The organism is Saccharothrix sp. ST-888, assembly GCF_000955975.1.
Taxonomy (GTDB): Bacteria; Actinomycetota; Actinomycetes; order Streptomycetales; family Streptomycetaceae; genus Kitasatospora.
Window position 1 is genome coordinate 1 of record NZ_JYJF01000044.1, and the last position, 53,255, is coordinate 53,255.

Consider the following 53,255-nt stretch of genomic DNA (forward strand, 5'->3'; position numbering starts at 1 on the left):
GGTCACCCTGCGCCCCAAGGGCGGGCTGCCGATGCGCGTCGAGCGGCGCGAGCGGCCGGCCGGCCCCGCCGTGCGACCGGCTCCCCTCCGGTCTCCGGCACCGGAGGCCGCCGGCGGCGGATGCCCCTACGGGGGCGGGGCCGACTGAGCGCCGTGCGCGTGGGTGCCCCTGGCAGAGCACCCCCGCGCACGGGTCAGAGCGCCGCCTCCGGCAGCTCCATCAGGGAGTGGTCGGTCCCCTCCGTGATCCGCCGCTGCGCGGCCACCTGGGGGAGGACGGTACGGGCGAAGAACCCGGCCACCGCGACCTTGCCCTGGTAGAACGGACGGTCCTTGGCCGAGCAGGCCGGCAGCTTCCCGGCTGCCACGGCGGCCTGCCGCTGGAGCAGGTAGCCGACCATGACGTCCCCGGCGGCGAACAGCAGCGCGGTGGCGTTCTGGCCGACCCGGTACATGTTCCGGGACTCCTGGCCCGCCTCGGTGAGCCGGCCCAGCATCGCGCCGAGCATCGCCTCCAGATCGGCCAGCGCCCCGGCCAGCAGGTCGCCTTCGGCCGAGGCGTCCGAGGTCTCCAGGAACTCCCTGATCTCGTCGGCGAGCGCGGCGAAGGCGAGGCCGCCGTCCTTGACGATCTTGCGGAAGAAGAAGTCCAGCGCCTGGATCGCCGTGGTGCCCTCGTAGAGGCTGTCGATCTTGGCATCCCGGATGTACTGCTCGATCGGGTACTCCTGAAGGTAGCCCGAGCCGCCGAAGGTCTGCAGACAGTGGGCCAGTTGGTCGTACGACTTCTCCGAGCCGTAGCCCTTGACGATCGGCAGCAGCAGGTCGTTCAGCCGCCGGGCGTCCGCCGCCGGCCGGCCGCTCCGCTCGGCCTCGGCGACCCGGTCCTGGACGGTGGCGGTGTAGAGCACCAGGGCGCGCATGCCCTCGACGTAGGCCTTCTGGGTCATCAGCGAGCGGCGCACGTCCGGGTGGCGGGTGATCGGCACCCGGGGCGAGGACTTGTCGGCGAAGGCGGTCAGATCCGGGCCCTGCACCCGGGACTTGGCGTACTCCAGGGCGTTGAGGTAGCCGGTCGACAGCGTGGCGATGGCCTTGGTGCCGACCAGCATCCGGGCGAACTCGATGATGGTGAACATCTGGCGGATGCCGTCGGCCCGCTCACCGAGCAGCCAGCCCTTGGCCGGCCGGCCCGCGCCGAAGGTCAGCTCACAGGTGGTGGAGGCCTTCAGGCCCATCTTGTGCTCGACGTTGGTGGCGTAGACGCCGTTGCGCTCGCCGAGCTCGCCGGTCGCCCAGTCGAAGTCGAACTTCGGCACCAGGAAGAGCGACAGGCCCTTGGTCCCGCCACCCGCACCCTCCGGCCTGGCGAGCACGAAGTGGACGATGTTCTCGGCCAGATCGTGCTCGCCCCCGGTGATGAAGCGCTTGACGCCCTCCAGATGCCAGGAGCCGTCCGGCTGCCGCCGCGCCGTGGTCCTGGCCGCCCCCACGTCCGAACCGGCGTCCGGCTCGGTGAGCACCATGGTGACGCCCCAGCGCCGGTCCACCATCCGCTGGGCTATCTGCCACTGCTCCTCGGTGCCGAGCCGCCGGACCACCGAGGCGAACGACGGGAAGCCCGCGTACATCCACAGCGCCGGGTTGGCGCCGAGCACCAGCTCCGCCATCGCCCAGAACAGCGACGGCGGGCACGGCGTACCGCCCAGTTCCTCCGCCAGGCCGAGCCGCCACCACTCCGAGTCCAGGAATTCCCGGAAGGCGCCCTTGAAACTCTCCGGCAGGGCAACGGAGTTGGTCTTCGGATCGAACACCGGCGGGGTCCGGTCCGACTCCACCATCGAGTCGGCCAGCCGCTCGACGGCCAGCCGCTCCACCTCGGCCAGCACGGTCCGGGCGGTGGCCGGGTCCATCTCGGCGAAGCAGCCGACGCCGTAGCGCTGTTCGGCGCCGAACACCTCGAAGAGGTTGAACTCCAGGTCGCGGACGTTGGACTTGTAGTGCCCCATGGCATCTCCGAGTTCCCGGCCGCTCGCCGCCGAGCGCGCTGCCGAACAGGTGTCACAGCTGACTACTCATCAGTAATACTGTTCTCGTGGCCAGTTCACCAGAACCTGGTCACTGGCCACTTCCTGCCACGGCCCCGGAGGTCGCCGGCTCGAACCGCCCCGCACCCCGCGCCGCCAGCAGATGGCGATGGCGGACCGGCCGGGTGGACGCGGGCCGGCCGGCCCCTGCGACCGCCGCGGTCCGCACCGGCAGCAGCCCCGCCTCGGCCGCCAACACACCGGCCTGGAAACGGGACTTGGTGCCCAGCGCCTCCAGGATCTCCGCCACGTACCGCCGGTAGGTACGGACCGAGACCCTTAACTCGCGGGCGGCCACCTCGTCGGTCGCGCCGGTGTGCAGCGAGCCGAGGATCCGGCCCGCGAAGTCGTTGCGCACCGAGCGGCCGAGGTCGATCCGGTCGCTCAGCAGCCCCGCGTTGCGCCACGCACTGCCGAACAGTGCCTGCAGCGCCTCGATCACCACCACCGACCGCACCACCGACGCCTGCGCACCGAAGTCGGTCCGCACCACCGCACCCCGACCGTCCACAATGGCCGCCTCCAGGAAGGGAATCCGCGCCACTCTGACCTCCATCGGATACCCGTCCCCCAACTGTTCCCGGCGAAACCCCTGGTCGAGCGCCGCGTGTGTGCACAGCACCCGTACCCGGATCTCCCGGCCCAGCCCCGACAGCAGCTCCTGCAGATCCCCGCAGAGTTCCGCCGCCCGGCTGGCCTCGGCCGCTATCACCACGTCCACGCAGCACTCGGCGCCGGTGATCACCTCGACCAGCGCCTCCCGGACCGGCCCGTACCCCGGTTCGAGCGCCTCCACCAGGCGGCTCTTCAAGGACCAGTCCCGGTATCGGGACACCGCCGTCTCGATCAGGCCGCGGACATCGACCAGCGCCTGGCCGAATTCGTCGTCCGCGACCACCGATTCATCACCCCCGGATCCGCCTTCGGACACCAGCGAATCCGTCTCCCCGTAAGGCTCGACCATTACCGCCCCGCAAGTCGTTACCAGTACCTCTGTCTGGTCGGACCGATTCCCGTCCCCCGACCGGAACCGGCCCAGCTCGCCGCCGGGCACTACCGCCTGCCCGGGCGCCGATCACCCGCTGCCCCGCCCCGCGCCGCGCGCTGCGCGCCGCCCGCTACTCGCCGTCCGTGAGGAGCCCCAGCTCGACCGCACGCGCACCGGCCTGGAACCGCGAACTCGCGCCGATCTCCCGCATGATGTCGGCCACATGGCGACGGTAGGTCCGCAGCGGCACGCCCAGCTCGCGCGCGGCCACCTCGTCGGTCTGGCCGGCCCTCAGCGCCTCCAGGATCCGCCGGCCGACCTCGGTCCGCACCCGCCCGCCCGGAGCCGGCCTGGCCGCCGTACGGGAGGCGTTGGCCCAGGCCACCGCGAACAGCGAGGTCAGCGCGCCGACCACGGCGGCGTCCCGGACCAGCGACACCCGGCGCCCCCCGGCGCCCAGGTCCGACCAGACCAGGGCCACCCCGGTGTCCACCACGACGGCCTCCGGCAGGGCGCTGTCGAAGACCCGCACCTCGCACCTGGGGATCCGGCGCGCGGCCTCCCGAGCCCGCTCCTGCCGGATCGCCCGCGGCGAGAAGAGCAGCCGTACCGCCGCCGCCTCGGCCGCCACCTGCTTGGTGCAGGCCAGTACCGCGCCGAGGATCTCGGCCTCCGAACCGCCCCCGGGCACCACCGCGCTGACGTGGCGGACGGTGCCGACCAGGAGGTTGCCGACGGCTTCCTCGAGCGTCGTCTGGTCCTCGATCACCAGCAGGCGCCCCGGTGAACCGCTGCGCCGCCGATAGGACTCCATGGAGTCGATGAGCGAACGGGCCTGGAGGAGGGCCTGGTCCACCTCTTCCACCGCACCCAGGAACGCCGCACCGGCGGGCCGGGGACGGTTCTCCTGCTCCTCGTGACGGAGCCCCTGCTGGTCGGAGTCCCCCTCCTGGGCTTTCACACTTCCCCCCGGCATCATCGTCGATCACCTCACTCAGCTGCGAACCGAGGAAACCCCGAGTCGGCGCGCAACCACTGTGGACCGCACCCCGCCCTGATTTCACCAAGATTTTCAGAGATATCCGGAGTGCCGAAATCGCCCTGCCGAAAGCGTGTGCCCGTCCGCCCCCCACGCCCGGCAGTCAACGTCGCCACTCCCGGCGAACTGTAGACCTGGCCGCCCGCCCTCTTGCTTTCCATCCACGTACCGAGACCGGCGGTGAACCGGTCCGGATTGGCACTGCCCGGAACCGATCCGGAGGCAGTCCTGCCATCGCCCACTATCACTGCATGACACGCAAACAATGTGCAACCGACTGGCAGCTTCTTGCCAGATGCGGTGCCCCGGGAACCGCCGCCACCGCCGTACCGCCGCGGTGGTCCAGGGCCTCGACCTGCCCCGACGACCGCCGCACGGCACCGCCGCCGACCAAGTCCAGGACATGACATCCGCCGGGCGCCCCTCCCGGGATTACCGGGTCCACCCGTCAATCCCGGTAAGGCGCCGGGTTGTTCGGACAGAGTGGACTCCGGCGCCGCACGTATCCGGGAATACGAATACCCTTCGGATCCACGCAGGTTCACCAGCTCCACCCCGCCCCTTCACCGGAAGACCGCCGACCGCTACGGCGACCGCATCCCGTGCACGCAGAACAGCGGATGCTCCCGGGGCGATTGGCCAAGTATGGCGTGCCGCAAGGCTGCTGTGAACAACCTTCCCGCACCCGGTGGAGGTCGTGTGCGGGAAGTCCGCGACGGCGCACCGCTCAACGGGTGGTGCAGACGCCGTTGGCGAAGCGGGTCTGGCCGGTGATCCACCAGCCGTCCGTGGCAAGGAACTTCACGACCGGGACGATGTTCTCGATCTTGGTGAGCCGGTTGCCCTCCTTGCCCGGTGGTCTCCACGATGGGCTTGCGCAGCACCTTGCCCGCCGTGTTGACCGCGACGTCGACCCCGCCGAACCGGTCCTTCGCGGCCGCGAACAGGCACTCGACGTCGGCGACTTCGGACAGGTCGCCCTGGATCGCGAAGCCCTCGCCCCCGGCGGCCCCGACCGTCGCGACCGTCGCGTCGGCGTCGGACTTCGTGACCGCCGAGTGGTAGTGCACGGCGACCTTCGCGCCGTCCGCCGCCACCGTGCGGCTGATCAACCCGCCGAGGTTCTTCGCGCCCGCGCCGACCAGCACGACCTTGCCCACCAGTGAACGATCACTGCTCGTGATCCAGGACTCCTTGTACACGGGACGTATCCGCATCCGGAAAGGACGCCTGCCGGCCCTCTGCCTCCGGCCGGCTCGGCACCATCCGATCCCCGATCCCCCGGGCGATCGGCCCGACGCACGCACCACGCGGCGGCCTCCACCCGGACGGCCCAGCACGGTCACGGCCGGACTGTCGGAGGCGTCCGGTACGGTCCGCGCCAACGGGAAGTCGACGCGGGGGTATCGATGGCTGATCTCAGGGTGGCGGCGGGAGTTGACCGGGCACGGCCACCGCATGCCCGGCTCCGCCTTCGAGGCCGAGGACGTGGTCCAGGAGCCGATGATCCGGGCCTGGCGCGGCCACCGGACCTTCGAGGGACGGGCGGCGCCGAAGCAGCGGGCGGTACCGATCCTCCGCAAGGTGCCCGGCCGGCGGGCGAACGAGGTCGCCGAGTTGCTCGGCACCACGGTGGCCTCGGTCGACAGCGCGTCTTCCCGGCGGAGCGATGAGTTCCGCACCGCCGCCCGGTCCACCCCTGCGAACGCACCGGCTGTGAACACACCGGCTATGAACACCCCAACACCCGCGAGGAGAAGAGCACATGTCGAAGCCCACGTCCGTCGAGGAGTACCTGGCCGCCCTGGCCGAACCGCTGCGTGAGGTCGGCGAGAAGGCCCGGGCCGTCGTCGACGAGGCGCTGCCCGGGGTCGCGGGGGCGCTCTGGCACGGTCACCCGACCTGGAGCCTGGGCGCGGCCCCGGGCAGGAACCCCGTCTGCTTCGTCAAGGCGTACTCCTCGTATGTGACCTTCGGTCTCTGGCGCGGCCAGGCCGTCGCAGACCCGTCCGGCCGGCTGGAGCCCGGCGCCCGTGAGATGGCGAGCGTCAAGCTCCGCGGCCTCGCGGACATCGACGCCGGACTGTTCGCCGACTGGCTGCGCCAGGCGTCCGAACTCGGTGCGGCCGGGGTCTGATCCGGCCCCCGGCCCGGCGCCCTGCCCGGCGGGCGGCAACCGGTCGGCTCGTAGACTCGGCCCAACGGAGGAGGTTGTGATGACACGTCAAACTGATTCGGCCAGTGGCCTGTTGACCGAACTGTGGCGCTCCTGGGCCGAACGCGGCGCACAGCTGGGGCCCGACGACTGGAGTACCCCCACCCGGCTGCCCGGCTGGTCGGTGCAGGCGCTGTTCGCCCATGTCGCGCCCGACCCGGCGATGTTCGGCCAGCTGAGGGGCGCCCTGACCCAGGAGCCGGCCGCCGTCACCGGCGGGGCGGAGGTCCTGCGGATCTACAACCGGCCCGGTGGCGTCGCCCATGTCGCGGCCCCGGTCGTCGAGGAGCAGGCCCGGCAGATGGCCGAGGCGCTGTCACCGAAGGAGCTGGTCGACCGGTTCGCCGTCGAGGGGCCCGAGGCCCTCGCCGGACTCGCGGACGTACCGCCGACCGCCGTGGTGGCGCACCCGATGCTGGGCACGGTGACCTTCGGGGCGCTCGGCGAGCTCGCCGTCATGGAGGCCACGGTCCACCTGCTCGACCTGATCGCGGCGGTCGGCGGTCCGCCGCCGCCCGCCGCCGCCCTGGCGGCGACCCGGAGCCTGCTGGCCGACGTGCCCGATCCGGTCGCCTTCATCGAGGCCGCGACCGGCCGGACCGACGGCCCGGTGCTGCCCGTCATGAGGTAGCGGTCCCGCCGCGCCCGCCTGCCGGTCCGGGACCACGGCCCGCGAGCACGGCCCGGGAGCAGCCCGCCCCCGGGCCTGCGCGGCCGCCGTCTTCAGGTTGGCTTCAGAAACGGTGTGGGATTCTGCGGCCCATGACGACCGCCCAACTCCGGCAGAACGGCCCGCTGTCCCCCGCCCGGCACACGATGAGCAAGGTGCCGGAGGTGACGGCGCTCTTCTGGATCATCAAGGTACTGACCACCGGGATGGGAGAGACCGCCTCGGACTACCTGGCGCACGTAATGGACCCGATGATCGCGGTCGCGCTCGGCGGCGTCGCCCTGCTGGCCGCGCTGGCGGTGCAGTTCGCCGTCCGCCGGTACGTGGCCTGGATCTACTGGACCGGCATCGTCATGGTCAGCGTGTTCGGCACGATGGCCGCCGACGTCCTGCACGTCGGCCTCGGCGTGCCGTACCTGGTGTCCACCCCGTTCTTCCTGCTCGCGCTGGCGGCCGTCTTCGGCGTCTGGTTCGCGACCGAGCGGACGCTGTCGATCCACAGCATCCACACCCGGCGGCGCGAGGTGTTCTACTGGGCCACGGTGCTGGCCACCTTCGCGCTCGGCACTGCCGCGGGCGACCTGACCGCGACCACCATGAGCCTGGGCTACCTGGGCTCGGGGATCGTGTTCGCCGCGCTGATCGCCGTTCCCGCGGTCGCCCACCGGTGGTTCGGCCTCGGTGCGATCCCGTCCTTCTGGATCGCCTACGTGCTGACCCGCCCGCTGGGCGCCTCCTTCGCCGACTGGATGGCGGTCTCGCACGATCGCGGCGGTCTCGACCTCGGCCTCGGTCCGGTCACCGCGGGCTGGACGGTGGCGATCCTGGCCCTGGTCGGCTACCTGGCGGCGACCCGCAGGGACGTCTCCCGCTGACCCCGCTCCGGCCGGACCGGCGCGGCACGTTCGGGAAGATCCGCCGGGACGTGGGGCGGTCCGTGACAAGCTGTTCTCTGCTTACCCACCGAGTAAAGGGAGAACCATGACCACGGTTCGGCTCACCACCAACTTCGGCGACATCGACCTCGAACTCGACGCGGCCAAGGCCCCGAAGACCGTCGAGAACTTCCTGTCCTACGTCCGCAGCGGGCACTACGACGGCACGGTCTTCCACCGGGTGATCAAGGACTTCATGATCCAGGGCGGCGGCTTCACCGAGGGCATGTCCCAGAAGCCGACCCAGGCCCCGGTCCAGAACGAGGCCGACAACGGGCTCACCAACGTCGCCTACACCGCCGCGATGGCCCGCACCAGCGACCCGCACTCGGCCACCGCCCAGTTCTTCATCAACCTGGTCGACAACCGCTTCCTCAACTTCACCGCGAAGAACCCCCAGGGCTGGGGCTACACCGTCTTCGGCAAGGTCGTCGCCGGCACGGACGTCGTGGACCGGATCGGCTCGGTCAGCACGGGCAGCAAGGGCGGCCACGGCGACGTCCCGAAGGAGTCGGTGGTGATCGAGAAGGCCGAGATCATCTCCGCGGGCTGACCGCGCACCACCCGGCGGCGCGGGGAGCCGCGTGAGCGGCCGCGCGTCTGCGGCGGGCCGGCCTCACGCCTCCCGCGCCGCCGGTGTTCAGGGCCGGCCGTTCGCGCCGCGCTGACGCGGCACGGCCCCCCGGTCGTCGGCAGCCGCGCAGCCGCCGGGCTCGACGCCCGCCGCACAGCTGCCGGCGTCGGCCTGCCGCACCTCCGGCAGGAAAGTCCCGTAGAAGGAGGCGGCAGCGGCGGCGCAGCGCGCGGTCAGACCGGTGACGATCTTCGGCAGACCGAGGGCGGGATCGTCCCACCGGGGCGACCAGGCCAGCCTGAAGTCCGTGCCCGCGGCCAGACCGGACCGCTCCAGGCTCGGCCGCACCACCTCCTCGGCGATCCGGGGGCAGCCGACGGACTCCAGCGCGATCAGCGCGTCCGGCCGCAGATGCCGGCTCACCGCCTCCGAGGCGCACCTGACCGCCGAGAGGTCGAACGCGCCGTCCCGGGCCTGCGGCACCGCCGCGCAGATCGCCACGGTCCCGACGGTGCCCAGCACCCGCTCGTCCGTGGTCGCGGCGAAGCCCTCGCGGAGCATCCGGTCCACCGCCTGCTCGTCCCGGTCGAGGAGTACGACCCGCCATCCCGCGCGGCACGCCGTGCGGGCGAGCGCGCGGCCGACGCTGCCGAGCCCGACGACGACCAGCCCCTCGCGCACTGTCGTCTCCCCCCGGTCGGGCCTGATGTCAACCAGCCTGTGAAGGAGGCCGGTTCGGCGGTCGAGCGATACTGTCGAGCAGGTCGGGGGCCGAACGGACGCGGGCGGCTCAGGGCTTTCGCGGACTTGTCACACCATGTCGAGGACCGTGCGTTCCGGCCCCCGGCGGCGCGCCGCGCAGCACCACCGCGCACCATCGCCGCGACCGGTCAGCCGTGGCCGAACCGGAAGCCCACTCCCCGAACGGTGACGATCCAGGTCCCGGCGCCCAGCTTGTTGCGCAGGCTGTTGACATGGGTGTCGATCGTCCGGCTCCGGCTCACCTCGGCGTTGCCCCAGACCTGGCGCTCGATCTGCGCCCGCGGGACCACCGCGTCGGGTTGCGAGGCGAGCAGGTGCAGCAGGTCGAACTCCTTGCGGGTGAGGTCGACCGGCCGACCGGCCACGCTGACCTCCCGGCAGCCGGCCTCGATGAGCAGCGCACCGCGGGCGATCGGCCTGGCGACGGCGGGACGCGGCCTGACCCGTCGCATCACCGCCTCCATCCGGGCGATCAGCTCCAGGAAGCCGTACGGCTTGACCAGGTAGTCGTCCGAGCCGGCCTGCAGGCCGAGCACCCGGTCCAGCTCGGCGCCCCGGGCGGTCACCGCGATCACCGGGGTGTCGCCGGCGGCGCGGATCTCCCGGCAGACCTCCAGACCGTCCAGGTCGGGGAGTTCGAGGTCGATCAGCACCATCTCGGCGCTGCGGTAGGCGCGGAGCGCCTTGCCGCCGGTGTCCACCCAGACCGCCTCGTGGCCGTGCCGGCGCAGGCTCTGGACCAGGTGCTCGGCAGCGCGCGGGTCGCTCTCCACCACCAGGACACGCCAGCCGTCCCGGCCTGCCGATCCGTGCTGTACCGACGGTTCGGCCTGTTCTCGCGGCATTGACTCCCCCATGCCCACATCGCCCTGAGGCGCTCTCCTCCCGAGGCGGACGGCCTCAGGAGGAGCCCGCGTCGGGACTCCTCCTGATGCCGTTCAGGACGATCGCCAGGATCTCGTCCAACTCGCTGTGCAGGGGCCGCTGTTCCTCGGCCCTGGTCCAGCGGTAGAGCGCGCCCAGGTAGGTGTCCCGCAGGATGTTCCCGACCCGGACGGCGTCGATGTCGGCGGCGAACTCCCCTCCAGTCCGCCCCCGTTCGACGATCTCGGCGAAGATGAGCGCGGCGTACGGCTCCTCCAGCAGCGGCTGGCCCGCCTGCACCCAGGCCTGCAGCATGGCAGGCGTGGTGTGCCGCTCCTCCTCGTTGATCCGGCTGAGCACCGTCATGCAGCGTTGCAACCGGAGCTCGAACTCGCCCCCCTCCGCGTACACGTCCCCCTCCAACTCGGCCTTCAGCCGCGCGCGCCGTCGCTCACCCCACTCCGTGATGAGGTCTTCCTTGCGCTGGAAGTGGTTGAAGAACGTCCCCCGCGCGACATCGGCACGCTCGGCGATCGCATCGACCGAGGTGGCGTCATACCCCTGCTCGGCGAAGAGCTCCAAGGCGGCCTGGTAGACCCGCTCCCTGATCCGCTGCTTGTTGCGCTCGCGCCGCCCCGGTGCCGCTGTCGCGGTCGGCCTCTCCATCCGCTGCATCTCCCCTGCGCCTCGGTGGTGCTACCGGCCGACCGCTGACAGCCCCTCGGGGGAATTTATACCAGAAGACAATCTTGGTCCGCAGTACATGTTTGATCCGAAGCATCGGAGACCAGCGCGGCACAGAGCTCGGCCACACTCTCCGGTCCCAGCAGCCGGTCGGCCGAGACCGGCACCGCGCACTCCTGCTCCAGTCGGCGGCGCAGCTGGACCGCCATGATCGAGTCCAGCCCCTGCTCCCGCAGCGACCTGCGCCGGTCCAGCCGCGCCACCGGCAGCCCCAGCACCGCGGCGAGGCGGGCCAGCACGGCGTCCTGACCGACCGACGGCGGCTGGGGCACCTCCTGCCCGGACGTCACCAGCCGCTCGATCCCCCTCGGCGCCGAAAGCTGCGGCGGAACCCGGCCGGGTTCGACCGCGGGGACCGCCCCGAACAGCGCGGGAACGACCGCGGCCCTGGCGGGCCGACCGGTGAGGCGGTGCAGCGTGATGCCGGAGAACTCCGCCAGGACGCCGCCGTCCGGGTCGATCAGCGTGACGTCGGCCCGGTCCGGGCCGTCCTGGTCGGCGGGGGTGAACCGGGCCAGGCTCCAATAGTCGGCCGGCAGTTCCGGCACGGCCAGGCTCACCCTGGCGATCCCGGTCGGCACATAGGTGCTCCCCTCGGCGTCGGCCGCCCCGGCGCCCGGCCAGGTGGCCAGCAGCGGCTGGAGCGCCGCCTCCCAGTGCGCGCCCTGCCGGGCGACACCGTGCCGGGCTGCACCGTGCCGGACGGCGGACCGCGCGCTCCCCCCGGCACCCTCGGCAGCCCCCCAGCCGCCCGACGGGCCCGGGCGGGACATCCGGGCCACCGACTCGCCCTCGGTACGCCACATCCGCCGGACGGTCCGCAGGTGGGGCGGTATCTCGTACCCGCGTTCGCGCGCGACGGCCAGGAAGGCGTCCGCCGAGAGGTAGCCCGTGCACCGGGTGAGCGCGCTGTCCAGGCAGTGCTCGTGCGCCGCCGGCAGCCGGCCGTCCTCGGGGGCTCCCGCCCGCAGCCGGGCGTGCAGCCCGAAGACCGCGTCGCCACCCGGTCCCACCGCGTGCACGGTGGTCTCCCACAGCCCGGCCCCGGCCTGGCGGCCGGCCGCCGCCGGCCGCCAGCGCACCCGCAGTCCCTCGGCCCAGCTCTCCTCGACCAGCTCCGAGCCGAAGCGGACCTCCTCCAGCACACACCGGCCCTCGGCGCCGGGCGCACCGGTGAAACGATTCAGCGCGGCCAGCAGGTACACCGCCCCCGGCAACGGCATGCTGCCCCGGAAGGCGGTCCCGCCGACCCGGGCGAGCGGCAGGAACATGCTCCGCTCCGGCGACTCGGCCCCCCGCAGGCCCCGCTCGGCCAGGGCGGGCTCGTCCCGGTGCTGCTCGGTGTCCCAGGTGTAGGTCGGCAGCGGCGCCCGCCGGGTGCCGGCGCCGTACCAGCGCCGCCAGTCGATCCGGGTGCCGTGAGCGAAGAGCCGGCCCGCCGCCCTGGCCATCGCCGAGGTCTCCGACTGCTCCCGGTACAGGCTCGGCACCACCCGGGGCGTCGCCCCGGCCGCCGCCAGGGTCTCCTCGGTCGCGGCCGTCAGCAGCGGGTGCGGGCTGATCTCCAGGAAGACGTGCTCCCCGCGCCGGGCCAGTCCGGCCACCGCGTCGGCGTACCGCACCGGCCTGCGCAGGTTGTCCATCCAGTACCCGGCGTCCAGCTCACCGCCCTGGACGGGGCGGCCGTGCACGGTGGAGAACAGCTCGACGGCGCCGGGCCCCGGCCGCAGGTCCGCGAGCGCGGCGAGCAGGTCGTCCCGCAGGACGTCCATGCCCGGCGAGTGCGAGGCGACGTCCACCTTCACCGGGCGGCAGAACACCCCGCGGGCCCGCAGCTCGGCCGCGATCCCGTCGAGCGCCTGCCGGTCACCGGCCAGCACGCTGGACGAGGGCGAGTTCTCGACGGCCAGCGCCACCCCGGGGCCGGACCGGTCGGCCAGCGCCTGCGCCTGGTCCCCGGGCAGTTCGACCACCAGCATCGCGCCCCGGTCGGACAGCCGGGCCATCAGCGCGCTGCGGCGACAGATCACCGCGGCCGAGTCCGCCACCGTCAGCGCCCCCGCGACCCGGGCGGCGGCACTCTCCCCCATGCTGTGGCCCAGGCAGGTCTGCGGCTCGACCCCGTGGCTGCGCCAGACCTCCGCCAGCGCCACCTCCATGGCCCAGAGCACCGGCTGCACCGCCGCCACCCCGCCGCCCGCCGCACCGTCCTCGGCGGTCAGCGCCGCCAGCGGCGACCAGCCGGTCTCGGCCAGGACCGCCCGGTCGCAGTCGGCCATCGCCGCCCGGAAGGCCGGCCAGTGGGCCAGCAGCTCGCGGCCCATGCCCACCCACTGGGAGCCCTGGCCGGGGAAGACGAACACGGTCGGCGCCCCGTCCGCCGCCGGTTCCGTGGCGAGCCCGCCGTCCGGCGTCTCCGCCCCGTCGGCCAGCGCCCGCAGGGTCTCGGCCAGCCCGTCGTGGTCCGCTCCGACCGCCCACAGCCGGTACGGCAGCGCATCGCGGCGCAGCGCGGCGCTCGCGCACACATCGCGCAGCGGGTACCCGCGTCCGGCTCCCGTCAGGTGTTCGGCGTACGCGCGCGCCAGCCGCCGCAGCGCCCGGGGCGAGCGCGCGGAGAGCACCAGCAGCTCGGGCCCGCCCGGCGCGGCGTCCGCCGGCCCCGGCTCCGGATCGGCCGCGGGCTGGTACGCCCCGACCACGACGTGCGCATTGGTCCCCGAGAGGCCGAAGGAGCTCACCCCCACCAGCGCGGTCCGCCCCTCGGACCGCAGCGGCTGGTTCGCCACGGCGACCCGCAACGGCAGCGTGCCCTGGGCGAGCAGCCGGTGCGGGGTGCGGTAGTGCAGCGAGGCGGGCACTCTGCCGTGCTTCGCCATCAGCACCGCCTTGATCAGCCCGGCGATCCCGGCCGCCGCCTCGGCGTGCCCGATGTTGGACTTCACCGACCCGATCAGCAGCGGGCGGTCCGCCGTCCGTGCTCCGTCCAGCGCCTCGGCCAGGGCGGTCAGTTCGACCTCGTCCCCGGCCACCGTCCCGGTGCCGTGCGCCTCGACGTAGTCCAGCTGCGCCGGGGTGATGCCCGCGCTGTCGCAGGCCGCGCGGAGCATCGCCACCTGCCCGTCGACGGCGGGGCGCAGCAGGAAGCCGCTGGCCCGCCCGTCGTTGGTGACGGCACTGCCGAGCAGCAGGGCCTGCACCTCGTCGCCGTCCCGCAGGGCGTCCGCCAGCCGCTTGAGCACCACCACGCCGATGCCCTCGCTGCGGACGAAGCCGTCCCCGGCGGCGTCGCCGAACTTGCACCGGCCGTCGGCGGCGAGCATCCCGGCCTGGGAGTACGCCACCGCGTCGTCGGGGGCCAGGATGATGTTGACGCCCGCCGCGATCGCCAGGTCGCTCTCCCCGGTCAGCAGGCTCTGCCGGGCGGAGTGCACGGCGACCAGCGAGGACGAGCAGGCGGTGTCGGTGACGATGCTGGGGCCGCGCAGGTCCAGGGCGTAGGAGAGGCGTCCGGCGGTCACCGCCCTGATCCGGCGCCCCGCGGAGTCGTGGATGCCCCGCCTGGACAGCTGCTGCGGCAGGTCAGCGTACTCGGCGGTGGCCTGCCCGACGAAGACCCCGGACCGGCTGCCCGCCAGCGAGGACGGGCGGATGCCCGCGTCCTCCAGCGCCTCCCAGGCGACCTGGAGCAGCAGCCGCTGCTGCGGGTCCATGGTCCTCGCCTCGGCGGGCGAGATGCCGAAGAACCCGGTGTCGAAACCGAAGACGTCCGCCAGGAAGCCGCCGTGCCGCGACATCGTCTTGCCCGCGGTACCGGGTTCCGCCTGGTAGTACGCGTCGATGTCGAAGCGGTCCACCGGGACGGGTGTCACGGCGTCCGTGCCCGCCATGAGCAGCGACCAGTACCGGTCCACCCCCTCGGCCTGCGGAAACCGGCATCCCAAGCCGACCACCGCCACCGGCTGGCTGAGCTCTCCTTGCCTGCCACTCCCCATAGCCACAGATCTTCCCGTTCCGAAGGACGACTCACGTCGATACATGTTCTACAGTCCAAACATGGACTGGACTGCATGTTATTGGTCCAGTCCAGACCCCGACAGCGCCGCCTTGACCTTCTCTTTGCCGGACGCGTACGGACGCTCAGCGGTGGCGCACCCAGGATTCGAAGGTCACGGTGAGTACAAATGGCCGCGTACCGCGCCCCGCGCCCCACCCCCTCCTCATATGATCGGAGCGACATGCGTCATCCTTGGTGATGCAGTCTTGACGAGAAGGACCGCCCCACACCCAGCAGGAGGAAGCTCGTGGACGACGTTCTGCGGCGTGCCGCGCTCTTCGCGGCTCTCGACGACGACCAGGCCGCCGAGCTGCGCGCTTCCATGACCGAGGTGACACTCGCCCGTGGCGAGTCGCTGTTCCACGAGGGCGACCCGGGCGACCGGCTCTACGTCGTGGTCGAGGGCAAGGTGAAGCTGCACCGCGCCTCGCCGGACGGCCGCGAGAACATGCTCGCCGTGCTCGGCCCCAGCGAGATGATCGGCGAGCTCTCGCTCTTCGACCCGGGCCCGCGCACCGCCACCGCCACCGCCCTCACCGAGGTCAAGCTCCTCGGCCTCGGGCACGGCGACCTGCTGCCGCTGCTGCACGCCCGCCCCGAGGTGTCGATCGCGCTGCTCCGGGCCATCGCCCGCCGCCTGCGCCGGACCAACGACGTCATGTCCGACCTGGTCTTCTCCGACGTCCCCGGCCGCGTGGCCAAGGCGCTGCTCGACCTCTCCCGCCGCTTCGGCGTGCAGTCCGAGGAGGGCATCCACGTCGCCCACGACCTCACCCAGGAGGAGCTCGCCCAGCTGGTCGGCGCCTCCCGCGAGACGGTCAACAAGGCGCTCGCCGACTTCGCCGGTCGCGGCTGGCTCAAGCTGGAGGCCCGCGCGGTGGTCCTGATGGACGTCGAACGGCTCTCCCGCCGCTCCCGCTGAGGCTTCTCGCCGCCACGGCTCCACCGCGCCCCGGGGCCGTGGTTCGACCGCCCTCCGGGGCAGGGTGATCCCACCGGGGCACGAAAGCATCGCGCCGCGCGACCCGCCGTGGGGGCTGTACCGCCCCACCGGCGGGTCGCGCGGCGCACTCCTCTCACCGGGCCCGGTCGGCTGCGGGGTGTCCCGCCCGCCTGAGGACCCCGGCCCGCCTCAGATCAGGCCGTGGTCCTCCAGGTAGCCGAGCTGGGCCCGGACCGACAGCTCCGCGGCGGGCCAGAGCGCCCGGTCCACGTCCGCGTACACCCGGGCGACCACCTCCGCGGCCGTCCGACAGCCGTCCTCGACCGCCGTCTCCACCTGGGCGAGCCGGGTGGCCCGGTGGGCCAGGTAGTAGTCGACCGCGCCGAGCGCGTCGGCGAGCACCGGGCCGTGCCCCGGCAGCACGGTCCGTACGCCGTGTTCCGCCGCCATCGTGTGCAGGCGGCGCAGCGAGTCCAGGTAGTCGCCGAGCCTGCCGTCGGGGTGGGCGACCATCGTGGTGCCCCGGCCGAGCACGGTGTCACCGGTGAGGATCGCGCCGTCGGCGGGCAGGTGGAAGGTCAGCGAGTCCGCGGTGTGCCCCGGCGTGGCGACCACCCGCAGCTCCAGGCCGCCGATGTCGAGCACCTGGCCGCCGTGCAGCCCCTCCGACCCCAGCCGGTGCGCCGGGTCGAGGGCCCGGACCTCGGTGCCGGTCAGCTCGGCGAAGCGCGCGGCGCCCTCGGCGTGGTCGTGGTGGCCGTGGGTGAGCAGCGTGAGGGCGATCCGCTTGCCCCGCTGCTCGGCGGCGTCGACGACCCGGCGCAGGTGGCCCTCGTGCAGCGGACCCGGGTCGACGACGACCGCGAGGTCGGAGTCCGGCTCGGCGAGCAGCCAGGTGTTGGTGCCGTCCAGGGTCATCGGCGACGGGTTGGGCGCCAGGACGCAGAGCGCCCGGGAGGTGGCCTCGCCGCCGATGGTGGCGGCGGGGTCACCCGGCAGGAGACCGCTCACCGGCTGCCCTCGCTGATCCGGATCAGTGTGCGCGACGGCAGGGCCCGCACCAGCCGGCGCTTGCCGGGCCCCTCGACCCACACGGCGGGCTGGCCGGCCAGCGTACGGGCCGGGAGTGGACGGGTCAGCGGGGCACCGCCGGGCTGGGCGGGTGCCGGGCGCAGAGCCACATCGTCGTGGTTCATCGGGCGGGGTTCCTTCCTGGGTTCGCGGAACGACTGCGGATCGCGGACGGCGGCTTCGGTGCCGTCGGCCGGTTCGCGGCGGGTCACATCGGGGTCCGACGGGTCGCGTCGGGGCACGGCGGTTCACTGCGGGGCACTGCAGTTCACGGCGGTTCACGGCGGGAAGTGGCCGTCGATGGTCAGTTCCTCGTACCCAGACCATCGCACCGTCAGCCGGTCGCCGGCCACCGTGGCCCGGCCGAGGACGGGTTCGATCCTCCGGGCCGCCGCCGCCGTGAGCGCCTCGTCCGCCGTCCGGACCGGCAGCAGCTCGCGCAGCACGGTCAGGGTCGGCGGCAGCATGCCGTACCGGCCCTCCGCCTGCCCCTGGACGGCCTCCCCGGGCGGCAGCCAGGCGACCCGGTCGGCCTCGCCGACCTCGACCGCCGCCCGCTGGTCGGCGGGCAGCGCGGCGACGAAGAACCAGGTGTCGTACCGGCGCTCCTCGAAGGCCGGGGTGACCCAGCGGGCCCAGGCGGCCAGCAGGTCGCTGCGCAGCAGCAGGCCGTTGGCCTGCAGGAACTCGGCGAAGGAGAGCTCGTGTGCCTCCAGGGCGGCCCGTTCGGCGGTCCAGTCCCGGGGTGCGGCGGTGCTGTGGGCGTCGGGTCCGGCCAGCAGGACGCCGGCCTCCTCGAAGGTCTCCCGGACGGCCGCGCAGACCACCGCCTGGGCGGTGCGGGCGTCCACCCCGAGCCGTTCGGCCCACTCCTGTGGGGAGGGCCCGGCCCAGGCCAACTCGGCGTCGGCGTCCCTCGGGTCCACCCCGCCGCCCGGGTAGGCGTACATCCCGCCCGCGAACGCCATGGAGGTGCGGCGGCGCAGCAGGTACACCTGCGGGCCCTCGGCCCCGTCGCGCAGCAGTACCACCGTGGCCGACGGCTTCGGCACGGGCGGGGTCAGTTCGCCGGCCTCGACCGCCCGGATCCGGGCGGGCCAGGACGGCGGCATCGGGAGCGACGGTGCTCGATGATCCATGCCCGGATGCTAAGCGGGCAGGGCCCGGCTTGGACAGAGGTCCGGGTTGGACAGCGGTTCGCCCGGCGGCGCGTGGCACGGGCCGGACGGCGGCCGGGGTCGGAGAACTGCCGACCCCGGCCGTGGTGCTCCGCGGGTCAGGCGCCGGCCTTGACCCGGACCTGGATCTCGACCTCGACCGGGGCGTCCAGCGGCAGGACCGCGACGCCGACCGCGCTGCGGGCGTGCACGCCGGCCGCGCCGAGCGCCTCGCCGAGCAGCTCGCTGGCACCGTTGATCACGCCGGGCTGACCGGTGAAGTCGGGGGCGGAGGCGACGAAGCCGACCACCTTGACGACCTGCTCGATCCGGTCCAGGTCACCGATCACCGACTTCACGGCGGCCAGTGCGTTGAGCGCGCAGATCTGCGCGAGCGCCTTGCCCTCCTCCGGGGTGACCTCGCCGCCGACCTTGCCGGTGTGCTGCAGCTTGCCCGCCACCATCGGCAGCTGGCCGGAGGTGAACACGTACTCGCCGGAACGGATCGCCGGGACGTACGCGGCCACCGGCGGGGCCACCTCGGGGAGGGTCAGACCGAGCTCGGCCAGCTTCTCCTCAACCTTGCTCATCAGCTCTTCTCCCGCTTGAGGTAGGCAACCAGCTGCTCGGGGTTGTTCGGCCCCGGGACGACCTGGACGAGCTCCCAGCCGTCCTCGCCCCAGGTGTCGAGGATCTGCTTGGTGGCGTGCACGAGCAGCGGCACGGTGACGTATTCCCACTTGGTCATGGCGCTGACTCTAGACGAGGACCGGCCGCTGCTCCGCGCGGTACGCAGCGCGTCCGCGAGGCCGCCCGCCCGGGGTGTGAGGTGGGCCACAAAGAGGGCGGGAATCCGCCGGGGTACCAGGGTGCTCCCCGCATCGTGGGCCCCCGCTGGTTACCCTCGCGGGAAGGGCACCCAGGGGTGCCGGCCAACGGACGGACGGAGACGGAGCGTGGCGAGGACTCCCGGCCAGGCGGACCGACCCACCCCCGAGGAGGCCCCGGCGGGGGGCTTCGGGGCGCACGGGCCCGGCTCACCGGACGGGGAGAACGCACCGGACGGCGGGCGGGGCCGGGACTGGGAGGGCGTCCGGCTGCACGTCGTCAGCGGCAAGGGCGGCACCGGGAAGACCACGCTGGCCGCCGCGCTCGCCATCGCGCTGGCCGCCGAGGGCGGCCGGACGCTGCTGATCGAGGTCGAGGGCCGGCAGGGCATCGCCGAGATGTTCGGGATCGCCGCACTGCCCTACCAGGAGCGGAAGATCGCCGCCGTCACCCCCGCCCAGCTCGGCCTGCCGGGCAAGGGCTCCGGGGAGATCTTCGGGCTGGCGATCGACACCGAGCTGGCGCTGCTCGAGTACCTCGACATGTTCTACAAACTGGGCCGGGCCGGCAAGGCACTGCAGAAGGTCGGCTTCGTCGACTTCGCGACCACCATCGCACCGGGTGTCCGGGACGTCCTGCTGACCGGCAAGGCCTGCGAGGCGGCCCGCCGCAAGGGCCCCGACGGGCGCCGCGCCTACGACGCGATCGTGATGGACGCACCGCCGACCGGACGGATCACCAGGTTTCTGAACGTCAACTCCGAGGTGGCGGGCCTGGCCCGGATCGGACCGATCCACGGGCAGGCGCAGGCGGTGATGCGAGTGCTCAGGTCGCCGGAGACGGCGGTGCACCTGGTCACGCTGCTGGAGGAGATGCCGGTGCAGGAGACCGTGGACGGCGTGGCCGATCTCCAGGAGGCCCAACTGCCGGTCGGCGGCGTCCTGGTGAACATGGTCCGGCCGCCCGTACTGGACGCCGCCGCGGTGGCGGCGGTCGACGGGGACCACCGCGAGGAGGTCGCCCGGGCGCTCGGCGAGGCCGGGCTGGGCGGGCGCTCCCGGGCCGCGGCGACGGTCCGCGCGGCGGTCGAGCCGCTGCTCGACCCGCTGCTCGAACAGGCCCGCGAGCACGCCGAGCGAGTCGAACTGGAGCGCGAACAGCGCTCGGCACTGCAGCACTTGCGGCTGCCGACGTACGAACTCCCACTGCTCGGCGAGGGCGTGGACCTCGGCGGTCTCTACCGGCTGGCGGGCGAGCTGAAGCGACAGGGGGCGGCATGACGGCACTGCTGGCGATCGACGCACTGATCGACAACCCGAAGACCCGGATCGTGGTGTGCTGCGGCGCCGGCGGGGTCGGCAAGACCACCACCGCCGCCGCGATCGGCCTGCGGGCGGCGGAACGCGGCCGGAAGGTGGTCGTGCTGACCATCGACCCCGCACGCCGGCTCGCCCAGTCGATGGGCCTCAGTGAGCTGGACAACACCCCGCGCCCGGTCAAGGGCACCGCCGGGGCGGGCGAGCTGCACGCCATGATGCTCGACATGAAGCGGACCTTCGACGAGGTCGTGCTGGCCCACGCCGAGCCCGAGCGGGCGAAGGCGATCCTGGAGAACCCCTTCTACCAGTCCCTGTCGGCCGGTTTCGCCGGTACCCAGGAGTACATGGCGATGGAGAAGCTCGGCCAGCTGCGGGCGGCCGACGCGTGGGACCTGATCGTGGTCGACACCCCACCGTCCCGGTCCGCGCTGGACTTCCTGGACGCGCCGAACCGCCTCGGCTCCTTCCTGGACGGCAAGGTGATCCGGCTGCTGACCGCCCCGGCCAAGGTCGGCGGGCGCAGCGCGATGAAGTTCCTGAACGTCGGCATGGGCCTGCTCACCGGCACGCTGGGAAAGATCTTCGGCGCCCAGCTGCTGACCGACGTCCAGACCTTCGTCGGGGCCATGGACTCGATGTTCGGCGGCTTCCGCGAGCGGGCGGACCGCACCTACCAGCTGCTCAAGGCACCCGGCACGGCCTTCCTGGTGGTCGCGGCACCCGAACGGGACGCGCTGCGCGAGGCGGCCTACTTCGTGGACCGGCTGGCCGCGGACGAGATGCCGCTGGCCGGGCTGGTGCTCAACCGGGTGCACGGCACGGACGCACCGCAGCTCACGGCGGAGCGCGCGCTCGCGGCGGCCGAGGCGCTGGAGGAGAACGGTTCGCCGAACTCCTCACCGGTCGCCGAGGCACTGGCCGCCGGACTGCTCCGGCTGCACGCCGAGCGGATGCAGATCATGGACCGGGAACGCCGCACCCGGGACCGCTTCGTGTCGGTCTACCCGGACGTGCCGATCGTGGAGGTCGGCGCACTGCCCGGCGACGTGCACGATCTGGACGGCCTGCGCGCCATCGGCGACCGCCTCGGCGGGGCGGACTGAGCCGCCCGCCCTCGGACGGCCTGACCCCGGTCAGCCCGCCTGGGCGTAGTCGGTGAGGATGACACCGGTCGCGAGCGACTCCTCGTACTCCGTACGCGCCGTCTCCAGCAGCCTGCGCCAGGACATCACCGTCGGCCTGCGGCGCAGCAGCGCCCGGCGCTCGCGCTCGGTCATCCCGCCCCACACACCGAACTCGACCCGGTTGTCGAGCGCGTCCGCCAGGCACTCGGTGCGCACCGGGCAACCGCTGCACACCGCCTTGGCGCGATTCTGTGCTGCCCCCTGAACAAACAGTTCGTCCGGATCACTCGTGCGGCAGGCAGCCTGCGCACTCCAGTCGTCCACCCAGCCCATGCCGGCGCCGTCCTCTCCCGAATCGGGGCTCCCCCACGGCGGCAACGGCATATTCACCGTTGCCAGTTGAGGACGTTACGGAAGAACGACAGCGTGCAACAGCCCCTACGGGCTCAATCTCAAATGACCCGATCGGACTATGGGTATCTGACTTCTCACTCGTTGGAGTGATCGCAGGTCGCAGGGCTTGTCAGGGCCACTTGGACCACTCTCGTCACGCTCCGCCATGAGATCGCCGACGGGGCCCGATTTCAGCTACCCCAAACAGGGGCGATTCGGGCAAAGCTCATCACTCACAAGAGTGATGACGATGAACAGAGCGAAGCTGTCGCAGTCTTGTGACAAGCGTAGGCGAACACCTGCCCCCTCGCCGGGTATTTGGCAACGTAGGGTTTCCCCATGGCACCTCAGCGACCCTCGGGACTCACTGTCGACAAGGCCGGCCTCGGACTCAAGTTCCTGGGCACCAGCGTGCTGGCCGGACTGCTGGTCGCGGGCATGGCACTGCCGGCCGTGGGTGCACTCGGGTTGACCGCCAAGGACACCGCCGAGAGCTTCGACAACATCCCGGACGACTTCAAGACCCCGCCGCTCTCCCAGGCCTCGTACATCTACGACGCCAAGGGCGGCGTGATCGCCAAGGTCTTCGACCGGGACCGCACCGTCCTCACCAAGGACCAGATGGCCCCGATCATGCGGCAGGCCCAGGTCGACATCGAGGACAACCGCTTCTTCGAGCACGGCGCCATCGACCTCAAGGGCATCCTGCGCGCGGCCAGCAAGAACGCCGAGTCCGGCTCCGCCGCCCAGGGTGCCTCCACGCTGACCCAGCAGTACGTGAAGAACGTCAACGTGGAGAAGGCCGGTGACGACCAGGACGCGTTCCTGGAGGCCACCAAGAAGAGCATGGGTCGCAAGATCCAGGAGCTGAAGTACGCCATCAAGCTGGAGGAGGACCTGAGCAAGGATCAGATCCTCACCAACTACCTGAACATCACCTTCTACGGCCACCAGGCGTACGGCGTCGAGGCGGCCGCGGGCCGCTACTTCAGCAAGAGCGCCAAGGACCTGACCATCCCCGAGGCCGCGATGCTGGCCGGACTGGTGCAGAACCCCACGGCGTACGACCCGGTGCTGCATCCGCAGAACGCGCTGAACCGCCGCAACACGGTGATCAACAAGCTCCTGGAGTACAAGCACATCACCCCCCAGCAGGCCAAGGACGCGCTGGCCGCCCCGCTGGGCATCAAGTACAAGGAGCCGTTGAACGGCTGCATCACCGCCCTGGCGGGCATGGGCTTCTTCTGCGACTACGTCCGGCACGTGGTGAAGCTGGACCCGGTCTTCGGCAAGACCCAGGCCGACCGGCAGAAGCTCTGGACCCAGGGCGGCCTGAAGATCTACACCACCATCGACCCGGACAAGCAGGCGGCCGCGTACAAGGCGGTCACCACCAAGGTCAACCCGACGGACGACGTCTCGGCCGCGATGACCATGGTCAAGCCGGGCACCGGCGAGATCCTGGCGATGGCCCAGACCCGCCCCTACGGCCTGGACGACAAGCAGCACCAGACCGTGGTCAACCTCAACGTCGACGCGGCGATGGGCGGCGGCAACGGCTTCTCCCCCGGCTCGACCTTCAAGCCGATCCTGGCGGCCGCCGCGCTGGAGTCGGGCATCCCGATCACCCAGCAGTACCCCTCCGAGTTCAAGATCCCGTACCCGACCATGACCACCTGCGAGGGCTCCTGGAAGTCCGACGGCACCACGGTCGAGAACGAGAACTCGTCCGAGGTCGGGCCGTTCGGGATGAAGGAGGCGATGGCCCGCTCGGTCAACACCTACTTCGTCGAGCTCGGCCAGGAGGTCGGCCTCTGCCCGATGAAGCAGATGATCAACAAGCTCGGCATCAAGACCCTCGCCAGCGGCAAGACGCTGCCGCAGGTGCCGTCCTCGATCCTCGGCTCGGTCGAGGTCAGCCCGATGCGGATGGCCGCCGTCTACGCCGCCTTCGCCGCCCGCGGCCTGTACTGCGACCCGATCGCGATCAGCTCGGTGGTCGGCGCCGACGGCAAGAAGATGGCGGTCCCGCAGGCCAACTGCACCCAGGCGATGTCCGGGTCCACCGCCGACGGGGTCAACACCCTGCTGAAGACGGTGACCGAGAAGGGCACCGCGGCCAACATCAAGATCAACGACGGCCGCGAGTTCGCCGGTAAGACCGGCACCACCGACAACCGCTACGCCGCCTGGTTCAACGGCTACACCCCCGACCTCGCCACCGCCGTCTGGCTCGGCGGCCCCGGCGGCAACGTCTCCATGCGCAACATCACGATCGGCGGCGAGTACTTCGGCTCCGTCTACGGCTCCGACGGCCCCGGCCCGATCTGGCAGATGGCCATGAACGACGCCGTCGCCGGCACCCCGAAGAGCACCTTCCAGCTGGTCTCGATCCCCGACCCCGGCACTCCCCCGGGCGGCGCCACGAGCCCCGCCGACCCCGGCACCCCCGCTCCGCCCCCCGGCGACGGGACGGGCACCACCGGCCTGATCAACGGCGGCTTCACCCTGCCGCCGGGCGTCATCGGCGGCGGCGCGAACGGCGGCACCGGCGGCAAGCCGGGCAAGCCCGGCCACCACTGACGGCCTGCGGTACGACGAAGGGGTGCCTCCCGGACGGGGGGCACCCCTTCGTCATGTCCGCTGTACGGCGTGTCCGCCGTCTGTGCTGTGCGCTCCCGCCGTGCTGTGCGTTTCCGCCGTGCTGTGCGCTCCCGCACCCGGCTCGGGCCGGTCAGCCCGCCAGTGCGGCCTTCACGGCGGCGGCCACCCGGCCGCCCTCGGCCACGCCCTCGACCTTCGGGCGCACCAGCTTCATCACCGCGCCCATGCCCTGCGGCCCGGTCGCCCCGCTCTCCGCCACCGCAGCGGCCACGATCGCGGTCAGCTCCTCGTCGCTGAGCTGCTTCGGCAGGTACTGCGCCAGCACCTCGCCCTCGGCGCGCTCCTGGGCCGCCGAATCCGCCCGCCCGGCCGTCTCGAAGGCCTCGGCCGCCTCGCGGCGCTTCTTCGCCTCCCGGGCGATCACCTTCAGCACCTCGTCGTCCGAGAGCTCGCGCTTCGTCTTCCCCGCCACCTCCTCACTGGTGACGGCGGCCAGCGTGAGCCGGATCGTGGACGAGCGCAGCTCGTCCCGGGCCTTGATCGCAGCCGTGAGGTCCTCCTGCAGCTGCACCTTGAGCGTTGTCATGCTGATGAGTGTCCCACCTGCCGAAACCTGATGCCCACGAATAACCGCCCGGCACTCGCGTCGTGCCCCTGCGAGGTGGGCGGAGCCCCGCCCCGCACCAGTCCCGACAGGCCGTCACACCGCCTCGCCGCGCCTTCCTCTCTTCCCTGGACTGGCCCGCGAGTCCCGTGCGACCGCCGGCCCCTGGCGGCGCCCCGCCGCCGGACCTCGGCCCGGTGCCCGGCGTCCGGCGTCCGCAGGACCGACTGGCCGTCAGATCGACCTTCCGGGTGGGATCCGCCGGGGCGGGCGGACGGGGCGCCGCCCGTTCACACGTGCTTTCGGCGTCTGCGACCATGGACCGATGCGACCGCTGTACTCCGTCCCCCTCGGAATCGCCGCCACCGGCGCCGCCTGCCTCATCTACTCCGTCGGCTACGAGGTCCGCTCGTTCCGGCTGCGCCAGGTCGAGGTCCCGATCCTGCCGAAGGGTGCGCGGCCGATCCGGGTGCTCCAGGTCTCCGACATCCACATGGTCGACGGACAGCACAAGAAGCAGCGCTGGCTGCAGAGCCTGGCCGCGCTCCGTCCCGATCTGGTCGTCAACACCGGCGACAACCTCTCCGACCCGGAGGGCATCCCGGCCACGCTGGACGCCCTCGGGCCGCTGATGGACTTCCCGGGCGTGTACGTCTTCGGCTCCAACGACTACTACGGGCCCGCCAAGAAGAACCCCGCGCGCTACCTGAAGGCGCTGCGCACCGGCGTCCACGGGCTGAACAACCCCGACGGCACCGGCAAGCGCGGCATCACCGGCGCCGTCCACATCGAGTGGGAGAAGCTCCGGGACGGCTTCGACGCAGCCGGCTGGCTCAACCTCACCAACACCCGGGGGCGGCTGAAGGTCGCCGGGCTCGACATCGAGTTCACCGGGCTGGACGACCCGCACATCCGCCGCGACCGCTACGCCGAGGTGTCCGGCGGCCCCTCCGAGGACGCCGACCTCTCGCTCGCCGTGGTGCACGCGCCCTACCTGCGGGTGCTCGACGCCTTCACCGCCGACCGCTACCCCCTCGTCCTCGCCGGGCACACCCACGGCGGACAGCTCTGCGTCCCCTTCTACGGCGCTCTGGTCACCAACTGCGACCTCGACACCGACCGGGTCAAGGGCCTCTCCACCCACCGGGCCGGCGGACACCGCTCCTACCTGCACGTCTCGGCCGGCTGCGGCACCAACCGCTACACCCCCGTCCGCTTCGCCTGCCCGCCCGAGGCCACCCTCCTCACCCTCACCCCCAAGCCCTGACCCACCCCGCCGACACCCCGCGGCCCGCCCTCCTCCGAGCTGCTCCGACACCGCCCGAAGGAACGGATTTCACCTCTCGGCGCTCGTCCGGTAGAGTTCTACTCGTTGCGAAGGAGACGGAAGCAACAAAGGAAAGACCGGGGTGTGGCGCAGCTTGGTAGCGCGCTTCGTTCGGGACGAAGAGGCCGTGGGTTCAAATCCCGCCACCCCGACCCAGTAAGACCAGCTCAGGGCCGGTCTCCCGCAAGGGAGACCGGCCCTGACTGGCTTTCCGGGGCCTCTCGGGAGAATCCTGGGAGAAACCTTCTCCAGAAGTTCTCCAGAAGGCTCTCTACTGACCCTCCCTCAGCAGGGTGTCCAGGACCCTCACGGGCGATCCCGCCGACATCCGCCGACGGGCGTCGAGGGACTGTTCCCACACCGCGGTGAGGTCGTCCATCAGCTTGCGGCGCATGTCGGCGGTGATGTGGGAGTAGCGGGCCTGGACCGAACCGTCCTCGTGCCCCATCCGCTCGTCCTTGAGTTTCGGCGGCGTCCCGAACTCGTCCATCATCGTCTTGTGGGTGTGCCGCAGACCGTGCGGCGTGAGGCCGCGCGCGATCGGCAGCCAGCACGCCTCCGCCCGAGCCGCAGCTCCCCGGCCTCGCGCTGGGATGCCCGGCCACGGTTCGGCCAGCAACGGCACCGGGCGAGCCTCCTCCGGCGCCTTCTTCGGATACCAGCCGGTTGCCGCCGGGTGGAACAGCCACGTGGCGAACCCGTTCCGGCGCCAGTGCGCGGCGTTCTCCCCGGACGCCCACGCCCGGATGTAACCGAGGTCGGCGATGGCCTTCTCGACCCGGTCACGGGTGTCGAGGGCCACCGCGAGCAGGCGGTTGAGGACGTTGGAGACCGTGCCGGTGGAGACGCCGGCAGCGCGGGCCACGTCCACCAGCTTGGCGCCCGGTCGGCGGGCGGCCCCGTTCGCGGCACCGTGCCCGCTGAAGAGATAGCGCAGGCCGTGGCACGTGCACGGCTTCACGTTGGCACTGGCCACCTGCCCTGTGAGCAGGCCGGAGAGGAAGCCCGGGGTGTCGACCGTCCGGTGCGAGTCGTCCTTGGGCGGGCAGCGGTGCAGCTCACCGGAGTCCAGCTCGTAAAGCTGCCACTCGACGCGCACGGCCGCCGGCCGGATGAACTCCGTCTCCAGGCCCACGATCTCTCCCCATCGCAGGCCCGTGTAGCCCTTGAGCACGATGCCAACGAACTCGTCGTCCCGGCCGGACAGCAGCGCGGCACGCTCCGCGATCAGCAGGATGCCGAGCGCCGAGGTCACCACCTTCTCGGGGCCGCGGTTGCGCGAGCGCCCCGCGCGCTTGCCCCGGCCGCGTCGGCGGGTTGCCGGGTTGGAGTCGCGCAGCCCCTCGTCGACGGCGTCGGCGAGGATCAGGTGAAGCGTGCCGCGCCACGTCTTGATGCTGCTGGGCGCGTAGCCGCGGTCCCGTTCCTTGCGCTCCCAGGCGTCGATCGCGCCTTTGGTGATCTCGTCGAGAAAGACGTTCTCGAACTCTGGGAGCAGATGCTCTTCGATGTGGCGGCGGTAGTTCTGCATGGTGGAGGCGGCAAGGTGCTGATCCTCGTACCAGCTCTGCGCCGTCGAAGATGGTCCGCAGGTCGGCGAGGAGACGGATGCCGACGGAGCCTTTGTCGTTGGCCTTGGCTGCGTTGACGAGTTCGAGGCAGGCGGTGCGGGCGCGGGCGGGCCAGTGGCCGCCGGCGGCGTCGGCGACGGCGACGGCGAGGAGGGGTTCCCAGACGTCGGCGGACCGGTCGGCGACTCCGTCGGGCATCTCGGGCCAGGCGCCCTCGATGCGCTCGCGGATGGTGTCGGCCCAGGCGGCGAGGCGGTCGCGCAGGACGTGGCCCTCGGGTTCGTTGGTGCGCTGGCGGAACTGCTCGACCGTCTCATTGGGGGCGCGGCGGCGCATCCGGATGACGACGGAGCGGCTCATGATGGTGTCGGGCAGGTCGCCGAGGCCGCCCATGGCGAGGGCGGCGTAGACGGGGAACTTCTGGACCACGTGGTTCTCGCCGTCGCGGACGCTGCGGAGGACGCCGCCGGTGCGGCGGTAGCCGGCGTTGATGAGGCCGCGCAGTTCCTCGTTGCCGCCGGCAGCGGCGCCGAAGACGGTGTCGATCTCGTCGAACAGCACGGTGGGTCGGGCATCCCCGTCGCAGACGGATCGGAACAGCGCGGACTGGCTGGCGTCAACGGTGACCAGCGGCCTGGGGACCAGGGTCTCCACGATCTCCAGGGCGCGGGTCTTGCCGCTGGCGGGCTCCGGGGAGAGGAATGCCAGACGGGGCGTGGCCCTCGAAGCAGTCCATCAGGTGCGCGTGCGCGTCCCACAGGACCACGGCGACGTAAGCGGCCTCGCAGGATCAGGGGGAAACTTCAGACGCCGTGATCCGACGCCCCCGAGCCCGGCGAACTGAAGGCGCATACCCCGCCACCGGCCCACCCTGGTTTTGTTCACGAGCCACGGTTCTGGCTCAACTTCTGTGGTTGGCGACGCAGGGTCAGGCCAGTCTCTTGATGTGGTGCAGTGGTCCTGTGCCAACCCTTCCGGCGGGAGCCGTTCGTCACCCGCCCAATGGGGTCGGGCGAGGGTGGATTTCGCTGGCTGGCGGGATGTCAGCTTCAGCAGGGAACGTTTGGCCCGGTGAACCTTCCGCGCCGTGCCTGCGTCTTACCTCGCGACCGCCACCACACACCCAGGAGAACAGACCATGGCCGACAGAGACGTTGAGCAGACCGAGGAGCGGGGTTACGCCCCGGGGGCCTGGTGGGCGGAACTCGGGACGTGGGGGGCCGTCGCACTGATCGTCTTCGGGGGAGTCGCGGCAGTGTGGGTCTCTTTCAGGCTGCCCGGCACCCCAGAGGAACTGGCGTCCGGCTACTACCAGGCCGCTAGGGTCGTCGCCATCGGCCTGGTGACTGTGGGATTCACCTTGTTGGGCCGCCGCCGCGCCCGGGCCGCAGCCATCGAGGATGCGAGCGAGCAGGAACGCGCCTGACACCACCGGCCAGTGAGCAACGTCGCTGGATCAGCCACGGCTTCTGGACTGTCGAGGTAGTCCTGGGTGCGGACAGTGCGGGCCGGCCTGCTCCGGATGAGGTTCTCTCGCTCAGACGATCCGTGAGAGGCCCCACGGAGATCAACAGTCACAGAGCGCAGACAGACCACAGGAGTTGAGCCAGAACCGGAAGTCGTGAATATCCAGGAACACCTTGATCGCCAAGTGCTGTCCCACTCGCCGACAAACGCTGTCCCTGGAACTGAACAAAGCCACCCACCCAGACCCTCAAGTTCCACCCACAACACCCTTCGGAATAGCTGAACTTGTGGACTTTGGTTGGGCACGGTCGGGTGGTGGTGGGCGAGGATCGCCGCCGCCCCGGGGTCGGGGTCGGCCACCCATGCCAGCTCGCCGCCGAGCACCTGCTTTACGGCCATGTCCAGGCCGCCGTAGCCGGTGCAGAGCGACCCGATCACCGCCCGCCGCCGGTCAGCTCGGCGACCAGGTGGGAGCGGGCGTTGGCGTGCCGGACCAGGGCCTTGACCGCCTCCTTGGCTTCGCTGGTCATGACGGTGCCGGGCACGGTGATGGTGGGCTGGACGAGCAGGTCTGCGGGCACCGGGATGAGGAGGGTGGCGGTGGTCAGGAGCGCGGGCCGGTTGGTGAGCGCGGGTTCGACGGCTCGGCGCCACGGCCCGGGGTTCCAGTCGTCCCAGTCGGTCTGCCAGTCGAGGGTGCGGGCGGGCCAGTGGGCCAGGTCGCCGTGGCGCAGGGGGACGTCGATGCGCAGGGCGACATCGTGGCCGTCCTCACCAGCCTCCACCAGGGTGACGCCGAGCAAGTCGGGGCGGATGCGGACGTAGCCGGGGCTCATGACCGGGCTGGTGGCGATGCGCCACGCGGCGTGGGCGAACTCGGCCGGGCGGAGGATGCAGCCCTGGTCGTGGAGCAGACGGGCCTTCTGCTTGAGGTAGGCGCCGTAGCGGAAGTGGCCGTCGGAGGCGCGGGAGCGGTCGTAGGCGTCGTCGGCGATGGCGAGCGTGCCGGGGGTGAACTGGGCCATGATGGATCCGATCTCGTGAAGTCGGGATTGATCGGGCCCCGCAACAGCCGCCGTCACCCGGCAAGGTCGCTGCTGCTGCGGGGCCCGTCGTGCTGTCCGGGCGGAGTGGGCTAGAACGGCGGCTCGGCGCCGACCGGGGCTGTACCGGCCGTCGGGGCGGCGGTGGACCACGGGTCGGCGGCAGCCGGGGCCTGCGCGGCACTGTTGGTGCGCTGGGTCTTGGTGACCTTGGCGGTGGCGAACCGCAGGGACGGGCCGATGTCCTCGACGTCGAGACCGAGCATCGAGCGGTTCTCGCCCTCGGGCGTCTGCCAGTTGTGCTGCACCAGGCGGCCGACGGCGACCACGCGCATGCCCTTGGTCAGGGACTCGGCGACGCTGGTGGCCATCTCGCGCCAGGCGGTGGCCCGCAGGAACAGCGCGGTGCCGTCCTTCCACTGGCCGCTGGTCTTGTCGTAGGTGCGCGGGGTGGAGGCGATGGTGGATCGTGAACGGCTCCCAGCTGGACGTGCTGGCCCACTACGGGATCAGTGCGCACGGGCTGGCGCAACAGAGCCGGTCTCTGCTCAGGCTCGGTTCGCTCGACGACGCCACGGCACTGGCACACGTCTGAACCGCCGGCCCGACCCGGTGGTGCCGGTCAGGGTTCTGACTGCTGGTCAGGATCAGGACCCTGACCGGCATCCGCCTCTCAGCCGGCCTCGGTCCCGGCGAACGCCTGCCGGCTGTGGGCCAGCAACTCACGGACCGCCGGGCTGTGCGCGTTCTTCCAGATCAGGGCGAGCAGGGCCGGCGTCTCGACGTCGTCGATGGTGCGGGCGGTGAGCCGGTCGCGGTAGCGGGCGGCCATCGACTCGCTGAGGACGGCGACGGCGAGTCCACGGGCGGCCAGGTCGGCGATGGCGTCGGCGGCGCTGGCCTGGAGTGCGATCACGGGACGGAGGCCCTGGGCGGCGCAGGCCCGGTCGAGCACCGTGCGCAGGCCGGTGCCGGGCGGCATGCAGACGACCGGGTGGGCCGCCAGGTCGCGCAGGACGACCCGGCGCCGTTCCGCCAGGGGGTGCCCGGCCGGGACGGCCACGACGAGCCGTTCGCTGATGATGGTCAGCGCGTCCAGCCCTTCGGGGGTGGCCGTTGCGGTCCCGATGAGGGCCAGGTCGACGGTGCCGGCGCGGACCCCCTCGACGAGCCGGTCCGAGTTGTCCTCCAGCAGCGAGAGCTCCACGCCGGGATGCGCCCGGTGGAACGCGGCCAGGGCGTCGAACAGCGGCGTGATGGTGCAGCCGGTGACCATCCCGACCGTGAGCCGACCCCGGATCAGGTCGGTCACCTCGCCCACCGCCTGGCCGACCGCCCCGGCGGCGGCGAGCACGGCGCGGGCGTGTTCGAGCGCGGCCCTTCCCGCGACGGTGAGGGTGGCGCTGCGTGCCGACCGGTCGAACAGCTCGGCTCCGAGCTCACGTTCCAGTTGGCGGATCTGGGCGCTGACACCGGACTGGCTGATGTGCACCCGCTCGGCCGCCCGGGTGAAGTTCTGCTCCTCGGCGACCGCGACGAAGTACTCCAGCTGCCTCAGCTCCATAACTGTGGATTCTAGCTTCCGGAAGATCAATCCGTCAGGATTCTGACCGGCGGTCGACCGCGACCGGCCGCGACCGCCGAGTCTGCCGGGGACTCGGAGCCCGGCCGTACGGCGTGCCCCGTCGGAGCCGCCGGGCCGCGAGACCCGGACACTGGCTGGGCCCTGGACGTGGTCGGTCGCGTCCGGACCATCCTCTGCGCCATGGCCGTGGCCGCGGCGGGCACCTGCCTGTACGCACTGGTCTCCGCGCCGTGGCAGGCGCTGCTGGCCGCGGCGGTGTTCGGGCTGGGAGTGGGCGGCAACTCCGTCTGGCAGGCCCTGCTGGCCGAATCGGTGGAACCGGGCAAGCGCCCGGTCGTGTTCGGGCTCAACTTCGGGATCTCCAACGCCGGTCTCGGCATCGGCGGGATCGTGGCGGGCAGCGTGGTCGTCACCAGTGACCTGTGGACGTTCCGCACGCTCTACCTGATCAACGGACTCACCTTCGTGGTGGCCGGATGGCTGATGGTCTCCGTGGCGAAGCGGCTGCCGCAGCCGAGCGGCGGCGACTGGGAGGAGGGCGGCCCCCGGGCCTCCTACCGCAGTGCGCTGGGCAACCGGCCGCTGCTCGCGACCCTTCTGGTCACCTTCCTGCTCTTCGCCCTCGGCTACTCGCAGCTGGAGTCGGGTGTCCCGGCGGTGCTGGTGACCATCTCCGACCTGCACGTCTCCGGCCTGGGCAAGGTCTTCTTCGTCGACACGGTGATCGCCGTGGTCGCCCAGGTCACCCTGCTCTCCGTGATCAAGCGTCTGCCGCCCCGGGTCTCGCTGGCGATCGCGGCCCTGTCCTGGTCGGTGTTCTGGGCGCTTCTCCTGGTGGCACCCCGCCTCACCTCGGACGCCCTGGTGATCGCGCTGGCGTGCGTCGGCGCGGCCAGCGCCTCCGTCGGTGCGGCCTTCTACTCCGCGGTGGTGCCCACGCTGGTCAACGCCGCCGCCACCCAGGCCAACCGAGGGCGGGTCAATGCGCTCTACGGCATCGCGGTGTCCGCCGGCTTCACCCTGGGGCCGGCCCTCGCCGGTCTGTTCGTCGGCAACGGGATGACCATGCTCTTCGTGGGAATCGGGCTGGCCGTGGGCATCGTGGTGGCGCTGCTGGCCCAGGTCCTCGCGTTCCCCGCCACCGAGCAGGGAGCCGCCGAGGCACCCGCCGAGGAGTCGGTCGAGGAGCCCGCCGGGGTCGGTGCCTAGCCTCCGCCCTCCCGAACCGGTAGCGCCGGTCCAGGGCCGGTGTCCTTCCCAGGGCAGCGGCCCTGACTGCTTGCCAGGGTGCGCGTGGCCCGGCCCGCTCGCGGGTCCGCCGGGCCTGGTGCCGGTCCGGGTATCCGTCCGCCGCCCAACGTGAAACCGGGCTGAAACCGCGTTGAAGCCCGGCGCCGACAAGCTCTGCGGCATGACCTCACACCACCGCACCGCCCCGCACGGGCCGGCCATAGCGGCCCACGGGCTGCGCAAGGCCTACGGCGACAAGCTGGTCCTCGACGGCATCGATCTGGCGGTCCCGCAGGGCACGGTCTTCTCCCTGCTCGGGCCCAACGGCGCGGGCAAGACCACCACCGTCCAGATCCTCTCCACCCTGGTCACCGCCGACGGCGGCCGGGCGAGTGTCGCCGGGCACGACCTGGCCGAAAGCCCCGACGCGGTGCGCGGCGCGATCGGCGTCACCGGGCAGTTCTCCGCCGTGGACAACATGATCACCGGCGAGGAGAACATGATCCTCATGGCGGACCTGCACCACCTGGGCCGCCGGGAGGGCCGGCGGATCACCGCCGAGCTGCTGGAGCGGTTCGATCTCCTCGACGCGGCCGGGAAGCCGGCCGCCAGCTACTCCGGCGGGATGCGCCGCCGGCTGGACATCGCGATGACCCTGGTCGGCGCGCCGAGCGTGATCTTCCTCGACGAACCGACGACCGGGCTCGACCCGCGCAGCCGCCACAACATGTGGAAGGCCATCCGCGACCTGGTGGCAGGGGGCGTCACCGTCTTCCTGACCACCCAGTACCTGGAAGAGGCCGACCAGCTCGCCGACCGCATCGCGGTCCTCAACCAGGGAAGGCTGGTCGCCCAGGGCACCCCGGCCGAACTCAAGCGCCTGGTCCCCGGCGGCCATGTCCGGCTGCAGTTCGCGGACGCGACCGTACTCGCGGCGGCCACCAGGGCGCTGGGCACCGGGATCCCGGACGACGAGGCGCTCTGTCTGCAGGTCCCGAACGACGGCAGCGTGCGCGCCCTGCGCGCCCTGCTGGACCGTCTCGACGACGCGGCGGTCGAGGCCGACGCGCTGACCGTGCACACCCCCGACCTGGACGACGTCTTCTTCGCGGTCACCGGCCGCCCCGGCAACGAGAAGGTGCAAGCCCGATGAGCTCCCCGTCCTACGCCCTGCGCGACTCCGCGACCATGCTGCGGCGCAACCTGCTGCACGCCAGGCGCTACCCGTCCATGACGATCGGCGTGGTGGGCATGCCGATCGTCATGCTGCTGCTCTTCGTGTACGTCTTCGGCACCGCGCTGAGCACCGGGCTCGGCGGCGGCGGCGACCGCGCCGCGTACATCGCCTACGTGGTCCCCGGAATCCTGCTGATGACCGTGGGCTCGGGGGCGATGCCGACCGCGGTGGCCGTCTGCACCGACATGTCCGAGGGCATCGTCGCCCGCTTCCGCACCATGGCCATCTCCCGCTCCTCGGTCCTGGTCGGCCACGTGGTCGGCAGTGTGATCCAGACGATGGTCAGCCTGGTCCTGGTGACCGGTGTCGCCCTCGCCATCGGCTTCCGCTCCGCCGCGGGGCCCCTCGAGTGGCTGGCCGCGGCCGGACTGCTCGCCCTGGTGTGCACCGCCCTCACCTGGCTCGCGGTCGGCCTCGGTCTGGCCAGCCCGGCCCCCGAGGCGGCCAGCAACGCGGTGCTGCCGCTGTCCTTCCTGCTGCCCTTCATCAGCAGCGCCTTCGTGCCGGTGTCCTCGATGCCCGGCTGGATCCGCTGGTTCGCCGAGTACCAGCCGTTCACCACCGTCATCGAGACCCTGCGCGGGCTGCTCACCGGCACGGCGATCGGCGACAACGGGTGGCTGTCCGTGGCCTGGTGCGCCGGGATCGCCGTCCTCGGCTTCGTGTGGTCGAAGAAGCAGTTCACCCGTGGCCCCCGCTAGTCCAGAGAAGTCCCAGAGTCCCGAGAAGTCCCACCACCGGAGAGCAGGAACCGCCATGTCCGAGAACACCGTTCACCTGACCCCCGAGCTCGTCGAGAACCCGGTCGGCGCGTACGCCGGCTTCCGTGCCCAGGCCGAACTCCCCCGTGTGGTGCTGCCGGAGCTTCGGACCCCGGTCCGGCTGGTCACCCGCTACGCCGACGTCAAGGCCGCCCTGACCGAGCCGCGGCTGATCCGGGACCGCTCCAAGGTGCCCGGCGGGGCCGAGGGTTCCGACCCGCAGGCCGAGCTGGCCGAGGCCGCCTTCGAGGGCTTCCCGGCCGAGTACGCGAAGTACCTGACCGGCCATCTGGCGCTGTTCGACGGCGAGGACCACGCCCGGCGCCGCGCCCCGCTCACCCGGGCGTTCACCGCCCGGCGCATCGCCGCCCTCCGGTCGTTCGTGGAGCGCTCCGCCGGGGAGCTGATCCGCGAGCTCGCCGCGAAGGGCGAGGCGGCCGACCTGCTGGGCGAGTTCGCCTATCCGCTGACCACCTCGGTGATCTGCGAACTCGTCGGTGTCGACGAGGACGACCGGCCCCGGGTGTGCGCGTGGATACGCGACTTCGCGTACGGCGACGGCAGCGGGATGACCGACGGGCTCATCGGCATCGTGGAGTACGTCAGGGAGTTGGTCGCCCGGCGCCGGGCCGAGCCCACCGAGGACCTCATCTCCGCACTGGTCCGGGGCGGCCGCGAGGACGAACACGCCCTGACCGAGGACGAACTGGTCTCGGTGGTCTTCCTGCTGATCAGCACCGGGATCACCCCGCCCGCCCTCTTCCTCGCCCACGCGGTGCTCGCCCTGTTCGACCACCCGGACCAGCTGGCCGCGCTGCGCGCCGAGCCCGAGCTGCTGGGGCGGGCCGTACCGGAACTGCTCCGCTACATCACCCTGGTACGGATCGGCGCTTCGCTGTACGCCACCGAGGACTTCGAGTTCGCCGGGACCGCACTGAAGAAGGGCGAGACGGTGACGGTGGCGCTGCTCGCGGCGAACCACGACCCCCAGGAGTACGGGGACGCCCCGGAACGGCTCGACATCGCCCGGGAGTTCAGCCGTGGCGACGGCCATCTCGCCTTCGGCCACGGCGCCCACTACTGCCTGGGAGCGGCCCTCGGCCGCCTGGTCACCTCGGTGGTCCTCGACCAGGTGCTCGTCAGGCGGCCGGACACCGCGCTCGCCGTGGGCCGGGACGAGCTGGAGTTCGGGCACTGGCCGGCGGACGGGTTCCACCTGCTGCGGCTGCCGGTGCGGTTCTGACGCCACCGGCCGGATGCACCGTCAGGCCCTCTCCCGCTCCCGTACCAGCGCCAGCGCAGCCGCCCCGAGACCGTCCCGCCCCAGGGCGGCGTACGCCGACACCGCGTCGTCGTAGGCCGCCCGGTCGGCGTTCTCGGCCGCGCTCCGAGCGCCGGCGGAGGACATGGTGGGCTGGAAGCTCCGCAGGCAGCGGAAGCGTTCGGCCAGGGCGATCAGCCGTACCCCGGTCCCGAACAGGTGCGCGTCGCCGGCCCGACCGCCGCGATCGAGGTCGGCCAGGCCGAGGGCGAGCAGCAGCGCACCGCAGACCGGGAAGTCCACGAGGGCCCGCTGCGGCAGGGCCTCGGCCCGGGACAGCAGGGTCGTCAGCCGGGCCGGGAGCACTCCGGCGAGTTGCTCGACGAGGTCCAGCCGGCCGTGCCGCGCATGGGCGGCCACGGTGACCGCCTGGATCTCCAGGACCCAGGGCTCAAGGGCCAGTTCGGTGCCGAAGAGCGGTTCCCCGGTGCGCTCCAGACGGTCCGTGGCCCGACGCCACAGGCTCAGGCCCCGCTCCGTCTCGCCCCGCGCGAGGGCGATCTCGGCCCGCGCACCGAGATCGGGGGTCAGGAGGTCGGGCGCGTCCTCCGGCCGGTTCAGCACGGCCTGCTCCAGCCAGTGCTCCGCGTCGTCGAGGGCGCCGGTCTGCAGGTGCGCGAGCACCATCCCCCAGCGCAGGCCGATCATGTCGTTCCATTCGCCGAGCCCGTCGAGGACCTGCATGGCCTTCGCCATGTGGCCTGTCGCCTCCGCGCCCCGCTCGGTCTGCAGGCACAGTTCGCTGATCCGGGACAGCGCCATGATCTGCAGCCACGGGATGGGCCGCTCTTCGAGGGCACCGAGCATCCTGCGGGCCGAGGCCATCGCCCGGTCCGGTTCGTACTCGGTCTCCCACACGTAGCTGGCAACACCCTCGGCGACGCCCGCGAGCAGCGGATCGTCGCTGTCGCAGAGCGAGTTCAGCAGTGTGTGGTCCGGCCCGAACACCTCCGGCGCGGCGCACAGGACGGTCGCGATCGCCCCGATCAGGGTGCCCGGCGGAGGCGGCGGCAGCCGGCGCAGGCGGACCAGGAAGCGCAGCGCCCCGCTGCCCACCCCGAGCAGGGCATTGGTGGTGATCAGGGTCGCCGTGGTGCGGACCACCTCGACGTACTCGGGCTCCGGCCGGAAGCGCGAGAGCAGTCGGCCGGTGTCCTCGGCCAGCGCGATCACCCGGGTGTAGTTGGCCTCGGTGGTCCACAGGGTGCCGAGCACGGCGGCGGTCGCCGCGACCGCGGGGCCGTCGTCGCGGGCCAGCCCGAGCCGCAGCGCCCGGACGAGGTTGTCCTGCTCGGCCCTGATCGACTGCCAGGAGGCCAAGGCGTCGGGCCCGAACGGCGCGTCGTGGTAGGTCAGGCCGAACTCGCGGGCCCAGGCGGTGAACCGCTCCGTCACGTGCTCGCTCTCACCGGTGCCCTCCCGGTGGACCGCGCTGAACTCCCGTACGGTCTCCAGCATCCGGAAGCGGGTGCCGGACGGGCTGTCGGCCGCCTTGAGGAGCGACTGGTCGACCAGGTCCTCCAGAACCTCCAGGACGTCCTCGCCGCCCTGGACGTGTCCTCCCCCGGCGACCGGGGAGCCGGCGAACAGTTCATGGCCGGCGAGCACGTGCTCGGCCGCGTCCGCCGTGAAACCGCCGGGGAAGACCGAGAGGGCGCGCAGGGCCGCCTGCCCGGCCGGTTCGAGCAGGTTCCAGCTCCAGTCGACGACGGCGTGCAGGGTGCGGTGGCGCTGCGGCGCGTCCCGCGCCCCGCCTCGCAGCAGCGCGAACCGGTCCTCCAGGCGCCTGGAGATCTCGGCGACCGACAGCACCCGCACCCGGGCCGCCGCCAGCTCCGTCGCCAGCGGCAGCCCGTCCAGCCGGCGGCACAGCTCCGCGACCCGGTCGGCGGGCAGCTCGACATCGGAGCGGGCGGCCCGGGCACGCTGCTCGAACAGCTCGACGGTCGTCGCCGGGTCCAACTCCGGCAGCAGGTAGACCGATTCGGAGGAGAGGCCGAGCGGCGCCCGACTGGTGGCCAGCACCCGCAGATCCCGGGTCATCGCCACCAGGGCCCGCACCAGTTCGGCGACACCTCGGATCACCTGCTCGCAGTTGTCCAGTACCAGCAGGGCGGGACCCGGGCCGAGGGCGCCCACGATGCCGGTCAGGACGTCCGTCGGGAGGCCGAAGCCGCCCACCGACGCCCGCCGGCCCTCGGCGACGCCGAGGGCCGAGGCGACCTCGCCGACCACGTCCTCGTCGCCGGTGACGCCGGCGAGCGCGACCAGGTGCACCACCCGCTGCTCCGCGTTCCGGCTGACGGCACCGGCGAGCCGGGTCTTGCCGAGCCCGCCGGCGCCCACGATCGAGGTGACCCGGGAGGTGCGCAGCAGGTGCGCCACCGCGGCGAGGTCGCCGTCGCGCCCGAGCAGCGGATTGGGCTCGTGCGGCACCCCGTGCCGCACCACGGGCGCCTCGCCCCGCAGCAGTTCCTGGTGCAGGGCCCGCAGCGCGGGACCCGGGTCGGTGCCGAGCTCGTCGCGCAGCGCCCGGCGGTGTCGGTCGTACGTCGCGAGAGCGGTGGACGCCCCTGCGGTGACCGCCTCGCAGCGGACCAGTTCGAGCAGCAGTTCCTCGTCCCGCGGCAGCGCCCGTACCAGTTCGGCCAGCGGCTCGACGGCCTCCGCCCGTCGGCCGGTCCTGGCCAGGCCGAGCGCACGGGCCCGCGCCAGCGACCGGTACGTCGTCGCCCGCTCGGCCCGCAGCACCGACACCGGGTCGTCGAGCACGACGTCCTCGGGCCCGGCGCCGTCACCGGCCCACAGCTCAAGCCCCGCCTCGGCCTCGGCCAGCGCCCCCGCGTGGTCCCCGGCCCGGGACTTCTCCGCGCTCGCGGCGGCGTGCAGCAGGACGGCGGAGGCGTCGACCTGCTCCTCCCCGAGCGCGAGCCGATACCCGGTGGGCGTACTGGCGATGACCCCGGGGCCCAGCCGCGTCCGGGCCCGCGAGACCAGGATCTGCAGCGCCTTGGCCGGGTTCTCCGGCTGCTCGTCCGGCCACAGCCCGTCGACCAGCCGCCCGGTGCTGCACCCCCCGCGCAGCTCGCCGCAGAGCAGTGCGAGCAGCCCGCGCAGGCGGGGGGCGGTGATCTCCTGCCCTCGGTAGGACACCGTCGACAGGGTGGTCAGCTCGATGGTCACCGGAGCAGGTTAACCAGCGACGGCCGACCCGGCTCAAGGCGGTCGCCCCAGAGCTCTCATGACGTCGACTCAGCTCTGCAGCACGGCCTGCGAACCCGGAGATCCGATGGCCTGTCTCACCGACAGCCGGCGCGGACGCAAGCCCGACCCGCCCAGCCGCGGCGGCGGGGTTCACCCCCCCCCCCCCCCCGGCGAAGAAGTGCACCCTTGAAGCGTGACTGCATACCGGGTATACATACCAAATATGCATCCTCGCCGATGGTCCGACCGACCCGCCCCGCCCGCACGGTGACGCGCTGCCAGCCACCAGGGGCGCCGTAAGCCGCCAAGGGCGAGCACCCGCACAACCGAGGCCGCCGCAGTCGCGGGTGGCAGTCGCACGAAAGAGAGCCGACGAGTGACAACCCCACACCTGCGGGACACCGCAGGAGCAGTCCCGCGCCTGCACGGCACGCCCCACGGACCCGGCCACCGGTACGGACCGAGGCAGGGACACGGTGCGTTCCAGGCCCGCGCCCTGGGCCACGGGGAACCGGCCGCACGCCGGACCACCGGGACGAGCGAGGCCCGATGAAGATCTCCGCCTGGTGGGCCGCGCTCCGCATCGCCCGCCGCGACGCGCTGCGCGCCAAGGGCCGCAGTGCCCTGATCGTCGCCATGATCGCGCTGCCGGTCATGGGCGTCACCACTGCGGACGTGGTGACGCGCAGTACGCAGCTGTCACCGCAGGAGAGCGCCACCCGCCTGATGGGCGCCTCCGACGCGTACGTCAGGACGGTGCAGGCCGGCTGGCGCCTCCAGCAGGCCCCGGACCCCGGTGCCGCACTTCCCCGGTTCCCCTCGCGCAACGGCCCGAAGCCCATGCCGACCGAGCAGGAGGCGGCCCGCGCGGCCGAACCGCTGGAGCAGCTGCTCGCCCGGGCCCTGCCGACCGGCGCCAAGGTCCTGCCGGTGGAAGCCCCCTCCGGCTACAGCATGACCAGTACGGCCTACGGCCTGGGGCACGTGCAGACCTGGAGCATGGACCTGACCGACCCGGCCACCCACGGCATCGTGACGCTCCGCCAGGGCAGCTGGCCCAGTGCCCCGTACGAGGTCGCGGCGACCACCGGCTTCCTGGCCGAGTCCGGCCTGCGGGTCGGCCAGAGCACCACCCTCAGGGGCACCACCAAGCCACTGAAGATCACCTCCGCCGTCGAGTACCCGGGCGAGCTGGGCGTGGCGCGGCTGGTGGGCCGGCCGGGAGAACTGAGCGGGCTGCTGGCCTCGACCGAGGAGCACCGGGCCGACCAGGACGCGGCGGTGGTCGGCGCCCACGACTTCCTGGTCTCGCTGCCCGGGCACGCCGCGTTCGGCTGGGAGCAGGTGCAGCAGGCCAACTCCTACGGCTTCACGGTGGCCTCGCGGGCCGTCCTCGCCGACCCGCCGCCGGACAGTGCCGTTCCGCTCTACCGGGACGACCCCTTCTCGCGTCGGACGGCCGCCGCGGCCGCCGCCAAGTCGGCGACCGTCTTCGCCACCGTCCTCGGCATGGCCCTGCTGGAGATCGTGCTGCTGGCCGGTCCGGCGTTCGCGGTCGGCGCGCGCCGCTCCCGGCGGCAGCTCGGACTGGTCGCGGCCGGCGGCGGCAACCGCGCGCACATCCGCGCCGTGGTCCTCGGCGGAGCCGTCGTGCTCGGCGCCACCGGCGCGCTGACCGGCCTGGTGCTCGGCGGCCTCGGCGTGGCGCTCGGACGGCCGTGGCTGGAGACGAGGTCGGGGGCTCGCTTCGGCCACTTCGCCCTGGAGCCGGGCGATCTGCTCGGCATCGTGGCGATCGGCGTCGTGACCGGCCTGCTGGCCGCCGCCGTCCCGGCGGTGCAGGCAGCGCGGCAGCCCGTGCTCACCGCACTCACCGGCCGCGGCACCGCCCGCCCGCCCGCGCTCTGGCTCACCATCGGCGGACTGCTCGTGACGGTGGCCGGGGCGCTCCTCGCGCTGCTCGGTGCCCAGGGCACGCGGACACACGTCGTCATGGCGGGCTCCGTGATCGCCGAACTCGGCCTGGTGGCCTGCACGCCCTGGCTGGTGGGACGGTTCGGCAGGATCGGCCGGTTCCTCCCGCTCGGCCCGCGGCTGGCGCTGCGCGACGCGGCCCGCCATCGCGGGCGCACCGCGCCGGCGGTCGCGGCCGTCATGGCGGCCGTGGCCGGTGCGGTCGCGGTGCTGACCTTCCAGGCGAGCAGCGACGCGGGCGACCGGGCGAACCACGCGGCCTCGGTCTCGAACGGAGCGGTGCTCCTCCAGACCCCCCGGCCGTCCGACGGAGCCGGTTCGGCGGCCTCGGCCGCAGCCACCAGGAACACGGATGCCCTGCGTTCGGCGGTGGCGCAGGCCATCCCCGGGCTGGGACAGCGCGGCGACCTGCAGGAGCTCACCTACGGGGCCTGCGACGAGCAGGCCGGAAGCTTCTGCGGCACAGTGACCCTGAACATGCCCAAGGAGAACCGCTGTCCGCCGCTGGCCGGGGCGGCCGACTCCTCGTCGGGCACCACCGTCAGCGTCCAGGAGGCCGAGCGGCTGCTCGCCCACGATCCCCGGTGCAGGCCGGCCGTATCGGCGACCCTCATCCTGGGCCAGCTGGTCAGCGGGGACGCGACCGTGCTGCGCAATCTGCTCGGGGTGGACGACCCCGCCGCCGCGCGGGCGCTGGGAGCGGGCCAGGTCGTCGTGCCGGACCAACGGTTCGTCAAGGACGGCAAGGTGACGCTGAACCTCACCCGGTACGGCGCCGCCGGCCCGAACGGCATCGCCCCCAACCAGGTCGGCACCGTCAGCCTCCCGGCGGTCGTCGCGAAGGCGACGGCGCCGGCGGTCCAGGCGGTGCTGTCACCGGAGACGGCCGCGGCAGCGGGCCTGGCACCGACCTCCTACGACTCGGTGTGGCTACCGGAGCACGCCCCCACCTCGGCCGAGGAGCAGCGGGCCACCGCCGCCGTCGCCACCGCGGGCGCCCACGGCAAGGTGACCGTGGACCGCGGCTACCGGGGCGCCTCCCACAGCGCCGTCATGCTGGGGCTCGCCATCGCCGCCTCGGCCGTGGCGATCGCGGCCGCCTGCATCGCGACCGGCCTCGCGGCAGCGGACTCCCTGCAGGACCTGGCAACCCTGGCGGCCGTGGGCGCGGCCCCGGGCATCCGGCGCAGGCTGTCGGGCTTCCAGTGCGCCGCCGTCGCCGCGATGGGTGCCGTGGTCGGTGTGGCCGCGGGGTGCGTGCCCGCCGCGGCCGTACAGCGCGTGCAGAACCTCGGCATCAGTCCCCACGTCGATCCCACCGGCGGCATCTACCTGGGCACCACCCCGCTGGTGGTCCCCTGGACGTACCTGGCGGTCATGGTGGCCGGGCTGCCGCTGCTCGCCTGGGCACTCGCCGCCGGGTTCACCCGCTCGCGGGTGGCACTGACCCGCCGGACGGGCTGACCCTCCGACGGTACGGGTGCCGGCGCGACCGGGCGCAGCCACCGGAACAGCCTTCCGGCAGCACTGGATCCATACGTGCGAAACGCTGCTTGACCACCCGGACCTGACAACCACCCTGCCCGCAAGGGCCCAAGCGTGGAGACATGGGGACGTCCGCTCGTCCGCTCGTCCGCTCGTCCGCTCGTCCGGACGACTGGACGACTGGACGACTGGACGACTGGACGAGCGAAGGCAGCGGGCTCGGGCACTCTGCCCGGACCCGCTGCCGCACCGCCGACAGCCGTCTGCCCGGCGGCTCAGCTCCTCGCCTCGTAGATGATGTTGAACGACGTCTCCGCCGCCCGCCGGAACCGCCCGAAGCCGGCCTCGTTCGCCACCTCCCTGGTCCGCGCCTCCCCGGCCTGCGCGCCCATCGCCCGGCCGACCTCCTGGGACTGCGAGGCGGGGACGCAGATCAGCGAGGAAGCGGCGTAGAAGGCCCGGCCGAGCGGATTGAGGTTCTCCGCGAGGTCATCGTGGGAGAACGGTTCGATCAGCATCACGGCGCCGTCCGGGGCCAGCTGCTCCCGGGTGTGCGCCAGCACGCCGACCGGGTCCCCCATGTCGTGCAGGCAGTCGAAGTACGCCACCAGGTCGTACGGCCCGCCGCCGAAGTCCTTGCCGCCCGCGACCTCGAACGTCACCCGCTCCCCCAGGCCGCTCTCGGCGGCCAGCCTGCGGGCCGTGTCGATCGACGACACGTGGTAGTCGAAGCCGCTGAACCGCGCGGCCGGGAACGCCTTCGCCATCAACAGGGTCGAGTGCCCGAGACCGCAGCCGACGTCGGCGGCCTTCCCGCCGGCCTTGAGCCTGTCCACCACGCCGTCCAGGGCGGGCAGCCACTCGGCCACCAGGTGCAGCGCATAGCCGGGACGGAAGAACCGGGCCGTGCCCGCGAACAGGTCCTGATGGTGCTCGTGCCACCCCACCCCGCGACCGTTCAGGAAGGCACGTTCGAGCCGGTCCCGGGACTCCGGCCGGCCGGCCGCCGCGAAGGCCTGGAATCCGCCCAGTACGAAGGCCGGGCTGTCCTCGTCCGTGAAGGCTGCGGCCTGCTCGGGGGAGAGCCGGAAGCGCCCTTCACCGACGTACGTCACGTAGCCGCTGGCGGCCATCGCCGACAGCCACTCGCGGACGTTGCGTTCGACCGTCGCGGTACGTTTCCCGAGCTCCGCCGGGGTGACGGGCTCGCCGTCGGCCATCGCCCGGAACAGTCCGAGCCGCTCCCCGATCGTCAGCAGCGGCGCCAGCGCGATCGCCCCGAGATCCGTGACCACCCTGCCCATCAGCTCGTTGAGCGCACCCTCGTCCAGCGCGCCCGGGTCCACCGGCATCGGACAACTCCCTTTTTGCTACTCCTGTTCGACTGCTCCCACCGCGCCTCCTACCAGCGCTCGTCCCGGACGATGTCCAGGTTCACGAAGCGCGGCTCGCCGACACAGAGGCCGCGCAGCTCCTCGGCGATGTGCTGGGTCTCCGGGAGGCCACTGTTGGCCATGGCCTTGTCGTAGCTGGGGAACTCGACGATGTTCACAAAGTGCGACGGCTTGTCACGGTCCTGACCGAGCATCTCGTGGGTTGCGGTGCGCTTGCCCTCGGTGGCCTCCAGCCACTCGTCCATCAGATGGTCCACCCGGGCCTTCTGCGTGGTCTCGTACTCGATGAGCTGGAGAAATGTCATCGTGCTCACCTTCTTCGATGGAGACGGCGTGTGCCCAGCATCCCGCTGCCGCCGGTCGGCCACCACCCGGTCAGCAGCCGCAGACCGTACCGGAGCCGCTTGTGCCGCACGGCGGCATCCGGACGCTCCTCGGGCAGGGTGGCCGGTCCGTCGCGGTCTGCGGCGAGCTCGTACCGCAGCGCGTCGGCGACCAGCAGGCCGACCAGCTCGGGGACGGCGATCCGGGGCCGGGGCGGGCGGACGAGCTCCTCCAGCAGCGGCAGGCACAGGTAGCTGCGGTAGCTGTAGCGGCCGTCCTTCTTGTCCAGCGCGCAGTCGAGGAACGCCCGCAGTACTGCCGCGCCGTCCGGACAGACCGCGCGGGCCCGGTCCAGCACAGCCGACAGCGGCCCCGGGAGGAAGTGCTTGCCCGTGGTCTGGATCGCGCGGAGGGCGGCGTCAAACGGGAACAGCTCGGGCTCGGCGTCGCGGAGCCAGCCGTTCACGGCCGCAAGAGCGCCGTCGATCGGAGTGTCACGCCTCATCGGGCTCAGACTCCCGGCAGCCCGGTCGGCCAGCGCGTCGGGCGGTACGAAAGGGTGACGTGTGGGGCGGCGCCGAGTGGCCGACCGAACGGAGGCCGTCCACCGTGCTTGGCTGCGCGCATGCGCGACAGGGCCGAAAGTGCAGGCAGAACCGGCAGTGCCGACTGGAACGACGGAGCCGACCTGGCCGGCGAGAGCAGCCGGTGCGGCGGGGAACGCGAGGGCGGCGGGGAACGCGGGCCGTTGCTGCTCTTCGCGAACTTCGTCTCCGACGTGGTCTGCGGCCGGGAGCCCGCCGAACTGAACCTGCACGGGATGGTGCAGTCCTCCCGGAAGGTGTGGCTGGCACGTCCGGGCGACGTGCTGGTGGCGCAGTTCCCGGTGAGCCGGGAATTCCGGCGCTACGTCGGCGGCCTGCTGGGCATGGCGCCCGAGTCGGTCGCCGTGATCACCACCGAGCCCGATCCGACGCTGCCGCTGGCCGAGGCGGTCGAACAGACTCCCGGGCTGACGGGCCGGCTGCGAGCCCTGGTCGCCGAGCGCCCCGGCATCGAGCTGCTGCCCATCGTGCTGGACCGGTCGACGGTCCGGCTCGCCGCCGAACTCGGCGTACCCGTGTCCGGGTACGGCAACCGGCACCCCGGGAGCGGGGGCAGCGGCCCTGAAGCCGTACCCGAGAGCGCACTTGAGGCAGTCGACCGGCTCAACACCAAGAGCGGCTTCAGGGAGGCCGCGCAGAAACTGCACATCCGCGTACCGGCGGGCCGCGCGTGCCGGGACTGGCCCGACGTCGTCGCCGGTGCCCGCGAACTGCTGGACCGGTACCGACAGGTCCTGGTGAAGCCTGCCAGGGCGGCCGGGGGCGACGGCCTTCGCATCGTCACCCGCGCGGACCTGCCGAACCTGGCGCAGCATCAGGACGCCCTGCGGAACCAGCCCGAAGGGTGGGTGGTGGAGGAGTACGTCCCGTTCGTCCGCGACGTCAGCGTGCAGATGGAGGTGGGTCCGACGGGCGCCACCGTCGTCTACTGCGGCGAGATGCGGACCCGGGACTGCAGCTACCACGGCTTCGCCTCACCCCTGCCCGAGCAGGAACGCGAGCGCGCAGGTTCGGGTGGGCATGGAGGCGGCGCCGGGGTGCACCGGGAACTGGAGAGTGCCGGGCTGGCGCTAGGCGGCCATCTCACCGAGTGCGGCTACCGGGGCCGGTTCAGCATCGACGCCGGGGTCACCGAGGACTCGGCCGTGTACGCGGTGGAGAGCAACGTCCGCCGCACCGCCACCAGCACGCGGCATGCCTTGGCGCGACGACTGGCAGCGATGAGCGGCCGGCCCGACCGGGCCTGGCTGGCCGACACCCGGCCCGGCCCGCACGCCACCGACCTGACGGCCGTACAGACGCTGCTTCAGGAGACGGAACTGGCCTACTCCCACCAACGGGGCGAAGGCGTGGTGCTGTCCGTCGAGTCCCTTGTCCCCGACACCGGTTGGCACTACGCAGCGATCGCGGCCGACCTCGGACGCGCGGCCGAACTCGAACGATCCTTGCACGCGCTACTAGACGCCGCGCTCGGCTCCGACTGAGACCGAGGCAGGCCGTCGGCAGAGACCGGAGCTGGGCGCCGGCGCGGCCGCGCGATCGCGCCGCTGTCAGGGACTGCCGAGGGCGCGGTACGTCCAGCCTGCTGAGCGCCAGCGCTCGACGGCGAGGGTGCCGCGCCCGTCGATCACCGTGGGTGTGGCGATCCGGCGGTGGAGTTCGGCGGGGTCGATCTCCCGGTACTCCGGCCACTCGGTGAGGTGCAGCAGGAGCTCGGCGCCGGTGGCGGCGTCGGTCGGATCTCCCGTGTAGTGCAGGTGCGGGAAGGCGGTTCGCGCGTTGCCGACAGCCATCGGATCATGGACGGTGACCTCGGCCGCGGCCCGGTGGAGGGCATCGGCGACAGCAAGGGCCGGGGAGTCGCGGATGTCGTCGGTACCCGGTTTGAACGAGGCGCTCCAGACACCGATCCGACGCCCGCTCAGACCTCCCCCACACAGCTCGCGCGCGAGGTACACCAGGCGCTCCCGGCGACGGAGGTTGATCGCATCAGCCTCCCGCAGGATGGATACCGCCCGGCCCAACCCGAGTTCCTCCGCTCGCGCGATGAACCCGTGAAGGTCCTTCGGCAGACAGCCGCCGCCGAAACCCAGGCCGGGACTCATACCGCGCCGCCCGATCCGGTCGTCGTGACCGAGCACGGCGACGAGTTGGTGGACGTCGGCCCCGGCCGCCTCGCAGAGCTCGGCCATGGCGTTGATGAACGAGATCTTCGTCGCGAGGAAGGCGTTCGCGGCACCCTTGGCCAGTTCTGCCGTCGGTGGATCGGTGACGAGCAACGGGCAGCCGGTGTCCAGGATCTGCGCATGGACGGCCCGGAAGACCGCCTGACTGGTGGTGTCCCCCGCAGCCACTCCGAGAACAATCCGGTCCGGCCGGAGGGTGCCCTCGACGGCACACGACCCACGCAGGAACTCCGGGCTCCACACCAGCCTGACATCCGCACCCGGACGGCTGTACCGGTGGAGGACCGTCCGCAGCGCCTCGCTCGCCCCGACCGGAACAGTGGACTTCCCGATGATCAGCGCACCGTCGTTCAGACCCGGTGCCAGACGTCGGACGGCAGCGTGGAGCTGGGCGAGGTCGTACCCGCCGCTGCCGGGCAGCGCCGGGGTACCGACCGCGAGGACGTGCACATCGGCGAAGTCGGCGGCCTCCGCGTACGAGCAGGTGAACCGCAGGTTCCCGGCGGCGGTGTGCTTGGCGAGGAGGTCGTCCAGACCCGGCTCGTAGAACGGGGCCTGGCCCTCCCGGCTGGCCGGCTGGACCGCGTTCGACGTGGGCCAACACGACGCCGCCCAACGCCACTTCATCCAGGCTCTCCGGCTTGCCCGTGCGGGCAAGGACGTTCAGCTGGGCTGCTACGTCCTGACCACCATGGCCATGCAGGCTCTGCTGCGGGATTTTACCGACGAGGCGGTGGACATGGCCCAGGGAGCTTTCAACCGGACCAGGGACCAGGCCGCGCCCCGGGTGCTGGCCTTCAGTAAGTTGATCGAGGCCCGTGCCCACGCGCGCGGCCGCGATGCCCGTGCAGCCTCGGCCGCGCTCGCAGCCTCCGAGGCCCTGCTCGGACAGGCCGCCCGGGCCGACGGTGAGGAACCGGCCTGGATCGACTTCTATAACCACGCCCGGCTCTCGGCCGATGCCGCCGAGATCTTCCGCGACCTCGGGAATCCCAGGGCGGCGCTGACCTGGAACTCCCAGGCCGCCACCATGGCACCCGGACTCTTCACCCGCTCGGTCGGAATACGCCTCGCCATCGTCGGCACGGTCCACCTCCAGGACCGCGACCTCGATCAGGGCCTCCAACTCGGCAACCAGGCAGTCGACATCCTCGCCCGGGTGAAGTCCGCCCGGGCCCTCGACTACGTCCGGCAATTCAACGCCTCCCTCGTTCCCTGGCACCGCGAAGCGCGGGTGGTCGACTTCCGCGACCGAGTACGGAGTGAGCTCGCGATGGCGGTCTGATCACGACCTGACCACGGCCTGCCGTCCGACCCGACTGCGGTCCGACTGCCCAGTGCGCCGCGCTCTGCCGGCGCCCGGGTACTCAGCGGCCGGCGGCAGCCTGGGACCGGGGACCGGCGATAGTGCTGCACTGTGCGCCCGGCACCACGAAGCCGGATTCGTAGGCCAGGATCACCGCGTGAGTCCGGTTCTGGGCCTGCAACTTGATCAGTACGTTGCCCACATGGGTCTTGACCGTCTCCAGGCTGACAACCAGTTGAGCCGCGATGTCCGAATTGGACAGGCCGCCGGCCATCAGACGCAGGATCTCGCTCTCCCGACCGGTGAGTCCGAATGCGGCTGGGGAGACGGCGTGGGGCGCCGCGGGCCGTGCCGCGACCAGTCTCCGCACAGCGTCGGGGAAGAGGAGGGAGTCCCCGGTAGCCACCGTCCTCACGGCCTGGGCTATCTGCTGGATCGGCGACCGCTTGAGGACGAATCCACTGGCGCCCACCCGGAGCGCGTCATAGACGTAGTCGTCGTTCTCGAATGTCGTGATCACCACCACCTTCGGAGGGGCCGAAAGTTCGGACAGCAGCAGCCTGGTGGCCTCGATCCCATTGACCTCGGGCATTCGGACGTCCATCAGGACGACATCGGGTCGAAGGCTGCGCACCTGGTCCAGCACCTCGGCACCGTCCGTCGCCTCGCCGACGACCGTGAGACCCGGTTGGACCGACAGCAGAGTGCGCAGACCGCTACGGGTCACCTCCTCGTCGTCCGCGATGAGCAGGGAGACTGACCGCTCGGCAGTCGGGGCGGCGACCGGGTCGGATGTCATACGGCCAACCGTAGCGGGACTCGTACGACCAGCTTCCAGTAGCCACCGGCGGGGTGCGGCACAGTCGTCTCCGGTCGGATCGGATCGCTAGCCGCGGGACCGGCCATGACCTCTCCGCGCAGCAGCTGGACCCGCTCGGTGACCCCGACGAGGCCGCGCCCTCCCCCCGTTCGGGTGGCAGCAGAGTGCCTGTCGCTGACCGCATTGACGACCACGATCTCCAGCCACGCAAGATCGGCTCTGACGGTCACCGTGACCGGCCCCGCCTGGTCACCGTGCCGCATCGCATTGGTCAGCCCCTCCTGGACGATCCGGTACGCCTCCCGGGAGACCGTGGCCGGCACTTGGGCGAGGTCGCCGGCGATGTCGACCTGTAGCTCGGCACCCGCCTGCCGGATCCGCTCGAACAGGTCGTGCACATTGGCAAGGGTTCGATCAGGCACGGTGGCTGACGCATCATCACGGAGTGCGCCGAGGACATGGTCGAGGTCGTCCAGCGCACTGCGCGAGGACTCCTCGATGCTTCGCAACGCGCGACGGGCCGCGTCCGGATCCGCCACCAGCAGCTCTCCGGCCACTGCCGCCTGGATGGTGGAGGCAGTCAGCGTATGACCGATGGAGTCGTGCAACTCCTGGGCCAGCCGGTTGCGTTGCGCCAGTATGAGCTGTCTCTCCTCCAGCTCGGCCAGACGTTCGGCGGCGGAGTGGCCCAGCAGGCGCTGGGCCATCACTCGCAGGAACGCCGTTGTGGTGGCGCAGGCCTGGGCGGACATGACCAGAGCGGCCGCCGCCGCCGGCCATACCCAAGCGCCACGCCAGCCCGGCACGATGTCGACGGACAGGCCGAAATACGCGATCTGATCGCCGCCCGAGAGCCATGTCCCGGGCAGCACCAGGCCCGCCATCAGGAGCAGCAGGACCAGCCCTGCCAACAGTCCGCCGAGCCCGATGTGCAGTTGGAGCCAGGCAGCGGTGCGCATCCGGGTCGACCACCGGGACCTCGGACGCTTCGCCGGCTCCGGCAACTCCGCCCCCAGGAGCCGGTTGGCCAGGGCGACGGAGATGAGCCGGGTGGCCCTCGGGAGCCCGAGGAGAACGATCAACGCGACCATCGCAGCGGCGAAGAGTGCCGTGCGCAGCGATGTCGACGGCACTTGCCACAGCCCGACGGGCACGAGAGCAAAGGGGAGAAGGAACACGTTCATGGCGGCACCGATAAACGCGAATACCGCACCCGAGTAGGTACTTCTGCGGCAGAGCGGCCGAATCGTCCTGTGCATGGCGGTCAGTATGGCAGCGGCCTCGCAGGCTCCGCCTCCCCCGAAAGAGCCAGGTTTCCCCTCCCGAAATCGAGGGAGGGAAAGTTCCCTCGCCGTGGGGATGCGCAGGCGCCACCGGACCCGGGATCGTTTGACCATCATTCAGGAGTTCGAAGGGAGAAGGACGTGAGTACCAGAAACAGGGGAATGGCGACATTTTTGGCCATCAGCTTTGCAGGGGCCTGGGGGTGGATGCTCGCGGCCCGGTTCGGCCTGCGTATGTCGCTGGTGAATCCTCTCGCACAGCTTCCCATCGCGTTCATGCCCGCGGCGGCCGCAGTGATCGTGCGGCGATGGGTCACCCGGGAGGGCTTCGATGATGCCGGCCTGGCCCTGCACCTGAAGTCCGCCTGGCGCTGCTACCTGGGCGCCTGGCTGGGCCCGCTGCTGCTCGCCGGCGCCACCTGCGGCCTGGCCGCCCTGCTGGGGCTCTGGCGACCTGACCTCTCCCCGCTCTCGACGGTCGTCCCGGGTCTGCCCGGCTGGGCGTTCCTGCTCCTGCTGATGGCGGCGCCCGTGGTTCTCACTCCACTGTACTGGGGCGAGGAATTCGGGTGGACCAGCTATCTGCGCCCACGGGTGCTTCCCGATCGGCCGACCCTGTCCGTGGTGGTCACGGGTCTCATCTGGGCGGTCTGGCACTATCCGCTGGCATTTCTCGGATACATCGAATTCCCGCATCCGGCAGTCGGTTTGGTTGCCTGGACGGCCTCCTTCCTGTTCCAGGAATTCCTTCTGGCCTGGCTGCGGACCCGCAGCCGGAGCATCTGGCCCGCGAGCCTTGCGCACGCCGGGAACAATATGGTCCTGTCCCTGCCCGTCGGGCTACTGCTGGGAGGAAGCGGGCTCGATGCGCTGGCCCTCACCCTGCTTCCGATACCCGGCATGGCGCTGACAGTCGCCTGGCTCCTCCGCAACAGTCGGCGGAAGAGCCAGCCCAGCCGGCTCGCGGACGTGGCGGTCAGCCGCTGACGGACAGCTCGGAGATCAGGCGGCGGTAGGTGTCGAACGCGGCCTTGGGCGTGTAGTCGTCCCGCAGCAGACCGAACCGGTCGAACAGACCGGTGCCGGAGCTGTCCGCATCACGCAGGTCGAAGTAGCAGTAGCCAGTGAGGTTCAGCTCCTCCCGCAGGCCGTACAGCGTCCGCACGACCTCCTCCAGGACTTCGGCCTGGCGCTGTTCGGAGCGATCCGGGCCCGTCGGCCACCCGTTCTCACAGATCCGGACCGGCACCGATGACCCGATGCCCACCTGGCCCAGCGTGTCCCGGAAGGAGCTCAGTACACCGGCCACCGCTGCGGCTAGCTGTTCCGGAGGAAGGGGGCGGAAGACGTCCGGAAAGAAGTCCAGACCGACATAGTCGAGGGAGCGGTGGAAGCGGTCATCCATCAGCGCGCCGAGTTCCGGCCAGAAGGTGTCGGCAGGATCGAAGTTCGGCACCGCATTGAAACCTATGGCGATGTCGAATCCGCAGGCGAGCGCCTCCTCCTTGGCGGCTATGACGCCTCGAACGACGGCCTCGCGCACATTCGGTGTGCTGCCGTCGAGGATCGGGAGGTAGGCGTTGGGTTCCTCGCAGATCTGCAGCGCCGCCAGGTGCGGGCCCTCGGTCCGTACGACATGGCGGACGAAGTCCACCCAGCCGTCCAACTGCCCGTCCGGCTCACGGAAGGTGAGGGCCAGGTCGAGCACGCGCCCCTCCCCCCGGTACCGGCCGGGGTCCACCGGAGTGGCCGGCGAGTCCAGCACGGCGGCGGACTCGTACGGACGGTACGCACGCACCGCCAGCGTCGGCGCGTCGCCCTGGAGCAGGCGCAGCGCGCCGGTGATCTGCTCCGGCTGGTCGGGGCGTACGGGCTCGAGGATCTCGGCGTCCGTGCCCAGCAGACCGCCCGGATAGATGCCGAAGGTGAAGGTGGAGGTGGAGGCGAAGGTCATGCGCAGCACTCTAGGGGAAATTTCTTGGCGTCACACCAAATTTGGAGCAGCACTATGATTGCCTCATGGGACTTCGGGAGATCAAGAAGCAGCAGACCCGTACTGCCATCGCGGATGCCGCCTTCGGACTCTTCGCCGAGCGCGGCTTCGACCGGGTCACCGTCGCGGAGGTGGCCCGCGCCGCTGGGGTCGCGGTCAAC

At 72.0% G+C, this 53,255-nt stretch carries 48 protein-coding genes, 1 tRNA gene and 2 pseudogenes; 22 read left to right on the forward strand and 29 right to left on the reverse strand.

The window, feature by feature from the left end; genetic code table 11:
• Positions 1-194: 194 nt before the first annotated feature.
• The 4 genes from UK12_RS16030 to UK12_RS38060 all read right to left on the reverse strand — a co-directional run bounded on the left by UK12_RS16030 (position 195) and on the right by UK12_RS38060 (position 5,316).
• Positions 195-2,009, reverse strand: coding sequence for an acyl-CoA dehydrogenase (locus UK12_RS16030; RefSeq protein WP_045303656.1), 1,815 nt, complete (start codon positions 2,007-2,009; stop codon positions 195-197).
• A 109-nt stretch (positions 2,010-2,118) separates the two neighbouring features.
• A complete protein-coding gene (locus UK12_RS16035) occupies positions 2,119-3,018 on the reverse strand; it encodes a response regulator transcription factor (RefSeq protein ID WP_156178757.1) in 900 nt (299 codons plus the stop codon).
• Positions 3,019-3,205: 187 nt separating this feature from the next.
• Positions 3,206-4,036, reverse strand: coding sequence for a hypothetical protein (locus UK12_RS16040; protein ID WP_052681914.1), 831 nt, complete (start codon positions 4,034-4,036; stop codon positions 3,206-3,208).
• A 662-nt stretch (positions 4,037-4,698) separates the two neighbouring features.
• Positions 4,699-5,316, reverse strand: coding sequence for an SDR family oxidoreductase (locus UK12_RS38060; RefSeq protein WP_231591238.1), 618 nt, complete (start codon positions 5,314-5,316; stop codon positions 4,699-4,701).
• Here UK12_RS38060 and UK12_RS44425 point away from each other — a divergent pair.
• From UK12_RS44425 to UK12_RS16065, 5 genes are all read left to right on the forward strand, one after another.
• Positions 5,294-5,938, forward strand: coding sequence for a sigma factor (locus UK12_RS44425; protein WP_269432018.1), 645 nt, complete (start codon positions 5,294-5,296; stop codon positions 5,936-5,938). The genes UK12_RS38060 and UK12_RS44425 overlap by 23 nt on opposite strands.
• Entirely contained in the window at positions 5,880-6,251 is a 372-nt protein-coding gene (locus tag UK12_RS16050; RefSeq protein WP_045303658.1) for a DUF1801 domain-containing protein, read from the forward strand. The genes UK12_RS44425 and UK12_RS16050 overlap by 59 nt, the downstream gene beginning before the upstream one ends.
• 79 nt (positions 6,252-6,330) lie before the next feature.
• Positions 6,331-6,960, forward strand: coding sequence for a maleylpyruvate isomerase N-terminal domain-containing protein (locus UK12_RS16055; protein WP_045303659.1), 630 nt, complete (start codon positions 6,331-6,333; stop codon positions 6,958-6,960).
• 131 nt (positions 6,961-7,091) lie between these two features.
• Positions 7,092-7,874 carry a COG4705 family protein gene (locus UK12_RS16060; RefSeq protein ID WP_045303660.1) on the forward strand — a complete coding sequence of 261 codons (783 nt, stop codon included), beginning with the start codon at positions 7,092-7,094 and terminating at the stop codon, positions 7,872-7,874.
• A gap of 106 nt (positions 7,875-7,980) precedes the next feature.
• Positions 7,981-8,487: a peptidylprolyl isomerase gene (locus UK12_RS16065; protein WP_045303661.1), complete on the forward strand. Its 507-nt coding sequence runs from the start codon at positions 7,981-7,983 to the stop codon at positions 8,485-8,487.
• Positions 8,488-8,574: 87 nt separating this feature from the next.
• On the opposite strand, the gene UK12_RS16070 is transcribed toward UK12_RS16065, so the two are convergent.
• The 4 genes from UK12_RS16070 to UK12_RS16085 all read right to left on the reverse strand — a co-directional run bounded on the left by UK12_RS16070 (position 8,575) and on the right by UK12_RS16085 (position 14,918).
• A complete protein-coding gene (locus UK12_RS16070) occupies positions 8,575-9,189 on the reverse strand; it encodes an NAD(P)-binding domain-containing protein (protein ID WP_052681916.1) in 615 nt (204 codons plus the stop codon).
• Between the two features lie 209 nt (positions 9,190-9,398).
• Entirely contained in the window at positions 9,399-10,115 is a 717-nt protein-coding gene (locus UK12_RS16075; RefSeq protein ID WP_197084902.1) for a response regulator transcription factor, read from the reverse strand.
• A 55-nt stretch (positions 10,116-10,170) separates the two neighbouring features.
• Positions 10,171-10,800, reverse strand: a complete 630-nt coding sequence (locus tag UK12_RS16080; protein ID WP_063838275.1) for a TetR/AcrR family transcriptional regulator — start codon at positions 10,798-10,800, stop codon at positions 10,171-10,173.
• A 65-nt stretch (positions 10,801-10,865) separates the two neighbouring features.
• Positions 10,866-14,918, reverse strand: coding sequence for a type I polyketide synthase (locus UK12_RS16085; protein WP_082119661.1), 4,053 nt, complete (start codon positions 14,916-14,918; stop codon positions 10,866-10,868).
• Positions 14,919-15,182: 264 nt separating this feature from the next.
• On the opposite strand from UK12_RS16085, the gene UK12_RS16090 reads away from it, so the two are divergent.
• A complete protein-coding gene (locus UK12_RS16090) occupies positions 15,183-15,857 on the forward strand; it encodes a Crp/Fnr family transcriptional regulator (RefSeq protein ID WP_045303663.1) in 675 nt (224 codons plus the stop codon).
• 210 nt (positions 15,858-16,067) lie between these two features.
• On the opposite strand, the gene UK12_RS16095 is transcribed toward UK12_RS16090, so the two are convergent.
• From UK12_RS16095 to UK12_RS39750, 5 genes are all read right to left on the reverse strand, one after another.
• Complete coding sequence (locus tag UK12_RS16095; protein WP_045303664.1) at positions 16,068-16,889, reverse strand: MBL fold metallo-hydrolase; 822 nt, start codon at positions 16,887-16,889, stop codon at positions 16,068-16,070.
• Positions 16,886-17,074 carry a hypothetical protein gene (locus tag UK12_RS16100; protein WP_156178758.1) on the reverse strand — a complete coding sequence of 63 codons (189 nt, stop codon included), beginning with the start codon at positions 17,072-17,074 and terminating at the stop codon, positions 16,886-16,888. Before UK12_RS16100 ends, UK12_RS16095 begins: the two co-directional genes overlap by 4 nt.
• A gap of 153 nt (positions 17,075-17,227) precedes the next feature.
• Positions 17,228-18,088: an NUDIX hydrolase gene (locus UK12_RS16105; RefSeq protein WP_231591239.1), complete on the reverse strand. Its 861-nt coding sequence runs from the start codon at positions 18,086-18,088 to the stop codon at positions 17,228-17,230.
• A 137-nt stretch (positions 18,089-18,225) separates the two neighbouring features.
• Entirely contained in the window at positions 18,226-18,696 is a 471-nt protein-coding gene (locus UK12_RS16110) for a RidA family protein (RefSeq protein WP_045303667.1), read from the reverse strand.
• Positions 18,696-18,854 (reverse strand): DUF4177 domain-containing protein, encoded by a 159-nt coding sequence (locus UK12_RS39750; RefSeq protein ID WP_095874066.1) that lies wholly within the window; start codon positions 18,852-18,854, stop codon positions 18,696-18,698. The genes UK12_RS16110 and UK12_RS39750 overlap by 1 nt, the downstream gene beginning before the upstream one ends.
• Positions 18,855-19,203: 349 nt before the next feature.
• Between UK12_RS39750 and UK12_RS16115 the strand changes: the two genes are divergently transcribed.
• Together UK12_RS16115 and UK12_RS16120 are read left to right on the forward strand one after the other, a co-directional pair.
• Positions 19,204-20,214 (forward strand): ArsA-related P-loop ATPase, encoded by a 1,011-nt coding sequence (locus UK12_RS16115; protein ID WP_045303696.1) that lies wholly within the window; start codon positions 19,204-19,206, stop codon positions 20,212-20,214.
• Complete coding sequence (locus UK12_RS16120; protein WP_045303668.1) at positions 20,211-21,356, forward strand: ArsA family ATPase; 1,146 nt, start codon at positions 20,211-20,213, stop codon at positions 21,354-21,356. The genes UK12_RS16115 and UK12_RS16120 overlap by 4 nt, the downstream gene beginning before the upstream one ends.
• Positions 21,357-21,386: 30 nt before the next feature.
• On the opposite strand, the gene UK12_RS38070 is transcribed toward UK12_RS16120, so the two are convergent.
• Positions 21,387-21,710 carry a WhiB family transcriptional regulator gene (locus tag UK12_RS38070; RefSeq protein ID WP_033333275.1) on the reverse strand — a complete coding sequence of 108 codons (324 nt, stop codon included), beginning with the start codon at positions 21,708-21,710 and terminating at the stop codon, positions 21,387-21,389.
• Positions 21,711-22,109: 399 nt separating this feature from the next.
• On the opposite strand from UK12_RS38070, the gene UK12_RS16130 reads away from it, so the two are divergent.
• Positions 22,110-24,353 carry a transglycosylase domain-containing protein gene (locus tag UK12_RS16130; RefSeq protein WP_045303670.1) on the forward strand — a complete coding sequence of 748 codons (2,244 nt, stop codon included), beginning with the start codon at positions 22,110-22,112 and terminating at the stop codon, positions 24,351-24,353.
• A gap of 151 nt (positions 24,354-24,504) precedes the next feature.
• Here the strand turns inward: UK12_RS16130 and UK12_RS16135 are convergent, their stop codons facing one another.
• Positions 24,505-24,960, reverse strand: coding sequence for a GatB/YqeY domain-containing protein (locus UK12_RS16135; protein WP_045303671.1), 456 nt, complete (start codon positions 24,958-24,960; stop codon positions 24,505-24,507).
• A 343-nt stretch (positions 24,961-25,303) separates the two neighbouring features.
• Here UK12_RS16135 and UK12_RS16140 point away from each other — a divergent pair, with 343 nt between their 5' ends.
• On the forward strand, positions 25,304-26,245 hold the full coding sequence (locus tag UK12_RS16140; protein WP_045303672.1) for a metallophosphoesterase: 942 nt from the start codon (positions 25,304-25,306) through the stop codon (positions 26,243-26,245).
• Positions 26,246-26,383: 138 nt separating this feature from the next.
• Positions 26,384-26,457: transfer RNA gene (locus UK12_RS16145), tRNA-Pro, on the forward strand.
• Positions 26,458-26,576: 119 nt separating this feature from the next.
• Here UK12_RS16145 and UK12_RS16150 read toward each other — a convergent pair.
• The 3 genes and pseudogenes from UK12_RS16150 to UK12_RS45050 form a co-directional block, all read right to left on the reverse strand.
• The gene (locus tag UK12_RS16150) at positions 26,577-27,563 is read right to left on the reverse strand and encodes a LacI family DNA-binding transcriptional regulator (RefSeq protein ID WP_269432021.1); all 987 of its coding nucleotides are present in this window, start codon (positions 27,561-27,563) and stop codon (positions 26,577-26,579) included.
• Positions 27,564-27,752: 189 nt separating this feature from the next.
• Positions 27,753-27,866: pseudogene (locus UK12_RS44430) on the reverse strand (hypothetical protein); the annotation flags it as partial.
• A gap of 70 nt (positions 27,867-27,936) precedes the next feature.
• Positions 27,937-28,269, reverse strand: a pseudogene (locus tag UK12_RS45050) (DUF3631 domain-containing protein); the annotation flags it as partial.
• Between the two features lie 745 nt (positions 28,270-29,014).
• Here UK12_RS45050 and UK12_RS16160 point away from each other — a divergent pair.
• Complete coding sequence (locus UK12_RS16160; protein ID WP_045303675.1) at positions 29,015-29,302, forward strand: hypothetical protein; 288 nt, start codon at positions 29,015-29,017, stop codon at positions 29,300-29,302.
• 475 nt (positions 29,303-29,777) lie between these two features.
• Here the strand turns inward: UK12_RS16160 and UK12_RS16165 are convergent, their stop codons facing one another.
• The gene (locus UK12_RS16165; protein WP_045303676.1) at positions 29,778-30,368 is read right to left on the reverse strand and encodes a hypothetical protein; all 591 of its coding nucleotides are present in this window, start codon (positions 30,366-30,368) and stop codon (positions 29,778-29,780) included.
• A gap of 110 nt (positions 30,369-30,478) precedes the next feature.
• Positions 30,479-30,847 carry a single-stranded DNA-binding protein gene (locus tag UK12_RS16170; protein ID WP_082119664.1) on the reverse strand — a complete coding sequence of 123 codons (369 nt, stop codon included), beginning with the start codon at positions 30,845-30,847 and terminating at the stop codon, positions 30,479-30,481.
• 8 nt (positions 30,848-30,855) lie between these two features.
• On the opposite strand from UK12_RS16170, the gene UK12_RS44435 reads away from it, so the two are divergent.
• Positions 30,856-30,981: a hypothetical protein gene (locus UK12_RS44435; protein WP_269432020.1), complete on the forward strand. Its 126-nt coding sequence runs from the start codon at positions 30,856-30,858 to the stop codon at positions 30,979-30,981.
• 78 nt (positions 30,982-31,059) lie between these two features.
• Here the strand turns inward: UK12_RS44435 and UK12_RS16175 are convergent, their stop codons facing one another.
• Entirely contained in the window at positions 31,060-31,950 is an 891-nt protein-coding gene (locus UK12_RS16175) for a LysR family transcriptional regulator (protein WP_045303677.1), read from the reverse strand.
• Positions 31,951-32,112: 162 nt separating this feature from the next.
• Between UK12_RS16175 and UK12_RS16180 the strand changes: the two genes are divergently transcribed.
• From UK12_RS16180 to UK12_RS16195, 4 genes are all read left to right on the forward strand, one after another.
• A complete protein-coding gene (locus UK12_RS16180) occupies positions 32,113-33,180 on the forward strand; it encodes an MFS transporter (protein ID WP_269432022.1) in 1,068 nt (355 codons plus the stop codon).
• Positions 33,181-33,382: 202 nt separating this feature from the next.
• Entirely contained in the window at positions 33,383-34,354 is a 972-nt protein-coding gene (locus UK12_RS16185; protein WP_045303698.1) for an ATP-binding cassette domain-containing protein, read from the forward strand.
• Positions 34,351-35,139: an ABC transporter permease gene (locus UK12_RS16190; protein WP_045303679.1), complete on the forward strand. Its 789-nt coding sequence runs from the start codon at positions 34,351-34,353 to the stop codon at positions 35,137-35,139. The genes UK12_RS16185 and UK12_RS16190 overlap by 4 nt, the downstream gene beginning before the upstream one ends.
• A gap of 55 nt (positions 35,140-35,194) precedes the next feature.
• Complete coding sequence (locus UK12_RS16195) at positions 35,195-36,442, forward strand: cytochrome P450 (RefSeq protein ID WP_045303680.1); 1,248 nt, start codon at positions 35,195-35,197, stop codon at positions 36,440-36,442.
• A gap of 21 nt (positions 36,443-36,463) precedes the next feature.
• Here the strand turns inward: UK12_RS16195 and UK12_RS16200 are convergent, their stop codons facing one another.
• Positions 36,464-39,703: an ATP-binding protein gene (locus UK12_RS16200; protein ID WP_045303681.1), complete on the reverse strand. Its 3,240-nt coding sequence runs from the start codon at positions 39,701-39,703 to the stop codon at positions 36,464-36,466.
• A gap of 570 nt (positions 39,704-40,273) precedes the next feature.
• Here UK12_RS16200 and UK12_RS16205 point away from each other — a divergent pair.
• Positions 40,274-43,162, forward strand: a complete 2,889-nt coding sequence (locus UK12_RS16205) for an FtsX-like permease family protein (RefSeq protein ID WP_045303682.1) — start codon at positions 40,274-40,276, stop codon at positions 43,160-43,162.
• A 296-nt stretch (positions 43,163-43,458) separates the two neighbouring features.
• Here the strand turns inward: UK12_RS16205 and UK12_RS16210 are convergent, their stop codons facing one another.
• The 3 genes from UK12_RS16210 to UK12_RS16220 are packed head-to-tail and all read right to left on the reverse strand — an operon-like array spanning position 43,459 to position 45,406.
• Entirely contained in the window at positions 43,459-44,535 is a 1,077-nt protein-coding gene (locus tag UK12_RS16210) for a class I SAM-dependent methyltransferase (protein WP_045303683.1), read from the reverse strand.
• Positions 44,536-44,585: 50 nt separating this feature from the next.
• Positions 44,586-44,882 carry a hypothetical protein gene (locus UK12_RS16215; protein WP_045303684.1) on the reverse strand — a complete coding sequence of 99 codons (297 nt, stop codon included), beginning with the start codon at positions 44,880-44,882 and terminating at the stop codon, positions 44,586-44,588.
• Positions 44,883-44,887: 5 nt separating this feature from the next.
• Positions 44,888-45,406, reverse strand: coding sequence for a hypothetical protein (locus tag UK12_RS16220; RefSeq protein WP_052681919.1), 519 nt, complete (start codon positions 45,404-45,406; stop codon positions 44,888-44,890).
• 120 nt (positions 45,407-45,526) lie between these two features.
• On the opposite strand from UK12_RS16220, the gene UK12_RS16225 reads away from it, so the two are divergent.
• Positions 45,527-46,990, forward strand: a complete 1,464-nt coding sequence (locus tag UK12_RS16225; RefSeq protein WP_045303685.1) for a peptide ligase PGM1-related protein — start codon at positions 45,527-45,529, stop codon at positions 46,988-46,990.
• A gap of 66 nt (positions 46,991-47,056) precedes the next feature.
• Here UK12_RS16225 and UK12_RS16230 read toward each other — a convergent pair whose 3' ends face one another.
• Positions 47,057-48,319 (reverse strand): UDP-glucose dehydrogenase family protein, encoded by a 1,263-nt coding sequence (locus UK12_RS16230; protein ID WP_082119665.1) that lies wholly within the window; start codon positions 48,317-48,319, stop codon positions 47,057-47,059.
• Here UK12_RS16230 and UK12_RS16235 point away from each other — a divergent pair.
• Positions 48,285-48,977 (forward strand): hypothetical protein, encoded by a 693-nt coding sequence (locus tag UK12_RS16235; protein WP_197084905.1) that lies wholly within the window; start codon positions 48,285-48,287, stop codon positions 48,975-48,977. The genes UK12_RS16230 and UK12_RS16235 overlap by 35 nt on opposite strands.
• An 82-nt stretch (positions 48,978-49,059) precedes the next feature.
• Here UK12_RS16235 and UK12_RS16240 read toward each other — a convergent pair whose 3' ends face one another.
• Positions 49,060-49,797, reverse strand: a complete 738-nt coding sequence (locus UK12_RS16240) for a response regulator transcription factor (protein ID WP_045303686.1) — start codon at positions 49,795-49,797, stop codon at positions 49,060-49,062.
• Entirely contained in the window at positions 49,794-51,077 is a 1,284-nt protein-coding gene (locus tag UK12_RS16245) for a sensor histidine kinase (protein WP_045303687.1), read from the reverse strand. Before UK12_RS16245 ends, UK12_RS16240 begins: the two co-directional genes overlap by 4 nt.
• Before the next feature lie 165 nt (positions 51,078-51,242).
• Here UK12_RS16245 and UK12_RS16250 point away from each other — a divergent pair, with 165 nt between their 5' ends.
• Positions 51,243-52,088 (forward strand): CPBP family intramembrane glutamic endopeptidase, encoded by an 846-nt coding sequence (locus UK12_RS16250; RefSeq protein WP_045303688.1) that lies wholly within the window; start codon positions 51,243-51,245, stop codon positions 52,086-52,088.
• On the opposite strand, the gene UK12_RS43325 is transcribed toward UK12_RS16250, so the two are convergent.
• On the reverse strand, positions 52,078-53,055 hold the full coding sequence (locus UK12_RS43325) for a hypothetical protein (protein ID WP_045303689.1): 978 nt from the start codon (positions 53,053-53,055) through the stop codon (positions 52,078-52,080). The genes UK12_RS16250 and UK12_RS43325 overlap by 11 nt on opposite strands.
• A gap of 65 nt (positions 53,056-53,120) precedes the next feature.
• Between UK12_RS43325 and UK12_RS16260 the strand changes: the two genes are divergently transcribed.
• Positions 53,121-53,255: TetR family transcriptional regulator (locus UK12_RS16260; protein WP_045303690.1), on the forward strand; the 135-nt coding region annotated here is incomplete at its 3' end.

Excerpts from the sequence above, each read along its gene's own strand:
- UK12_RS16030 (WP_045303656.1), bottom strand. The coding sequence starts at position 2,009 with ATGGGGCACTACAAGTCCAACGTCCGCGACCTGGAGTTCAACCTCTTC.
- UK12_RS16050 (WP_045303658.1), top strand. The coding sequence starts at position 5,880 with ATGTCGAAGCCCACGTCCGTCGAGGAGTACCTGGCCGCCCTGGCCGAA.
- UK12_RS16055 (WP_045303659.1), top strand. The coding sequence starts at position 6,331 with ATGACACGTCAAACTGATTCGGCCAGTGGCCTGTTGACCGAACTGTGG.
- UK12_RS16060 (WP_045303660.1), top strand. The coding sequence starts at position 7,092 with ATGACGACCGCCCAACTCCGGCAGAACGGCCCGCTGTCCCCCGCCCGG.
- UK12_RS16065 (WP_045303661.1), top strand. The coding sequence starts at position 7,981 with ATGACCACGGTTCGGCTCACCACCAACTTCGGCGACATCGACCTCGAA.
- UK12_RS16075 (WP_197084902.1), bottom strand. The coding sequence starts at position 10,115 with ATGCCGCGAGAACAGGCCGAACCGTCGGTACAGCACGGATCGGCAGGC.
- UK12_RS16080 (WP_063838275.1), bottom strand. The coding sequence starts at position 10,800 with ATGGAGAGGCCGACCGCGACAGCGGCACCGGGGCGGCGCGAGCGCAAC.
- UK12_RS16085 (WP_082119661.1), bottom strand. The coding sequence starts at position 14,918 with ATGTATCGACGTGAGTCGTCCTTCGGAACGGGAAGATCTGTGGCTATG.
- UK12_RS16100 (WP_156178758.1), bottom strand. The coding sequence starts at position 17,074 with ATGAACCACGACGATGTGGCTCTGCGCCCGGCACCCGCCCAGCCCGGC.
- UK12_RS16105 (WP_231591239.1), bottom strand. The coding sequence starts at position 18,088 with ATGGATCATCGAGCACCGTCGCTCCCGATGCCGCCGTCCTGGCCCGCC.
- UK12_RS16110 (WP_045303667.1), bottom strand. The coding sequence starts at position 18,696 with ATGAGCAAGGTTGAGGAGAAGCTGGCCGAGCTCGGTCTGACCCTCCCC.
- UK12_RS39750 (WP_095874066.1), bottom strand. The coding sequence starts at position 18,854 with ATGACCAAGTGGGAATACGTCACCGTGCCGCTGCTCGTGCACGCCACC.
- UK12_RS16120 (WP_045303668.1), top strand. The coding sequence starts at position 20,211 with ATGACGGCACTGCTGGCGATCGACGCACTGATCGACAACCCGAAGACC.
- UK12_RS38070 (WP_033333275.1), bottom strand. The coding sequence starts at position 21,710 with ATGGGCTGGGTGGACGACTGGAGTGCGCAGGCTGCCTGCCGCACGAGT.
- UK12_RS16130 (WP_045303670.1), top strand. The coding sequence starts at position 22,110 with ATGGCACCTCAGCGACCCTCGGGACTCACTGTCGACAAGGCCGGCCTC.
- UK12_RS16135 (WP_045303671.1), bottom strand. The coding sequence starts at position 24,960 with ATGACAACGCTCAAGGTGCAGCTGCAGGAGGACCTCACGGCTGCGATC.
- UK12_RS16140 (WP_045303672.1), top strand. The coding sequence starts at position 25,304 with ATGCGACCGCTGTACTCCGTCCCCCTCGGAATCGCCGCCACCGGCGCC.
- UK12_RS16160 (WP_045303675.1), top strand. The coding sequence starts at position 29,015 with ATGGCCGACAGAGACGTTGAGCAGACCGAGGAGCGGGGTTACGCCCCG.
- UK12_RS16165 (WP_045303676.1), bottom strand. The coding sequence starts at position 30,368 with ATGGCCCAGTTCACCCCCGGCACGCTCGCCATCGCCGACGACGCCTAC.
- UK12_RS16175 (WP_045303677.1), bottom strand. The coding sequence starts at position 31,950 with ATGGAGCTGAGGCAGCTGGAGTACTTCGTCGCGGTCGCCGAGGAGCAG.
- UK12_RS16185 (WP_045303698.1), top strand. The coding sequence starts at position 33,383 with ATGACCTCACACCACCGCACCGCCCCGCACGGGCCGGCCATAGCGGCC.
- UK12_RS16190 (WP_045303679.1), top strand. The coding sequence starts at position 34,351 with ATGAGCTCCCCGTCCTACGCCCTGCGCGACTCCGCGACCATGCTGCGG.
- UK12_RS16195 (WP_045303680.1), top strand. The coding sequence starts at position 35,195 with ATGTCCGAGAACACCGTTCACCTGACCCCCGAGCTCGTCGAGAACCCG.
- UK12_RS16205 (WP_045303682.1), top strand. The coding sequence starts at position 40,274 with ATGAAGATCTCCGCCTGGTGGGCCGCGCTCCGCATCGCCCGCCGCGAC.
- UK12_RS16210 (WP_045303683.1), bottom strand. The coding sequence starts at position 44,535 with ATGCCGGTGGACCCGGGCGCGCTGGACGAGGGTGCGCTCAACGAGCTG.
- UK12_RS16215 (WP_045303684.1), bottom strand. The coding sequence starts at position 44,882 with ATGACATTTCTCCAGCTCATCGAGTACGAGACCACGCAGAAGGCCCGG.
- UK12_RS16220 (WP_052681919.1), bottom strand. The coding sequence starts at position 45,406 with ATGAGGCGTGACACTCCGATCGACGGCGCTCTTGCGGCCGTGAACGGC.
- UK12_RS16225 (WP_045303685.1), top strand. The coding sequence starts at position 45,527 with ATGCGCGACAGGGCCGAAAGTGCAGGCAGAACCGGCAGTGCCGACTGG.
- UK12_RS16230 (WP_082119665.1), bottom strand. The coding sequence starts at position 48,319 with ATGAAGTGGCGTTGGGCGGCGTCGTGTTGGCCCACGTCGAACGCGGTC.
- UK12_RS16240 (WP_045303686.1), bottom strand. The coding sequence starts at position 49,797 with ATGACATCCGACCCGGTCGCCGCCCCGACTGCCGAGCGGTCAGTCTCC.
- UK12_RS16245 (WP_045303687.1), bottom strand. The coding sequence starts at position 51,077 with ATGCACAGGACGATTCGGCCGCTCTGCCGCAGAAGTACCTACTCGGGT.
- UK12_RS43325 (WP_045303689.1), bottom strand. The coding sequence starts at position 53,055 with ATGACCTTCGCCTCCACCTCCACCTTCACCTTCGGCATCTATCCGGGC.